Source organism: Streptomyces sp. JL2001 (genome assembly GCF_050917515.1).
Taxonomy (GTDB): Bacteria; Actinomycetota; Actinomycetes; order Streptomycetales; family Streptomycetaceae; genus Streptomyces.
Window position 1 is genome coordinate 4,585,070 of sequence record NZ_CP169421.1, and the last position, 56,772, is coordinate 4,641,841.

The window sequence follows — 56,772 nt, forward strand, 5'->3', positions numbered from 1 at the left end:
ACCTGGGCAACGGCAACCCCCGCTGGAAGCCCCAGCCCAACGCCGACAACTGCTACGACATGGGTTACGGCGGCGGCGCGGGCCTGGTCGCCGCCCGCAAGTGCGGCCCGTACGGCTCGCAGACCGTGACGATCCAGAACCTCAACCCGACGACCGGCGCGCCGATCTCGCAGTACAAGATGCCCACGGGCGTCGACTACGCGTCGATCGTGTCCACCAAGCCGCTGGTCGTGGCGGCCGACGTCGGCGACACCGCCGGCGACGGCAGCGGCATCTCGGACTTCTTCTCGATCGACGAGCAGACCGGCAAGCTGAGGGCGAAGATCACGGCGGACGCGGACCGGTACGCGGCCAGCTGCCGCTCCACCAAGGTCGAGTCCTGCAACAAGGCGCTCGTCGGCAACGGCCGGCTCTACCTGCCGACCGAGGAGCACGAGGGCAGCACCGGCGAGTACGGCGACGAGACGAACGAGATCCTCTCGTTCGACCTGGCCACCGGCAAGCAGGCCACCGGCAAGGCGGACGCGGGCGACCGCTACACGCTGATGCCGATGCGCATGGACGGCGGCAACCTCATCGCGTACAAGCACCCCCCGTACGACAAGGGCGGGAAGATCGTCTCCATCGACGGCGGCACCATGAAGGAGACGGTGCTGCTGGAGAACCCGGCGGACAAGGCCGTCCGGGACGCGGAGACGGGCTTCACCGAGAACGGCTCGGAGTACCGCTACGCCTCGGGACGGTTCTTCATCTCGCAGACGCTGCTGAGCAAGCCGCGCGAGTCCTCCTCGACGAACGACAAGGAGTACCTGGCGATCGCCTTCCGCGCCGCGCAGTGATCCCCGTGGAGTGACCGTGGGCCCCCTCCGGACGACCGGAGGGGGCCCACGCGCGTCGGCGCCCCGGGGTCCGGTGACCGGGTTCCCCTCCCGTTCCTGCTCGCGGGCCGTCGGCGGCGGCCCGGGGTGGGCGACGCCTGACGGCCCGGCAATTTGTGTTCAGGCAGGGTCATTTCGGTCCCTGGGCGGTCTTCCGTAGGAGTTCGGGGCACGTCGGCCCAAAGGACCGTGTAACTTGCCGGGGCATCAGGGTCACTGGAGCCGGGGGACGGCTCCAGGGGGGATAAGGGGTTGCTCGATGGGCGTGCGGCTCATGGTGGTCGACGACCACCGTCTGCTCGCCGAGGCGCTCGCCTCGGCACTGAAGCTCCGTGGGCACCGGGTGCTCGCGGCGGCGGCGCCGGTCGCGGGCGCGGCGGAGCTGGTCGTGAGCCGGGCGCCGGAGGTGTGTCTGCTCGGCACGGCGGCGCCGGCCGAACCGGGGGCCTTCGACCCGATCGTACGGATCAAGCGTGAGCGGCCCCAGGTCGCCGTGGTCGTGCTGGGCCCGGTGCCCTCGCCCCGCGGGATCGCGGCGGCCTTCGCGGCCGGCGCCTCCGGGTACGTACGGCACGACGAGCGCATCGAGGGGGTCGAGCGCGCCCTGATGAAGGCGCGGGCGGGGGAGACGGCGGTGGCGCCGCAGCTCCTCCAGGGCGCCTTCGCGGAACTGCTCAACCCGGTGGCGCAGCCGGACGACGAGGGGCAGCGGCTCCTGCGGATGCTGACCCCGCGCGAGGTGGAGGTCCTGGTCCGGGTGGCCGAGGGCGAGGACACCCGGCTGATCGCCGCGGGGATGGGGATCGCCGCCAGCACCGCGCGCACGCACGTGCAGCGCGTGCTGATGAAGCTGGGGGTCGGCTCGCGACTGGAGGCGGCCGCGCTCGCCGCCCGTACCGGCCTGCTGGACCACGCGCCCGTCCCCGGCCCCCGCGCGCCGCGCGGCTGAGGGCTGTCCCGTCCGGGCCCGGGGGAGACCTGAGGGCCGCCCGGGGAGGACCGCCCGGCCAGGGTCCGCGGGACTCCTGCCGGTGCGGGCCCCGCCCTGCGCGGGCCCCGCGCCACGCCTCCCGCCGTCCCCCCAAGGGGGACGGTCCTGCGCGAAAGCCGCCGTCGGCGTTGACGTCGATGTTTGATTGTGGTTCCTTGTGCGTGGTTCTGTTGGGTTGCGCACGGAGGCACTCCCGTGAAGAAGACCGTCACCACCCTGGCCGACGGGCGTGAGCTCATCTACTACGACGCCGCCGACGACACCGTCCGCGACGCCGTCGACACCCGCCCGCTCGACCCCGTCGCGTCCCGCTCCGAGGTCCGCCACGACCTGCTCCTCGGAGACAGCGTCGTCATCGCCTCGCACCGCCAGGGCCGCACCTTCCACCCGCCGGCGGACGAGTGCCCGCTCTGCCCGTCACGGGACGGCCGGCGGAGCGAGATCCCGGCCGACGGCTACGAGGTCGCGGTCTTCGAGAACCGCTTCCCCTCCCTCGCCGGCGAGGCCGGCCGCTGCGAGGTCGTCTGCTTCACCTCCGACCACGACGCCTCCTTCGCCGACCTCGCCCCCGACCGGGTCGCCCTGGTCCTCGACGCCTGGACCGACCGCACGGCCGAACTCGCCCAGCGTCCGGGCGTCGAGCAGGTCTACTGCTTCGAGAACAGGGGAGCCGAGATCGGCGTCACCCTGGGCCACCCGCACGGCCAGATCTACGCCTTCCCCCACACCACCCCCCGGACCGCGCTCATGCGGCGCAACGCCGCCGAGCACCGGGAACGCACCGGGCGCAACCTCTTCGACGAGGTCGTCGCCCGCGAGCGCGCGGACGGGGCGCGGATCGTCCTGGAGGGCGAGCACTGGATCGCCTTCGTCCCCTACGCCGCGCACTGGCCGTACGAGGTCCACCTCTACCCGGTGCGCCGGGTGCCCGACCTGCGCGCGCTCGACGACGCCGCCCGCACGGAGTTCCCACAGGTCTACCTGGAACTCTTGAGGCGCTTCGACCGGATCTTCGGCCCGGCCGAGCCGCCGACTCCGTACATCGCCGCCTGGCACCAGGCGCCGTTCACGGACGACCGGCGGGAGGAGTTCGCGCTGCACCTGGAGCTTTTCACCGTGCGCCGGGCCTCTGGCAAGCTGAAGTACCTCGCGGGCACCGAGTCCGGCATGGGCGCGTTCATGAACGACGTGCCACCGGAGTCCGCGGCACACAGACTCCGAGAGGTAGCGAGCAAGTGAGCAAGTATCTGGTGACGGGCGGGGCCGGCTACGTGGGCGGCACGGTCGCGCAGCACCTGCTGGAAGCGGGCCACGAGGTCACCGTCCTCGACGACCTCTCCACCGGTTTCCGCGAGGGCGTCCCGGCCGGGGCCACGTTCGTCGAGGGCCGCATCCAGGACGCGGCCCGGTGGCTGGACCCCTCCTACGACGGAGTCCTGCACTTCGCCGCCTTCTCGCAGGTCGGCGAGTCGGTCGCCGACCCCGCGAAGTACTGGGAGAACAACGTCGGCGGCACGATGGCACTGCTCGCCGCCATGCGCGAGGCGGGCGTGCGCAGGCTCGTCTTCTCCTCCACCGCCGCCACCTACGGCGAGCCGCGGAGCGTCCCGATCACCGAGGCGGCGCCGACCGCCCCGACCAACCCCTACGGCGCCACCAAGCTGGCCGTCGACCACATGATCAGCGGCGAGGCCGCCGCGCACGGCCTGGCCGCGGTCTCCCTGCGGTACTTCAACGTGGCAGGCGCCTACGGCGACTGCGGCGAGCGCCACGACCCCGAGTCGCACCTCATCCCGCTGGTCCTCCAGGTGGCCCAGGGCAAGCGCGAGGCGATCAACGTCTACGGCGACGACTACCCGACGCCCGACGGCACCTGCGTGCGCGACTACATCCACGTCGCCGACCTCGCCGAGGCCCACCTGCTCGCCCTCGGCGCCATGACCCCCGGCGAGCACCTGATCTGCAACCTGGGCAACGGCAACGGCTTCTCCGTGCGCGAGGTCGTCGAGACCGTGCGCAAGGTGACCGGCCACCCGGTCCCCGAGGTCGTGGCCGCGCGCCGGGCCGGCGATCCGGCCGTCCTGGTCGCCTCGGCCGACACCGCGCGGGAGCGGCTCGGCTGGAATCCGTCCCGTCCGGACCTGGCGGGCATCGTGCAGGACGCGTGGGCGTTCGCGAACAAGAGGGAGCAGGGACAGGCATGAGCGTGGCGGGGGAGTTCGCGGCACTGTACGGAGCGCGGCCCGAGGGCGTCTGGGCGGCTCCGGGGCGGGTCAACCTGATCGGTGAGTACACCGACTTCAACGACGGTTTCGTCATGCCGCTGGCTCTCCCGCACACCGCGGTGGCCGCCGTCTCGCGCCGCACCGACGGCGTGCTGCGGGTCCACTCCGCCGACGTCGACGGCGGGGTCGTCCAGCTCGACGTCGACAGCCTCGAACCCCGCTCCGGCACCGGCTGGGCCGCCTACCCGGCCGGTGTCGTCTGGGCGCTGCGCGAGGCGGGTCACCCGGTCACCGGGGCGGACGTCCACCTCGCCTCGACCGTGCCGACCGGCGCCGGGCTCTCCTCCTCGGCCGCCCTGGAGGTCGTCACCGCCCTGGCGCTCGACGACCTGTTCGGCCTGGGCCTGAGCCGTCCCGAGATCGCCGTCCTCGCCCAGCGGGCCGAGAACGCCTTCGTCGGGGTGCCCTGCGGGGTGATGGACCAGATGGCGTCGGCGTGCGCGGCCGAGGGGCACGCCCTGTTCCTGGACACCCGCGACCTGTCGTACCGTCAGGTGCCCTTCGACCTGGCCGCGCGGGGGCTGCGGCTGCTGGTGGTGGACACCCGCGTGAAGCACGCCCTCGGGGACGGCGCGTACGCGGAGCGGCGCGCCGGCTGCGAGGCAGGCGCGCGGGCGCTCGGCGTGCGCACCCTGCGCGAGGTCGATGCCGCGCGCCTGTCCGACGCGCTCGCGCGCCTGAGCGACGAGACCGTGCGCCGCTATGTCCGGCACGTCGTGTCGGACAACCACCGGGTGGAGCGGACGATCGCCCTCCTCGACGCCGGCGACGTCCGGGCCGTCGGCCCGGTGCTCACCGAGGGCCACGTCTCCCTCCGGGACGACCTGCGGGTCTCCAGCCCGGAACTGGATCTCGCCGTCGAGGCCGCGAACACGGCCGGGGCGCTCGGCGCACGGATGACGGGCGGCGGATTCGGCGGCTCGGCGATCGTGCTGGTCGAGGAGGCGGCGGCCGAGGCGGTGTCCGCCGCGGTCGGCAAGGCGTTCGCCGAGGCCGGTTTCACCGCGCCGGGCGTCTTCGCGGCGATCCCCGCGGCGGGTGCCCGGCGTCTGTGACGCCACCACCCCGCGCGGGGGCCGGTGGACGGGGCGCCCCGCGCGAACCGCGACCTTCGGAACTGTCGACTTCTGTCGGGTTTCGACCCTTGCGGCTCATGCGTCACACCCCTGACGACCAGTTCTGTGAATCGGCTTCCCCCTCTGCGGCTCGCCCGTACTCTGATGCACAGCACCGGTGGGGGCCGGTGCCGTTCAGGGGGCGAGACCAGTCGGGTACGGCGCCCGGGGTGGGGTAAAAGTCACTGCACGGCGGCGGCCGTGCGCACGACGGACCCGCCCCCCGGCGCCGTATCCGCGCCGGTCCGTTCCTCGACACTTTGGGGGTGTCCGTGGTCCGTATCCGGGTCCTGGTGGTGGACGACCACCGCATCTTCGCCGAGTCGCTGGCAGCCGCCCTCGCGGCCGAGCCCGACGTCGACGTCTCCGCCGCGGGCAGTGGTCCGGCCGCACTGCGCTGCCTGGACCGCGCCGCCGCCGAGGGCCGCCGCTACGACGTGCTGCTGGTCGACGCTGACCTCGGCGCGCTGCCCGGGGCTCCGGCGGTCGCCCGCGCCGTACCGGACCACGGCGAGGCCGTGGTGGACGGCATCTCCCTGGTCGCGGGGGTCCGCGAGGCCCGGCCCGCCGTCCGCTCGATCGTGCTCGCCGAGAAGGACGACCCGCACCGGGCCGCCCTCGCCCTCCAGGCCGGCGCCTCGGGATGGGTGGCCAAGGACTGTTCGCTCCAGCGCCTGCTCGCCGTGATCCGCGGCGTCCTGCGGGACGAGACGCATCTGCCGCCCGCGCTGCTGACGGGTGTCCTGCGGGAGCTGACGGCGGCCCGGAAGCACCGGACCGAGAGCGAACAGCTGGTGGAGTCGCTGACCCCGCGCGAGCGCGAGGTGCTCCGCTGCATGGTGGCGGGCCTGGGGCGCAAGGCGGTCGCCGAGCGCCTGTTCCTGTCGCCGCACACCGTCCGCACGCACATGCAGAACGTGCTCGGGAAGCTGGGCGTGCACTCGACGCTGGCCGCGGTGGCCCTGGCGCGCCGGGCCGGTGTCGGTCCCGCCGAGCTAGCCGGGGATGTTGTCGAACGGGGCGGTCAACTGGCGTAGCAGGTCGGCCAGTTCCCCGCGCTGGGCGCGCGAGAGCTGGGCGAGGATGGCCCGTTCCTGGGCGAGCAGTCCGGCCAGCGCCTGGTCGGCCCGGTCGCGGCCCTCGGGGGTGAGGCGGACCAGGACCCCGCGCCGGTCGCTGGGGTCGGGGAGCCGCTCGACCAGCCCCTTCTTGGTGAGCCGGTCGATGCGGTTGGTCATGGTGCCGGAGGTGACCAGCGTCTGGGTCAGCAGCTGACCGGGGGAGAGCTGGTAGGGGGCGCCGGCGCGGCGCAGCGACGTGAGGACGTCGAACTCCCAGGGCTCCAGCTGGTGCTCGGCGAAGGCGAGCCGACGGGCGCGGTCGAGGTGCCGGGCGAGCCGCGAGACGCGGCTGAGCACCTCGAGCGGTTCCACGTCGAGGTCCGGGCGCTCGCGGCGCCATGCAGCGACCAGCCGGTCGACCTCGTCCTCCATGACGATCAGTGTAGAGGGTCTGTTGACATAAAGTCTCTTGACGTCAAGATATATTCGGCTGGACTATGGGGAAGGACCGGGCCGGAACACCGTTCCGCTTCGGTAGCTCGTTCCAGCAAGGGGGCTCGAACATGCGTTCCGCACCATCTTCTGCTTCTACCGCACCGATATGGGATCCCCAGCAGTACCTCCGGCACGCGGGCCTGCGCGCCCGTCCCTTCCTCGACCTGCTCGCCCGCATCCCCCACCTGCCCACCGAGGGCAGGCCCGCCCGGATCGCCGATCTGGGCTGTGGACCCGGCAACGTGACCGCGCTCCTCGCCGACCGCTGGCCGGACGCCCACATCACCGGCTTCGACCTCTCGCCCGACATGCTCCAGCGCGCCGAGAAGGACTACGCCGGAACCACGGCCGGCGGCGGCTGGCTCGACTTCCGGCCCGCCGACGCCGCGCACTGGAACCCCGAGGAGCCCTATGACCTGATCGTCTCCAACGCGGCCCTCCAGTGGGTCCCCAACCACCCCGAGTCCTTCACCCCCTGGATCGCCGGACTCAAGCCCGGCGGCACCTTCGCCTTCCAGGTCCCCGGCAACTTCACCTCGCCCAGCCACGCCCTGCTCGGCGAGCTCTGCGACACCCCTCAGTGGCGCGACCGCCTCGGCGACCAGGGCCGCCGTTTCATCCACGTCCTGGACCCGGCCGACTACCTGACCCGGCTCGCCGACCTCGGCTGCGCGACGGACGTCTGGGAGACCACGTACTCGCAGCTCCTGCCCGGCGAGGACCCCATCCTCGACTGGGTCAAGGGCACCGCGCTGCGCCCCGTCCTGACCGCGCTCGAAGGTGACCCGAGGGCGACCGAGGCCTTCCTCGCCGCCTACCGCGACCTGCTGCGCGCGGCCTACCCGCCCGGCCCGCACGGCACCGTCTTCCCGTTCCGCCGGATCTTCGCCGTCGCCACGAAGGGGCTCTGATGCTGACCGCCGTCGACCACGTCCAGCTCGCCGCACCGCCGGGCTCGGAGGACCTCCTCCGGGCGTACTACACCGGCGTCCTCGGCATGACCGAGGTCGCCAAGCCGCCCGTCCTCGCCGCACGGGGCGGCTGCTGGTTCGAGGCCGCGGACGGGGCCGTCCGGCTCCACCTCGGCGTCGAGCAGGACTTCCGCCCCGCGGCGAAGGCCCACCCCGGCCTGCGGGTCACCGCGATCGCCGGCTACGCGGCCCGCCTGGAGGAACGCGGCGCGAAGGTCGTCCGGGACGACGATCTCCCGGGCCACCGCCGCTTCTACTCCGAGGACCCCGTGGGCAACCACCTGGAGTTCCTGGAGCCCCTGGAGTGACAGGACGGGGGCGCCGCATCCGCGGCGCCCCCGTCCGGCTCTCCCGGCGGCCTCAGCTCTTGCGGTGCCCTATCAGGCGCGGCTTCTGCTCCAGACCGTCCAGGCCGTGCCAGGCCAGGTTCACCAGATGCGCCGCGACCTCGGCCTTCTTCGGCCTGCGGACGTCCAGCCACCACTGACCGGTCAGGGCCACACTGCCCACCAGCGCCTGCGCGTACAGCGGCGCCAGCTTCGGATCGAAGCCGCGGGCCTTGAACTCCAGGCCCAGGATGTCCTCGACCTGGGTGGCGATGTCGCTGATCAGCGACGCGAACGTGCCGGTCGACTGCGCCACCGGCGAATCACGGACCAGGATCCGGAAACCGTCCGTGTAGTTCTCGATGTAGTCCAGCAGCGCGAACGCCGCCTGCTCCAGCAGCTCCCGCGGATGCCCGGCCGTCAGCGCGCCCGTCACCCCGTCCAGGAGCTGGCGCATCTCCCGGTCGACCACGACCGCGTACAGGCCCTCCTTGCCGCCGAAGTGCTCGTACACCACCGGCTTGGACACCCCGGCCTTGGCCGCGATCTCCTCGACGGACGTGCCCTCGAAGCCCTTCTCGGCGAAGAGCGTGCGGCCGATGTCCAACAGCTGTTCCCGGCGCTCCGCGCCTGTCATGCGGACCCGGCGCCCCCTGCGGGGCTTGCCGGTGCCGCTGCTGCCGGTAGTCGTACTGCCATCGATCGCCACGTCATCCATCATGCCGCGTTCGCGGGCTTGTCCTGGCGGCGGGCTTCGATACGGGACGCGTCCGGCCAGCGCACGTCGGATGCCCAGCCCAGCTGCTCGAACCAGCGGATCAGCCGGGCGCTGGAGTCGACCTGGCCCTTCAGCACCCCGTGCCGGGCCGAGGTCGGGTCCGCGTGGTGCAGGTTGTGCCAGGACTCGCCGCAGGACAGCACCGCGAGCCACCACACGTTGCCCGAGCGGTCACGGGACTTGAAGGGCCGCTTGCCGACCGCGTGACAGATCGAGTTGATCGACCACGTCACGTGGTGCAGCAGCGCCACCCGCACCAGCGAGCCCCAGAAGAACGCGGTGAACGCGCCCCACCACGACATCGTCACCAGGCCGCCCACCAGCGGCGGGATCGCCAGCGACACCACCGTCCACAGCACGAACTGGCGCGAGATCGCCCGGATCGCCGGGTCCTTGATCAGATCCGGCGCGTACTTGTGCTGCGGCGTCTGCTCCTCGTCGAACATCCACCCGATGTGCGCCCACCACAGGCCCTTCATCAGCGCCGGCACCGTCTCGCCGAACCGCCACGGCGAGTGCGGGTCGCCCTCCGCGTCGGAGAACCTGTGGTGCTTGCGGTGGTCGGCCACCCAGCGCACCAGCGGTCCCTCCACCGCCAGCGACCCCATGACGGCCAGCGCGATCCGCAGCGGCCGCTTGGCCTTGAAGGAGCCGTGCGTGAAGTAACGGTGGAAGCCGATCGTGATGCCGTGGCAGCCGATGTAGTACATCGCCACCATCAGGCCCAGATCGAGCCAGCTCACCCCCCAGCCCCAGGCCAGGGGCACCGCGGCGAGCAGTGCGAGGAAGGGCACCGTGATGAACAGCAGCAGCGTGATCTGCTCGACCGACCCCTTGCTGTCCCCGCCGAGCGTGGCGGAGGGCGGATCGGGGGCGGTGACGCGCGCCTCGGGTTCCGAGGTCACCTCGGGGGTAGTGGTCATGAGGGTCCCCTGGGGATGAAGGGATGAAAGGGAGTCAAAGGGACGCGTGGCTACGCCTCCGTAACCTACGGCGACGTAAGTATGGCAGTGGGATGCCCCGCGGCAAGAGGGCGCAAGGAGGGGCACGGAAGGCGTCGTGGAAATGGACACCTATCCTGGGTGCGTCGGACAGCGCGGTCCGCAAGCCTCCAGTACCCCTCCAGACGTGCTCAAACACTGCAAGGAGCCGCACCTGTGAGCAGTGCCGACCAGACCCCCACCGCCAGCGCCGAGCTGCGATCCGACATCCGCCGACTGGGCGACCTGCTGGGCGAGACCCTCGTCCGCCAGGAGGGCCACGAGATCCTCGACCTCGTCGAGAAGGTCCGACGCCTCACCCGCGAGGACGGCGAGGCCGCCGCCGAGCTGCTCGGCGACACGGACCTGGAGACCGCCGCCAAGCTCGTGCGCGCCTTCTCCACCTACTTCCACCTGGCGAACGTGACCGAGCAGGTCCACCGCGGCCGCGAGATGCGCGAGAAGCGCGCTGCCGACGGCGGCCTGATCGCCCGGACCGTCGACATGCTCAAGGACGGCGACCCCGAGCACGTCCGCGCCACGGTGAAGAACCTCAACGTGCGGCCCGTCTTCACCGCGCACCCCACCGAGGCGGCCCGCCGCTCGGTCCTCAACAAGCTGCGCCGCATCGCCGCCCTGCTGGAGACCCCGGTCATCGAGGCCGACCGGCGCCGCCACGACCTGCGGCTCGCCGAGAACATCGACCTCATCTGGCAGACCGACGAGCTCCGGGTCGTCCGCCCCGAGCCCGCCGACGAGGCCCGCAACGCCATCTACTACCTCGACGAGCTGCACGCCGGCGCCGTCGGCGACGTCCTGGAGGACCTCGCCGCCGAGCTCGAGCGCGTCGGCATCGAGCTGCCCGCCGGCACCCGCCCGCTGACCTTCGGCACCTGGATCGGCGGCGACCGCGACGGCAACCCCAACGTCACCCCCGCGGTGACCTGGGAGGTCCTGATCCTCCAGCACGAGCACGGCATCAACGACGCCCTCGAACTGGTCGACGAGCTGCGCGGCTTCCTCTCCAACTCCATCCGCTACGCCGGGGCCACCGAGGAACTCCTCACCTCCCTCCAGACCGACCTGGAGCGGCTGCCCGAGATCAGCCCCCGCTACAAGCGGCTCAACGCCGAGGAGCCCTACCGGCTCAAGGCCACCTGCATCCGCCAGAAGCTGGTCAACACCCGCCGGCGGCTGGCCAAGGGCACCACCCACGAGGAGGGCCGCGACTACCTCGGCACCTCCGAGCTGGTCCACGACCTCGCCCTGATCCAGGACTCGCTGCGCGCCCACCGCGGCGGCCTCTTCGCCGACGGCCGGATGGACCGCACCATCCGCACCCTGTCCGCCTTCGGCCTCCAGCTCGCCACGATGGACGTCCGCGAACACGCCGACGCCCACCACCACGCGCTCGGCCAGCTCTTCGACCGGCTCGGCGAGGAGTCCTGGCGCTACGCCGACATGCCCCGCGACTACCGGCAGAAGCTGCTCGCCAAGGAGCTGCGCTCGCGCCGGCCGCTCGCGCCCACCCCCGCCCCGCTGGACCCGGCCGGCGAGAAGACCCTCGGCGTCTTCCACACCATCAAGGAAGCCTTCGAGCGCTTCGGCCCCGAGGTCATCGAGTCCTACATCATCTCGATGTGCCAGGGCGCCGACGACGTCTTCGCCGCCGCCGTCCTCGCCCGCGAAGCCGGCCTCATCGACCTGCACGCCGGCTGGGCCAAGATCGGCATCGTGCCGCTCCTGGAGACCACCGACGAGCTGAAGGCCGCCGACGTCATCCTCGACGGCATGCTGGCCGACCCCTCCTACCGCCGGCTCGTCTCGCTGCGCGGCGACGTCCAGGAGGTCATGCTCGGCTACTCCGACTCCTCCAAGTTCGGCGGCATCACCACCTCGCAGTGGGAGATCCACCGCGCCCAGCGCCGGCTGCGCGACGTCGCCCACCGCTACGGCGTCCGCCTGCGCCTCTTCCACGGCCGCGGCGGCACCGTCGGCCGCGGCGGCGGCCCCTCGCACGACGCGATCCTCGCCCAGCCCTGGGGAACCCTGGAGGGCGAGATCAAGGTGACCGAGCAGGGCGAGGTCATCTCCGACAAGTACCTCATCCCGTCGCTGGCCCGCGAGAACCTCGAACTGACCGTCGCGGCGACCCTGCAGGCGTCCGCCCTGCACACCGCGCCCCGCCAGTCCGACGAGGCCCTGGCCACCTGGGACGCGGCCATGGACACGGTCTCGGAGGCGGCCCACACCGCGTACCGCCGGCTGGTCGAGGACCCGGACCTGCCCGCGTACTTCTTCGCCGCCACGCCCGTCGACCAGCTCGCCGACCTGCACCTGGGCTCGCGGCCCTCGCGCCGCCCCGACTCGGGCGCCGGCCTCGACGGACTGCGGGCCATCCCGTGGGTGTTCGGCTGGACCCAGTCCCGCCAGATCGTCCCCGGCTGGTTCGGCGTCGGCTCGGGCCTCAAGGCGCTGCGCGAGGCCGGCCTCGACGCGGTGCTCGGCGAGATGTACGAGCGCTGGCACTTCTTCCGCAACTTCGTCTCCAACGTCGAGATGACGCTGGCGAAGACGGACCTGCGGATCGCCCGGCACTACGTCGACACGCTCGTCCCGGAGGAGCTGAAGCATGTCTTCGCCACCATCGAGGCCGAGCACGCGCTGACCGTGGCCGAGGTCCTGAAGGTGACCGGCGGCCGGCAACTGCTCGACTCCAACCCGGTGCTCCAGCAGACCTTCTCCATCCGCGACGCCTACCTGGACCCGATCTCCTACCTCCAGGTGGCCCTGCTGGCCCGCCAGCGCGAGGCGGCCGAGCGGGGCGAGCAGGCGGACCCGCTGCTGGCCCGGGCCCTGCTGCTCACGGTGAACGGCGTGGCCGCGGGCCTGCGCAACACCGGCTGACGGCCCCCGACGCACGAAGTGCCCCCACCGGCTCGGCCGGTGGGGGCACTCCGCGTCACGACGCCGTGCGGCGTCCTCAGTGCTGCTGCGCCTTGCGGCGGCGCATCACCAGGAAGCCACCGACACCCGCGAGGGCGACGGCGACGGCACCGATGACGCCCACGGGGGCGCTGGAGCCGGTCTCGGCGAGGTTGCCCTCGGAGTCCTTGCTGTCCGTGGAGGCGGACGGCGTCGCGCCAGCCGACGGAGAGTCCGAGGAGGACGGCGAGTCGCTCGGGGTGCCGGTCGAGGCGGTCTCGCTCGGAGTGCCGGACGGAGTGCCGGACGGAGTGCCGGACGGGGTGCCGGACGGCGTGCCCGTCGGCGTTGAGGTCGAGGAGGCGGGGCAGGTGTGGGACAGGTTGAAGAAGTCCTTCTTCAGCTCGCCCTTGATCTCAGCCGACACGGACGTCAGCTTCGCGCCAGCCTCGGAGGCCACGTAGGCGTGCTTATCAGACGGCGGACCGAAGTCCGTGATGACCTGCGTGCCGCCCGGCTCGAACGTCACTGTGAGCTTCACGAAGTCGGCCTTGCTGCCCGGCAGCACGAAGTGCCAGCCGTCCTGCGTGGCGGGGATGTCGGCGCAGGTCTTCTCCTTGTCGCCGGTCCACGAGGTGGCCGTAAGGGGAAGGTCCTTCTGCTGGTGGAACACCGGGGTGTTGTCGGAAGCCGAGGCGGCCGGCGCCAGCACGAGGGAGCCCGCCATGGCCGCGACAAGCGCGCCTGCGGGTATGAGGGATCGTCGCATATGCAGTCGTCCATCTGAGATGAGGGATGCCGTGGGGAGTGGCGGGGGCAGCCTATAGCCACCTTTAAGCCCCTCTTAACCCGGTGGCTCATAACAATCCCTGCGGCAACACGCCCAACCGACCGCGACGTTCAGAGTGCGAAGAACGCCCCCAGCAGCAGCGCCGCCCCCGCCCCCGCCAGCGACCACGCCGTACGCGTCATCCGCAGGCCGCCCCCGACGACCGGCGCCGCCAGCAGCAACGCCCCGCCCAACGGCAGCCACGCGTGCAGCCCGCCGCCCCAGCCGGTCCGCACCGCCTCCTCCGTGCCCGGCTTCACCACCACCGGCAGCGTCTGGCCCTTGGCCGCCGCCACCGAGTGCTCGATCGTCAGGGCGCTGTGCGGCTGCGCGGGATCCTCCGGGACGTAACGGCCACTGCACGTCTCCTCGTTGCAGCCGGTCACCGTCAGGGTGCCGTGCTCGCGCCCCTTGGAGAGCAGGACGTGCTGGGCCGTCCCCCAGGACGACCAGGCGCCCGCGACGACGAGCAGCAGGGCGACCAGGGCCATGGCGGCGTTACGGGCATGGTTCATGACCCGCGATCGTACAGTCGTACTGATTCGGCTCGCCGGTCAGGAGTTGTACGCCGACTGCGCCCGCTCCAGACCCTCCGTCACCAGGCACTCCACCGCGTCGGCCGCCCGGTCCACGAAGTAGTCGAGCTCCTTGCGCTCCGTCGACGAGAAGTCCTTCAGCACGAAGTCCGCGACCTGCATCCGGCCCGGCGGACGCCCGATCCCGAACCGCATCCGGTGGTACTCGGCACCCATCGACTTCGTCATCGACTTCAGACCGTTGTGGCCGTTGTCGCCACCACCGAGCTTCAGGCGCAGCACGCCGTAGTCGATGTCCAGCTCGTCGTGGACGGCCACCACACGCGCCGTCGGCACCTTGTAGAAATCACGCAACGCCGTGACGGGACCGCCCGAGAGGTTCATGTACGACATCGGCTTCGCGAGGATCACCCGGCGGTTCGCCGGCCCGGGCGCACCCATCCGGCCCTCCACGACCTGCGCCTGCGCCTTCTGCGCCCGCTTGAACTTCCCGCCGATCCGCTCCGCCAGCAGATCCACCACCATGAAGCCCACGTTGTGCCGGTTCGCCGCGTACTCCGGGCCCGGGTTGCCGAGGCCGACGATCAGCCAGGGGGCGTTCGCGTCGTCCGTCATGTGCGTCACGTCTCCTCGTGTGCGTACAGAAAGAAACGGGGTGGCGGGCCGATGGCCCGTCACCCCGTCACGTCAGACAGAGCCTACGGCTCAGGCCTCGGCGCCCTCGGCGGCGACCTCTTCCTCGGTGCCCTCGGCGGCCGGCTCCTCGGCCTGCGCGGCCAGGACCTGCAGCACGACGGCGTCGGCGTCGGTCACCAGGGTGACGCCCTTCACCAGCGTGATGTCCTTGGCGAGCACGGAGGCACCGGCCTCCAGGCCCTCCACGGAGACCGTGACGGACTCGGGCAGGTGGGTGGCCTCGGCCTCGACGGACAGCGTGTTGAGGACGTGCTCCAGCAGGTTGCCGCCGGCGGCCAGCTCACCCTCGGCCACGACCGGAACCTCGACGGTGACCTTCTCGCCGCGCTTCACCAGAAGCAGGTCGACGTGCTCCAGGAAGCCCTTCAGCGGGTCGCGCTGCACGGCCTTCGGGATCGCGAGCTCGTTCTTGCCCTCGATGTCCAGGGACAGCAGGACGTTCGGGGTACGCAGGGCGAGCAGCAGCTCGTGGCCCGGCAGCGTCACGTGGACCGGGTCCGAACCGTGACCGTAGAGAACGCCGGGGACCTTGCTGTCACGGCGGATCTTGCGGGCGGCGCCCTTGCCGAACTCCGACCGGAGGGTCGCGGCGATCTTGACCTCGGACATGTGCACTCCTCGTAATGTGGTGACGGAACGACTGTCACCCGGCCACGACTGGCGATGGCCTGCTACGAAGAGCGCGTCGATAACGGACCGCCGTACCACTCCGGGTACGGCCTCCCTCGCCGAGCAACTACGGCAGTCTACTCGCCGCTCCCCGCACCACCCAATTGGATCACCCGAAGCCCCCGGAGACCGGCGCGGAACCCGCCCGGGCACCGGCGAACCCGCCCGGGCACGACGAGAGGGCCGCCTCCCCGACCAGCGGGAAAGCGGCCCTCTCGGAAGAAACCTCAGTGCTCCTCGAACAGGCTCGTCACCGAACCGTCCTCGAACACCTCACGCACCGCACGCGCGATCGACGGCGCGATCGACAGCACCGTGATCTTGTCCAGCTCCAGCGCGCTCGGGTCCGGCAGCGTGTCCGTGAACACGAACTCGCTCACCTTCGAGTTCTTCAGACGGTCAGCGGCGGGACCGGACAGGATGCCGTGCGTCGCCGTCACGATCACGTCCTCCGCACCGTGCGCGAACAGCGCGTCCGCCGCGGCGCAGATCGTGCCACCCGTGTCGATCATGTCGTCGACCAGGACGCACACGCGGCCCTTCACGTCACCGACGACCTCGTGCACCGTCACCTGGTTGGCGACGTCCTTGTCGCGGCGCTTGTGCACGATCGCCAGCGGCGCGTCCAGGCGGTCGCACCAGCGGTCGGCCACCCGCACACGACCCGCGTCCGGAGACACGATCGTCAGCTTGTTCCGATCGACCTTCGCGCCCACGTAGTCCGCCAGCACCGGCAGCGCCGACAGATGGTCCACCGGACCGTCGAAGAAGCCCTGGATCTGGTCGGTGTGCAGGTCGACCGTCAGAATCCGGTCGGCCCCCGCCGTCTTCAGCAGATCCGCGATCAGACGGGCCGAGATCGGCTCACGCCCGCGGTGCTTCTTGTCCTGTCGCGCGTAGCCGTACGACGGGATGATCACGGTGATGCTCCGCGCGGAAGCCCGCTTCAGAGCGTCCAGCATGATCAGCTGTTCCATGATCCACTTGTTGATCGGAGCCGTGTGGCTCTGGATCAGGAAGCAGTCCGCGCCACGAGCCGACTCCTGGAAGCGGACGTAGATCTCACCGTTCGCGAAGTCGAAAGCCTTGGTCGGCACGAGGCCGACACCCAACTGGTGCGCGACCTCCTCGGCCAGCTCGGGGTGGGCGCGGCCGGAGAAGAGCATCAGCTTCTTCTCGCCGGTCGTCTTGATCCCGGTCACAGCACTGTCTCCTCAGACGTGTTCCCTGGCCGCGAATCCCGCGCTCCCGTGCGCGTGTGCGAGCCAGCCGAATTTGTGTGCACGTATCACGGTACGCCGAGTTCGACGTACCCGTTTCCGGTCAGCTTTCCCCGGCGGACTCCTCCGTGGCCGTCAGAGCGGCCTGCGCGGCCGCGCTGCCCGGCCGCTTCCGGGCCACCCAACCCTCGATATTCCGCTGCTGGCCCCGCGCCACGGCGAGCGAGCCGGCCGGCACGTCCTTGGTGATCACCGACCCCGCCGCGGTGTACGCACCGTCCCCGATCGTGATGGGCGCCACAAACATGTTGTCCGAACCCGTACGGCAGTGGGAACCGATCGTGGTGTGGTGCTTCGTCTCACCGTCGTAGTTCACGAACACGCTCGCGGCACCGATGTTCGTGTACTCGCCGATCGTCGCGTCACCCACATAGGAGAGGTGCGGCACCTTCGTGCCCTCCCCGATCGTGGCGTTCTTCATCTCCACGTACGTCCCGGCCTTCGACTTCGCGCCGAGCGTCGTCCCCGGACGCAGATACGCGAACGGACCCACCGTCGCGCTCTCCCCGATCACCGCGGAGTCCGCCACCGTGTTGTCCACCCGCGCACCCCGACCGACCCGGGTGTCCTTCAGCCGACTGTTCGGACCGACCTCGGCATCCTCGCCGACATGGGTCGAACCGAGCAGCTGCGTACCCGGATGGATCACCGCGTCCGGCTCGAACGTCACCGTCACGTCCACCAGCACGGACGACGGATCGACCACCGTCACACCCGCCGTCATCGCCCGCTCCAGCAACCGCGCGTTCAGCAGCGCACGCGCCTCCGCCAGCTGCACGCGGTTGTTGATCCCCAGGATCTCGCGGTGGTCACCGGCCACGGACGCACCCACCCGGTGCCCGGCCTCGCGCAGGATCGACAGCACGTCCGTGAGGTACTCCTCACCCTGGCTGTTGTCCGTCCGCACCTTCCCCAGCGCGTCGACGAGCAGCCGCCCGTCGAACGCGAACACACCCGAGTTGATCTCCCTGATCGCACGCTGCGCCTCGGACGCGTCCTTGTGCTCCACGATCTCGGTCACGGCGCCGGTGGCCGCGTCCCGCACGATCCGGCCGTAGCCCGTGGAGTCCGGCACCTCGGCGGTCAGCACGGTGACGGCGTTGCCGTCGGCCGCGTGGGTGGCGGCGAGGTCGCGCAGCGTCTCGCCGGACAGCAGGGGGGTGTCGCCGCAGACGACGACGACCGTGCCGTCCGGAGCCTGGCCCAGCTCCTCCAGCCCCATGCGGACCGCGTGCCCGGTGCCGTTCTGCTCGTGCTGCACGGCGGTGCGGGTGCCGGCGTAGTGCGTGTCGAGGTGCGCGGTGACCCGCTCGCGCGCGTGCCCGACGACCACGACGAGGTGCTCGGGCTCCAGCTCGCGCGCTGCGGAGACCACGTGTCCGACGAGCGAGCGCCCGGCGATTTCGTGCAGGACCTTGGGGGTCTTCGACTTCATGCGGGTGCCCTCACCCGCTGCGAGGACGACGACGGCTGCCGGGCGATTGGCGCTCACGGGTGTGCCCTTCGGCTTCGGTGGGTGGACCACCGAAGGATACCGGGGGGCTTCGGAGCGGACATGAGTAAGGGTCCCGACCAGGGAGGTCGGGACCCGAACCGAGCGTGTGGCTCCCGGGGGAGGACTCGAACCCCCATGATCAGAACCAAAATCTGACGTCTTGCCCTTAGACGACCCGGGATGGGCGTTATGTCCGTTCTGCTCGGACCGCCGCGGATGCAGCCCCTACTATGCCGCACCAGGCCCCTTCGATGCGACGGTAGAGATCGGCGCTTCTGCGGACGTGGATCACGAGGCAGCCGCGATAGTCGTCCCCCACGTTCTTCCGGACGGTCCGGGGGTTGTGCCGCTTCAGTGTCGTCCTGCCGAACCGGGACGCGTCGGTCCCCACGACGTCCGCCCAGTACCGCTCGGCGGCGGCGACATCGGCGGTCTCATGGATCAGTACGTGATAGGTGTGCCGCTCCCGGTCCACGCCGAGCAAGTCGAGCCAGGCGACGAACACCCGGATCATGCCGGGATCGCTGTTGACGAAGGCCACCCGCTCGCGCCGCGCGTGCGCCTTGTCCTTGGTGCCCTCAGCCCAGTAGAGGCCCACGCCCAGCAGGAACAGCTCGCGGTCCGAGAGGGCGCCGACCTCGGCCTCCGCGGCCCTCTTGGCGCGGCCCCGTTCCTCCTCCCGCAGTCTGAGCCTGCCCTCCCAGCCGCGCCTGGCGATCTCGGAGGCCTGCTCGCGCGTCCGCCGGGGCGGCCTCGGCAGGTCCCGCACCCACAGCGAGATCGAGCTCTTCGAGCAGCCCAGCTCCTGCTGGATCTCGTCGTACGTCCGGCCCTCCCCGCGCAACTCCCGCGCCCGCTCGCGCAAGGCGTCCTTGGCGTTCGGATGCCGCTTCCGGCCCTGTGTCTCGGCTGTCATGGGTCCAGCGTCGTCCGGAATCCGGACATCCGGGTCGAAAATCTGGTCGATTCATTAGTTCGAGGGACGGGTGTCCGTGTCTGGTTGACGGGGGACTCTCCGGGGTCGTCCCGTCTCCGGAAAATGGGTCGCGGGCGCCCGTAGGGTGGAAGGCATGACCGCAACGGGGGCTCACCGGGACGCGGCGGGCACGCCCGTCCGTGGCTGGTGGTGGTGGGGGAGACCGCGCAGCGCGGTGCTGGACATCGCGTTGGCGGTGGTGTCGGCGCTGGAGTGCGGGCTCGAGGGGATCGGGTTCGCCGACACGGCGGGACTGCCGGTGCCCGTGGGGGTGCTGTTCGGCCTGGTCGTCGGGGCCGTGCTGGTGGTGCGGCGGAAGTGGCCGATCACGGTCGTGCTCGTCTCGATCGCCGTCACGCCGGCCGAGATGGGCTTCCTGATGGGCATGGTCGGGCTGTACACGCTCGCCGCCTCGGAGGTGCCCCGGCGGATCACCGCGGCGCTGGCCGGGATGTCGACGGTCGCCGTGTTCCTCGTGACGGTGGTGCGGCTGCGGCAGGACGTCGGCAGCCAGGACTTCGACCCGAGCGGCTGGTACGTGCCCGTCGTCTCGCTCTTCATGACGCTGGGGCTCAACGCGCCGCCGGTGCTCTTCGGGCTGTACATAAGGGCGCGGCGCCGGCTCATGGAGAGTCTGCGGGAGCGGGCCGACAGTCTGGAGCAGGAGTTGTCGCTGCTCGCGGACCGGGCGGAGCAGCGGGCGCAGTGGGCGCGGCAGGAGGAGCGGACGCGGATCGCGCGGGAGATGCACGACGTGGTGGCCCACCGGGTGTCGCTGATGGTGGTGCACGCGGCGGCGTTGCAGGCGGTGGCGTTGAAGGATCCGCAGAAGGCGGTGAGGAACGCGGCGCTGGTGGGTGACATGGGCCGCCAGGCGTTGACGGAGCTGCGGGAGATGCTGGGGGTGCTGCGGGAGGACGTGCCGGTGGTGGGGCCCGCGGCGGTGCCGTTGGCGGCGGTGGGGCGGGCGGCGGCGGCCGCGGCGGAGGCGGCTTCGGAGGACGGGCCGTGTCTGGACGCCTTGGAGGCGCTGGTGGAGCAGTCGCGGCTGGCGGGGGTGGTCGTGGAGCTGGCGGTGCTGGGTGAGGCGCGGGTGTACGGGGCGGAGGTGGAGCGGACCGCGTACCGGGTGGTGCAGGAGGCGCTCACCAATGTCCACAAGCACGCGGCGGGGGCGAGGGTCGTGGTGCGGTTGGCCCACCGGGAGGCCGAGGTGGCCATGCAGGTGGAGAACGGCCCTTCGGACGCGGCGGTGGCGGATGCGCAGCTGCCGAGCGGGGGCAACGGTCTGGTGGGGATGCGGGAGCGGGTGACGCGGCTCGGGGGTGTGTTCGTGTCGGGCCCGACGGACGCGGGTGGTTTCCGGGTGTCGGCGGTGTTGCCGGTGGCGGGGCGAGCCGCGTAGCCGGGCCCGGCCGAGGGGCGGGGCGGTCGGGCGCCCGGCGGGACCGGGGGTCCGGGTCGCCGGTTCTCGTGGGGTGCCGGGTGGGGATCCCCTGCCGGGGCAGGGGATCGCGGCGTCGCGCGGGGTCAGGTGCCGCTGGTGACCAGGCGGGTCGGCTGGGAGCCGGTGACGAGGGTGGCGAGGGCGGTGTCGATGTCCTGCCCGAGGAACCAGTCGCCGGTGTGGTCGAGGCTGTAGACGCGGCCTTCCAGGTCTATCGCGAGCACGGCGTGGTGTTCGTCCTCCTCTCCCAGGGGGGAGATCTCGGTGTCGAGGGCGCGGCCCAGGTCCGCCATGGTGCGGGCGAGGTGGAGGCCGGCGAGCGGGTCGAAGCTGACGGTCGCGGGGGCGATCTGGCGGCCGGCGCCGGGTGCGGTGATGTGCAGTCCGCCGAATTCGGCCCAGGCTTCGACGGCGGCGGGGAAGACGCTGTGCCGGTGTCCGCCCGGGGAGGTGTGGGCGCGCAGGGCGTCGGCCCACTCCTCGGCGAGCTTGATGTCCCAGCGGCCGGGCTGCCAGCCCGCCTCGCGGAGGGCGGCGTCCACGTTGACCGGGAAGCGGGTGGTGCTCAGGTGGTCGGGCATTTCAGGTGCGGTCAGCCGTTCTCGACAGTCGACGTGGGATCGACGGTGCGCACGCCGAAGTGGGCGAGCAGCGCCGTACAGGAGCGGCAGGGTGCCGCGTAGCTGCCGTGCAGCGGGTCGCCGTCCTCGCGGATGCGGCGTGCGGTGAGTTTCGCCTGTTTGAGTGAGCGGCGTGCCTCGCCGGAGGTGAGGGGCTTGCGCTGGGCGCGCTTGGAGCGGCCGGTCTCGGTGGCGGTGAGGTGCCGGGACAGCAGGATCGCTTCGGGGCAGCGGCCGGTGAAGCGTTCGCGTTGTCCGCTGGTGAGGGTGTCCAGGAAGTCCTGGACGAGTGGGTGCAGGACCGGCGGCTGGTCGCCGCGGCCTGCGGTGCAGGTGAGGGTCTCGCCGCGTACGGAGAGTGCGGCGCCGACCGTGGGAAGGATTCCGTCGCGGCGGAAGCGCAGTATCGGTGCCCGGGTGGGCTCGGTGCTGCTCCAGTTGAGGCGTGGGTCACCCTGAGTGGGTGCTTGTGCTGCGTACATGGTGCTCGTCTTCCCCTCCGCGCAATCCCCCGAGTTGCTTGCACAGACTGCCAAATGGGGTGCCCCATGTGGAAGCTGGGTAGCGGAAACGTGCCTTCGGTGTGTCGGAACTATCGCCGCTCAGTCATGCGGACGTGACACTTGGTCACGGTAGCCGCTCGGAGGTATCGGGCCATGTCACGGCCTTGTGGCACCGCATAGGCTGTGCGGAATCAGCCAGCAGCCAGCGCAGGGGGCAACCGCCATGACGACAGGTCGGCTCGGGCAGTCAGCCGCGCCACCGAACGCGGCCTACGCCGGGCAGGTCGTGCACTTCCCGGACCCGGTCCGGGCCTCCCGGCATCCCCGAGGGGTGCGGGTGGACGAGCACGGCTACCCGGACTTCTCGCCGTACGCCAGGGCCGCAGCGGAGATCGCGGAGCCGCCGGAGGGCTTCGGTGTCGACGAGCTGCGGCTGACGGACTACGTGTCGGCGAACGCGGCGCTCGCCGCGACGGGGCACGAGCTGTGGGACACGATCCCGTCCGTGGCGACGCCGCACGGCTGGACCTGGCACCACGTGGCGGGCAGCCGTCGCATGGAGCTGGTGCCGGTGGAGGTGAAGGCGCTGCTGCGTCATCACGGCGGGGTGGCGACGGCGGCGGTCGACCAGGGCAAGCGGGGCACGCGTCCGCTGCAGGAGACCCGGCCGGCGCACTTCGGGCTGCCGAAGGCGCTGGTGTCGGTGTCCGAGCAGCACCTGCTGGGTGTCGAGGAGGACCTCGGGTACCGCCTGCCGGGCGCGTACCGGGCGTTCCTGAAGGCGGCGGGCGGCTGTGCGCCGGTCGGCGCGGCGCTCGACGCGGAGCTCGGTCTGCTGGTGGACCAGCCGTTCTTCACGGTGCGCGAGGAGGCGGGGGTCAACGACCTCGTCTACGTCAACAAGTGCCTGCGTGATCACCTGACGAAGGACTACCTGGGTGTCGCGTTCGTGCAGGGCGGCATTCTCGCGGTGAAGGTGCGGGGTGCCGCGGTCGGCACGGTGTGGTTCTGCGCGTACGACGACGCGCGGGATCAGGACGGCTGGAGTGTGAACGAGCGCGTGGAGCGGTTGCTGCTGCCGTGCGGTGAGGACTTCGACGCGTTTCTGCAGCGGCTGGCGGGTAATCCGCCGGAGTTGGAGACGGTCGCGAACCTGATGGTGGACGGCGGCTTCGCGCGCGCCGTGTCCGTGGTTCCGGTGGGGGAGTGAGCTGGCTGTGGTGACGTTCGCGCAGGCGCAGGAGCGCGCCGAGGAATGGATCAACGGTGACGTGCCGGCGTACCAGCATCGCGAGGTGCGGGTGCGGGAGTTCGAGCTCGGTTTCGTCGTGTGGGCGGAGGACCGCGAGGAGGGTCCGACGTCGGACGGCGGCCGGCAGCGGCTGGTCATCGCGCGGGACAGCGGTGAGGCGACGCTGTGGCCGGGGCTGCCGGTGGGCGAGGTGATCCGCCGGTACGAGGAGGAGTACGGGACGGCCGTGGACGCGCCGGGTGCGGTGGCGCCCGCGCCGCCGGAGCGGATCGACCTGAACCAGACGTCGTTCCTGCTCAGCCCCCCGGAGTGGTTGCAGGAGGCGGCGGACCGGATCGGGCTGCCGAGGGCGTCGGACGCCTCGCAGCCGGGTGTGGCCGCCGCGGCGGCCCCGGTGTCGCCGGAGCCGGTGGTGTCCGGGCCGCGGCCGCTTCCGGTGGACCGGCCGGAGCCCGTGGACCGGCCGGGTCCCGCGGAGCACGAGCCGACGGCGCAGGACGGGGTGCCGGCGACGGCGCCCTCGGACAGCCCGTGGGCCGACGCGAACGCCAGCTCGGGGGGTGCGGACGGGGCGGTGCCGTTGCCGGCGACCGTCTTCGCGCCGCCGCTCTCGGGCGCGGACGACGAGGACACGCCGCTCCCGGTGGTGGGCGCGGACGCGCCGACGGCGCTGATGTCGGCCGGCAGCGCGCTGCCGCCGACGGCGGTGGCCCCGAGGCTCGACCCGGCCTCGCCGCGCCCGGACGGGCCGGGCGGCCCGTCCGCGCCGGCCGCTCCCGGTGTGCCGTCGGCTCCGGGTGTGCCCGGTGGCACGCCCGCTCCCGGCGTGCCCGCCCCGCCCGCGGCTCCTGGAGCTCCCGGCGCGGGGGACATCGCGGACGCGGCGACCAGCAAGGCCGTCCTGCCGCCGCGGGCCTCCCGGGGCGGCGGGGGCAACCCCCCGCCGCCGCCGCAGGCGCCCGGTGTGCCGGGTCAGCCCGCCGCACCCGCGGGCGGTTACCTGCCGACGCAGCTGGTGGCGCAGCTCGGTCCCGACGGTCCCCAGCCGCCCGGTCCGCCGGCCGCGCCCGGCACCCCGCCGCGTGGCATCGACCACGCGGCGACGATGCTCGCGCACCCGAACCAGGGCGGTCCCGGGGTGCCGCCGCCTCCGCCCCCGGCTCCGGGTACGCCCGGCACCCCGCCGGGTGGCATCGACCACGCGGCGACGATGCTCGCCCACCCGGGTCCCGGCGGTCTGCCGACCCCGCCCGGGCCTCCGGGGGCACCGACCCCGCCCGGGCCTCCCGGCGCGCCCGGTGTGCACCACGCGGCGACGATGCTGGCGCAGCCCGGTCCGGGCGGCCCCGGTGGTCCGGGCACGCCTCCTCCGCCGGCGCCCGCGCCGGCTCCGGCGTACGGGTACCCGCAGCAGCCGACCGGTCAGCCGACCGTGGGACCCGGGTACCAGGCGGTGCTGCGGTACCGCGCGCCGGACGGTTCCGAGGCGCAGATCATCCGGCGGTCCGCTCCCGGCACCCCGCACCCGGAGTGGCAGATCCTGCACGAGCTGCGCGCGATGAACGTGCCGCCGCAGCAGGTGCTGGAGCTGCACACGGAACTGGAGTCCTGCGAACTGCCCGGTGGTTACTGCGCGCGGATGATCCGGGAGACCTGGCCGCAGGCGCGGATCACCAACATCGCGCCGTACGGCCGTGATCACACGGGCCGGCAGCAGGGGATGCGGCAACTCCTGACCCATCAGGGGGAGTTGCATCAGGTCGCGGACGGTCCGGCCCGGCCGGCGCCGGTGCGTGCCCCGTTGCCGCAGGTGCAGCCGCTGCCGCCGATCCCTCCGGAGGGGGTCGCGCAGGAGCTGGCCGGGGCGTTCGGCCCGGGCATCTGCCGGTTCGACCAGCGGGCCGTGTCCCGGCAGGGCGTTCCGGAGATCGTGGCGCTCACCCTGGTCTGGGCGGGTCTCCCGGCCGACTTCGGGCCGTTCTTCTGGGCGCAGCCGGCCCAGCCGGTGGTGCCGACGCTCGCCGAGCTCGCGGCGCAGCGGCAGATTCAGCCGGCGTCGGACGCGGGCTCGTACCTCGTGATCGGCTCCGACTTCGGGCGGGCGATCTGCGTCCAGTACGGGACCGCGCACATCGTCGCCGTACCGGTGGAGGCCGGTCCGGGCGGGCAGCCGGTGCCGCCGCAGTTCGTGAACAGCGGTCTGCCGGAGTTCACCCGCTCCATGGCGCTGCTGGGCCGGATGTGGCGGCTCAGGTTCGGGCTCAACCCCGAGCAGGCGGGCCGCTGGACGGTCGACTTCCAGGCGCAGCTGGCCATGCTGGACCCGGCGGCGCTCGCGTCGCCGGACAGCTGGTGGTCGGTCCTGCTGGAGCAGATGTGGGACGGCCTCCTCTGAGGCGGGGCTGAGTCCCGCCCGACGGCCCGGGGCGCCCGACGTGTACGTCACGTCGGGCGCCTTTTGTCCTTTCCCGGGGGGCTGATGACGCATCCTTGGTGTTCGGGCCGTCGTGGAAGGAGCGTCAACGGATGGGTTTCTCCGTCTTACGGGGTGGCCGGGGCTACCGCCCCGAACAGGTCGACCGCGTGCTCGCCGCGCTCGTCGGGGAACGGGACGCGGCCCTGGAGCAGGCGGAGCGGCTGACGGCCCTCGCCGGGGAGCGGGAGGCGGCGGCGGCCCGGCTGCGGGAGCTGGTCGCGGGGCTCGCGCCGCAGCGCTACGAGGCCCTCGGCGCCCGGGCGCAGCGGATCCTGGCCCTGGGTGAGGAGGAGGCCGAGGCGGTGTCGGCGGCGGCCAGGGCGGCGGCGCAGGCGCTCGTGGAGGAGGCCCGGGCGGCGGGCGAGGCGGCCGCCGAGGCGGCGCGGGCGTACGCGGCCGAGACCGGGGACGCCGCGGACGCGGTCGCGCACGCGACGCTGACGGCGGCCGGCGCGGACGCCGAGGAACGGCGGGCGACGGCCCTCCGCGAGGCGGAGGAACTCCGGGGCGGGGCACGGGCGGAGCTGGAGGAGACGGTGCGCCGGACGGCGGCGCTGCTCGACCGGCAGCGCGCGGATCAGACGTCGGCCCGGGAGCGGGCCGAACGGACGGAGGCGGCGCGGGAGGCGGACCTCGACGCGCGGCACGAGGGACTGCTCGCGGCGGCCGAGGCGCGACTGGCCGAGGCCCGGCGGGCCTTCGCCGAGGCGGAGGAGAGCGCCCGGCACGGTCAGGAGGACGCCGAGGCGCGGGCGGCGGAGCTGCTGGCCGGGGCGGCCGTGCGCCGGGAGCGCGCCGAGCGCGAGACGGAGCGGATCCTGCGGGAGCACGCGGAGTCCGCCGAGGGGATCCACGCGCACATGGAACACATCCGCAGCTCCCTGGCCGCCCTGACGGGCCGGGGGACGCCGGGTGAGCCGGCGGACGGCCCGCCCCGGGACGGCGACTAGGCCCTGTCCGGGCGATCTTCTCGGGCCCGCGACGACGGCTGCGGCGTCTCGCGGCGTTGTCGGAGTCGCCCGAGTACGCCCAGTACGAGGGCGATCCTCCGCCTTGCGATACACCACATCCGACGCCGCGGGCCGGTCCTCGAAAATCGCCCGGACAGGACCTAGGTCCTGTCGGCTTCGGTCCTGTCGGCTTCGGTCCGCGGGGTGCCGGTCCGCGAAGTGCCGGTCCGCGGAGGGGCGGTCCGCGAAGTGCCGGTACGCGGAGGGGCGCCGTGGGTGGGGGTGGCGCGCGAAGTACCGGGGCGCGGGGGGTTGTCCGGCCGGTCGTCGCCGTCGGGCAGGACCGGGAAGCGGCGTGGCGCGACGGTGAGCAGGACGAGCAGGGCGAGTGCCGCCGCTGCCGCCGCGCCCGCGAAGACGTGGTCGACGGCCGCGTCGACCGCCCGTCGCAGCGCGTCCGCGGTTCCGGCGGCGAGGGAGCCCGGTGCGTCGAGGGCACGGGCCAGGCCGTCCAGGTCGCCGCCCCCGAGCCGGGCGGCGAGGACCGCGTTGGCCACCGCGCCGAAGAGGGCCGCCCCCACGCTCTGGCCGACCTGGCGGCAGAAGAGGACGGACGCCGTGGTGGTGCCGCGTTCGCCGTACGGCACCGTCGACTGGACCCCGACGATCAGCGGCAGTTGGAAGAAGCCGAGCGCGCCGCCGAGCAGCAGCATGAGCAGGGCCGGCTGCCAGGGCTCGCCGGGGAAGGGCAGGAACGGGAAGGCGAGCAGGACCAGCAGGGCGAGGGTGATGCCGATGACGGCGGTCAGCCGGAAGCCGATGCGGCCGTAGACGCGGTTGGACAGGGCGGCGGTGACCGGCCAGCTCAGGGTCATGGCGGACAGGACGAAGCCGGCGGCGATCGGCCCGAGCCCGAGGACGGCCTGGGCGTAGGTGGGCAGGAAGACGGTCGGGGCGACCATCAGGAGGCCGAGCGCGCCGAGGGCGAGGTTGACGGTGACGATGGTGCGGCGGCGCCAGATCCAGCCGGGGATGATCGGTTCGGTGGCCCGCCGTTCGACGAGGACGGTGACCGTGCCGAGCACGAGGGCGCCGCCGAAGAGGCCGAGCGAGGGCGCGGACAGCCAGGGCCAGGCGACACCGCCCTGGACGAGGGCGGTGAGGAGCAGGGCCCCGGTGGCGAAGACGGCGAGGGCCCCGGGCCAGTCGACGGCGGGCCGTGCCGGGGCGTCCGGGCCTCCCGCGGCCGCCGAGGGGCGGCCCGGTTCGACGAGGTGACGTCCGATCAGCCACAGGGCGAGCAGGCCGACGGGCAGGTTGAGCAGGAAGATCCAGCGCCAGTCCGCGTATCCGGCGAGCAGGCCGCCGGCGGCGGGGCCCGCGACCGAGGCGGTCGCCCAGACGGTGGACAGCCGCGCCTGGATCCTGGGGCGTTCCTTCAGCGGGTACAGGTCGGCCGCGATGGTCTGCACGGTGCCCTGGAGGGCGCCGCCGCCCAGGCCCTGGACGACGCGGAAGGCGATCAGCGAGGCCATGTTCCAGGCTGTGGCGCACAGCAGGGAGCCGATGAGGAAGAGGACGGTGCCGGCGATCAGGACCGGTTTGCGGCCGAAGGTGTCGCAGAGCTTCCCGTACACCGGCAGGGTCACCGTCACGGCGAGCAGGTAGCCGGAGAACAGCCAGGAGAAGACGGAGAGGCCGCCGAGGTCGCCGACGATCTGCGGCACGGCCGTCGAGACGACGGTGCCGTCCAGCGCGGTCAGGCCCATGACCAGCATCAGCGCGGCGACGACCGGGCCGCGCCCGTGGGGCGTGGTCGCCGCTGCCGCCGTCCGCCGTGGCGTCGTCTCGGACACTTCGGGATCCCTCCCCTGTCGGCCCGGCACGGCCGGGCCCGTACGACCGGTGCCGCGGAACCCGGTGGCCCGCACACCTGATGAGTCGTACATCTATTTCGCCGGACCACCTTCTCACTCGACCCGCGGGTGGAGAACCCCTAGGGGTGTCTCCCCCATAGAGGGCAGGGGCCGTTCGTTCCGGCGGAGGACGAGGAAGCCCCCTCCCGGTCCTTAACTTGGTCTTACGGAAAACCCCAGGGCGAAGACTGCGACAGGCACCAGTGACCAGCCGCCCCGTCCCTCGCAGACTCGTAGACGAGTCGGATCCGATCCAGGCATAGGAGACATACCGTGACTTCGGCTGTGACCATCCCCCAGCACGAGGGCGCCGCAGGGCGCACGGCGGTGGCCGCGCGGGCGCGGCAGGTCGTCAAGGCGTACGGAGCGGGTGAGACGAGGGTCGTCGCGCTCGACCACGTCGACGTGGACATCACCCGCGGGCAGTTCACCGCGATCATGGGGCCGTCCGGCTCCGGCAAGTCGACCCTGATGCACTGCCTCGCCGGCCTCGACACCGTCACCAGCGGCCAGATCTTCCTCGACGACACGGAGATCACCGGCCTCAAGGACAAGAAGCTCACCCAACTGCGCCGCGACCGGATCGGCTTCATCTTCCAGGCGTTCAACCTGCTGCCGACGCTCGACGCGCTGGAGAACATCACGCTGCCGATGGACATCGCCGGCCGGCGCCCGGACCGGGAGTGGCTCGACCGGGTGGTCTCCACCGTGGGCCTCGCCGACCGTCTGAAGCACCGTCCCACCCAGCTCTCCGGCGGCCAGCAGCAGCGCGTCGCGGTGGCGCGCGCGCTCGCCGCCCGACCCGAGATCATCTTCGGCGACGAGCCGACCGGAAACCTCGACTCCCGGGCCGGCGCCGAGGTCCTCGGCTTCCTGCGCCAGTCCGTGGACGAGCTCGGTCAGACCATCGTCATGGTCACCCACGACCCGGTCGCCGCGAGCCACGCCGACCGCGTCCTCTACCTCGCGGACGGCCGGATCGTCGACGAGATGTTCCGGCCCACCGCCGACGCCGTCCTCGACCGCATGAAGGACTTCGACGCCCGGGGGCGTACGTCATGACCGTCCTCAAGTCCTCCCTGCGCAACTTCTTCGCGCACAAGGGCCGCATGGCGCTCTCCGCCGTCGCCGTCCTGCTGTCCGTGGCGTTCGTGTGCGGCACGCTCGTGTTCACGGACACCATGAACACCACCTTCGACAAGCTCTTCGCGTCCACCGCGTCCGACGTCACCCTGAGCGCCAAGTCGGGCGGCACCGACGAGATCCCGGCCAACGGCCGTCCCGAGTCCTTCCCGGCCTCCCTCGTCGACCAGGTGCGGAAGGCCGAGGGCGTCAAGGACGCCCAGGGCTCGGTCGTCTCGCTCGGCGTCACCGTCGTCGACGCACGCAACAAGAACGTCGGCCCGACCAGCGGCGCGCCGACGATCGCCGTCAACTGGACCCCCAACGAGCTGCGTTCGGTGGAGATCAGCTCCGGCCACGAGCCCCGCGGGCCCACCGAGGTGCTGGTCGACGGCGGCACCGCCGAGAAGCACGGGCTGAAGATCGGCGACGAGCTGCGCACCATCGCGGTCACCGGCGACTTCACCGCGAAGATCTCGGGCATCGCCGACTTCAAGGTCACCAACCCCGGTGCCACCGTCGTCTACTTCGACACCGCCACCGCCCAGCGTGAACTCCTCGGCAAGGAGGGCCTGTTCACGCAGGTCCTGGCCGACGCCGCGCCCGGCGTGTCCGACGAGACGCTGAAGCGGAACATCGCCTCCGCGGTCGGCGCCGACTACAAGCTGCAGACCGCGGCCGAGGTGGCGGACGAGGGTCGCGAGGACATCGCCGGTTTCCTCGACGTGATGAAGTACGCGATGCTCGGCTTCGCCGGAATCGCCTTCCTCGTCGGCATCTTCCTCATCGTCAACACCTTCTCGATGCTGGTCGCCCAGCGCACCCGCGAGATCGGCCTCATGCGGGCCATCGGATCCAGCCGCCGGCAGGTCAACCGCTCCGTGCTCGTCGAGGCGCTGCTGCTCGGCGTCGTCGGTTCGGTCGCCGGTGTCGCGGCGGGCGTGGGCCTCGCCGTCGGCCTGATGGAGCTCATGTCCTCCATGGGCATGGAGCTGTCCACCCAGGACCTGACCGTCGCGTGGACGACCCCGGCCGTCGGCCTCGGCCTCGGCGTCGTGGTCACCGTCGTCGCCGCGTACGTCCCGGCCCGCCGGGCCGGCAAGGTCTCCCCGATGGCCGCCCTGCGCGACGCCGGCACCCCGGCCGACGCCAAGGCGGGCCTGGTCCGCGGCGCTGTCGGCCTGCTCCTCACGGCCGGCGGCGCGGCCGCCCTGTGGACCGCGACCCAGGCGGAGAAGGCCGGAGCCGGCTCGCTGTGGCTCGGCCTCGGCATCGTGCTCTCCCTCATCGGCTTCGTCGTCGTGGGACCGCTGCTCGCCGGCGGCGTCGTCCGCGTCATCGGCGCCGTCGTCCTGCGGGTCTTCGGCCCGGTCGGCCGGATGGCCGAGCGCAACGCGCTCCGCAACCCGCGGCGCACCGGCGCCACCGCCGCCGCCCTGATGATCGGCCTGGCCCTGGTGGCCTGCCTGTCGGTCGTCGGCTCCTCCCTGGTCGCCTCGGCCACCGACGAGCTCGACCGCACGGTCGGCGCGGACTTCATCGTCCAGTCGCCCACCGCACAGCCGATCGTCCCGCAGGCCCAGGCGGCCCTGGAGAAGACCCCGGGCCTGACCCACGTCACCGAGTACAAGTCGGTGGACGCGAGGATCACCGACCCGAAGGGCGTCTCCCTCGACGACGAGGTCGTCGCCGCCGATCCGACGTACGCCCAGGACCTCAAGCGCGAGACCACCGGCGGCCGGCTCGCCGACGCCTACGGCCCGGACGCCATGTCCGTCGGCAGCGGCTACGCGACCGCGCACGGCGTCGAGGTCGGCGACGAGCTGACCGTCGCCTTCAAGGGCGGCCGGACCGCGAAGCTGCGGGTCGCGGCGATCACGTCGGACGCGGGCAACGTCGACAAGGGCGTGATGTACACGAACATCACGACCGCCGCCCGCTACCTGCCGGCCGAGAAGATGCCGCAGAGCCTGATCATGTTCGCCGCGGCCCGGGACGGCCAGGAGACCCAGGCGTACGCCGCGCTCAAGAAGTCCCTGGAGCCGTATCCGCAGTACTCCGTGCGCAACCAGACCGACTACAAGAAGGACCTGAAGGACCAGGTCGGCCAGCTCCTGAACATCGTGTACGGGCTCCTCGCCCTGGCGATCATCGTGGCCGTCCTCGGCGTGGTGAACACCCTCGCCCTGTCGGTGGTCGAGCGGACCCGGGAGATCGGCCTCATGCGGGCCATCGGCCTCTCGCGCCGCCAGCTGCGCCGCATGATCCGCCTGGAGTCGGTGGTCATCGCCCTCTTCGGCGCCCTGCTCGGCCTCGGACTGGGCATGGGCTGGGGCACCGCGGCCCAGAAGCTCCTCGCCCTGGAGGGGCTGGGCGTCCTGGAGATCCCGTGGACGACGATCCTGACGGTCTTCGTCGGATCGGCCTTCGTGGGCCTGTTCGCGGCCCTGGTCCCGGCCTTCCGGGCCGGACGGATGAACGTCCTGAACGCGATCGCCAGCGAGTAACCGCCGGCGGCCACGTCCGGGACCCACGGGGGAGAGGACGGGGGAGCGACGGGGGTACGGCCCCGGCGGGCATCGCACGGATGCCCGCCGGGGCCGCCCCGCGTCCCGCCGCCCCTCACCCCGTCGACCCGCCCCGGCCGCGCCGCCGTCCGCCCGCCCGGGCGACCCGGCCCGGCGCCTCGCCGAGCGGCGGGCGGACGGGCGACCCTCGGGCGTAGGCTGGAATCTCCCCCGGCCCGTGAGACGTGTCGGGCTGTTCGCGTTGCCCGTTCTGCCAGCCACCCCCGGGATGGAAGTCCATGAGCCTGCACGGTCTGCTCGACGTCGTCGTCAAGGACGCGGCCCTCACCGAAGCGGTGAAGGCCGCCACCGACGGCAACCGCACCCACGTGGACCTGGTCGGCCCGCCCGCCGCGCGCCCCTTCGCCGTCGCCGCCCTCGCCCGCGAGGCCGGCCGGCCGGTACTCGCGGTCACCGCCACCGGCCGCGAGGCCGAGGACCTGGCCGCCGCCCTGCGCAGCCTCCTCGACCCGGACACCGTCGTCGACTACCCCTCCTGGGAGACGCTGCCGCACGAGCGGCTCTCGCCTCGCTCCGACACGGTCGGCCGCCGCCTCGCCGTCCTCCGCCGACTGGCCCACCCCTCGCCAGACGACCCGGCCGCCGGCCCGGTGTCGGTCGTCGTCGCGCCCGTACGGTCGGTGCTCCAGCCCCAGGTGAAGGGGCTGGGGGACCTGGAGCCCGTGGCGCTGCGGACCGGACGGCAGGCCGATCTGAACGAGGTCGTCGAAGGTCTCGCGGCAGCCGCCTACTCGCGGGTGGAGCTCGTCGAGAAGCGCGGCGAGTTCGCCGTGCGCGGCGGCATCCTGGACGTCTTCCCGCCCACCGAGGAACACCCGCTCCGCATCGAGTTCTGGGGCGACGACGTCGAGGAGATCCGCTACTTCAAGGTCGCCGACCAGCGGTCCCTCGAAGTCGCCGAGCACGGGCTGTGGGCGCCGCCCTGCCGTGAGCTGCTGCTGACCGAGGACGTGCGGCGGCGGGCCGCGGAGCTGGCCGAGCTCCACCCCGAGCTGGGCGAACTGCTCGGCAAGATCGCCGAGGGCATCGCGGTCGAGGGCATGGAGTCCCTGGCGCCGGTCCTGGTCGACGACATGGAGCTGCTGATCGACGTCCTGCCCAAGGGCTCGATGGCCGTGGTCTGCGACCCGGAGCGGGTCAGGACCCGGGCCGCCGACCTGGTGGCGACCTCGCAGGAGTTCCTCCAGGCGTCCTGGGCGGCCACCGCGGGCGGCGGCGAGGCGCCGATCGACGTCGACGCGGCCTCCCTGTGGGGGATCGCGGACGTCCGGGACCGCGCCCGCGAGATCGACATGATGTGGTGGTCGGTGTCCCCGTTCGCGGCGGACGCCACCGCCGACGACTCCGGCGCCGACACGCTCACGCTGGGCATGCACGCGCCGGAGGCGTACCGCGGCGACACCGCGCGGGCGCTCGCCGACACCAAGGGCTGGCTGGCCGACGGCTGGCGCACGGTGTACGTCACGGAGGCGCACGGTCCGGCCTCCCGCACGGTGGAGGTCCTCGGCGGCGAGGGCATCCCGGCCCGGCTCGCCGCCGACCTCACCGAGGTCACGCCGTCCGTGGTGCACGTCTCCTGCGGGTCCATCGACTACGGCTTCGTCGACCCGGCCCTGAAGCTCGCCGTCCTGACCGAGACCGACCTGTCCGGCCAGAAGGCGGCCGGCAAGGACGGCCAGCGGATGCCGGCCAAGCGCCGCAAGACCATCGACCCGCTGACCCTGGAGGTCGGCGACTACATCGTCCACGAGCAGCACGGCGTCGGCCGTTACATCGAGATGGTCCAGCGCACCGTCCAGGGCGCCACCCGCGAGTACCTCCTCGTCGAGTACGCCCCGGCCAAGCGGGGACAGCCCGGCGACCGGCTCTACATCCCCACCGACCAGCTGGAACAGGTCACCAAGTACGTGGGCGGCGAGGCGCCGACCCTGCACCGGCTCGGCGGCGCCGACTGGACCAAGACCAAGGCCCGGGCGAAGAAGGCGGTCAAGGAGATCGCCGCCGACCTGATCAAGCTGTACAGCGCCCGGATGGCGGCGCCCGGCCACGCCTTCGGCCCGGACACCCCCTGGCAGCGGGAGCTGGAGGACGCCTTCCCGTACGCCGAGACGCCCGACCAGCTGTCCACCATCGCCGAGGTGAAGGAGGACATGGAGAAGACGGTCCCCATGGACCGCCTGATCTGCGGAGACGTCGGCTACGGCAAGACCGAGATCGCGGTGCGCGCGGCGTTCAAGGCGGTGCAGGACGGCAAGCAGGTCGCGGTCCTCGTGCCCACGACGCTGCTCGTGCAGCAGCACTTCGGCACGTTCTCGGAGCGCTACTCGCAGTTCCCCGTCGTCACGCGGGCGCTCAGCCGCTTCCAGACGGACACCGAGTCGAAGGCGACGCTGGAGGGCCTCAAGGACGGCTCGGTCGACATCGTCATCGGCACGCACCGGCTGTTCTCGTCCGAGACCAAGTTCAAGGACCTCGGCCTGGTCATCGTCGACGAGGAGCAGCGCTTCGGCGTCGAGCACAAGGAGCAGCTGAAGAAGCTGCGGGCCAACGTCGACGTCCTGACGATGTCCGCCACCCCCATCCCGCGCACGTTGGAGATGGCGGTCACCGGCATCCGCGAGATGTCCACGATCACCACCCCGCCCGAGGAGCGGCACCCGGTGCTGACCTTCGTCGGCCCGTACGAGGAGAAGCAGATCGGCGCGGCCATCCGCCGCGAACTGCTGCGCGAGGGCCAGGTCTTCTACATCCACAACCGGGTCGAGTCGATCGACCGGGCGGCGGCGCGGCTGCGGGACATCGTCCCGGAGGCGCGGATCGCCACCGCCCACGGCCAGATGAGCGAGAGCGCGCTGGAACAGGTCGTCGTCGACTTCTGGGAGAAGAAGTTCGACGTGCTGGTCTCCACGACGATCGTCGAGTCCGGCATCGACATCTCCAACGCCAACACCCTGGTCGTCGAGCGGGGCGACAACTTCGGCCTGTCGCAGCTGCACCAGCTGCGCGGCCGGGTCGGCCGCGGCCGCGAACGGGGGTACGCGTACTTCCTCTACCCGCCGGAGAAGCCGCTGACCGAGACCGCGCACGAGCGGCTCGCGACGATCGCCCAGCACACCGAGATGGGCGCGGGCATGTACGTGGCCATGAAGGACCTGGAGATCCGCGGCGCGGGCAACCTGCTCGGCGGCGAGCAGTCCGGTCACATCGCGGGCGTCGGCTTCGACCTGTACGTGCGGATGGTCGGCGAGGCCGTCGCGGACTACCGCGCGCAGATGGAGGGCGGTGCCGAGGAGGAGCCGCCGCTGGAGGTCAAGATCGAGCTGCCGGTCGACGCGCACGTCCCGCACGACTACGCGCCCGGCGAGCGGCTGCGCCTCCAGGCGTACCGGGCGATCGCCTCCGCCAACTCGGAGGAGGACATCAAGGCGGTGCGGGAGGAGCTCACCGACCGCTACGGCAAGCTCCCGGAGCCGGTGGAGAACCTGCTCCTGGTCGCCGGGCTGCGGATGCTGGCGCGGGCCTGCGGGGTGGGCGAGATCGTGCTCCAGGGGCCGAACATCCGCTTCGCGCCGGTGGAGCTGCGCGAGTCGCAGGAGCTGAGGCTCAAGCGGCTGCATCCGCGGGCGGTCATCAAGCCGGCGGTGCACCAGATCCTGGTGCCGCGCCCGACGTCCGGGAAGATCGGCGGCAAGCCGGTGGTCGGGCGCGAACTGCTGGCGTGGACGGGGGAGTTCCTGACCACGATCCTGGGGTAGCGGGGCGGTGGGTCCCGCGAGACGCGTGCGGCCGAGGGCTGGCGGGGCCCGGGTGGGCTCCGCCGGCCCTCGGCCGTGCCGGGACGCCCGGTGTTCTTCCGTGCCGGTGCCGCCTCCGGCTGTTCCCCTCAGGCCGCGGTGCCCGGTTCCGCGGTCGCGGGCGCGGTCTGCTGGGCCGCGGCCGTGCGGGCCCGGCTCCTGCGCCCGGTGCGGATCGTGAACGCCATGAGTCCGGCCAGCACCACGAACGGCAGGATGCCGGTGACGCCCACCATCGTGGCGGTGTCGAGGACGAAGGTCAGCGCGATCCGTACGGCCGCCTCGACCAGGAACGCGACGCCCCAGACGACGGTCAGCCGCCGCTGGGTCCTGCGGAAGCCGGGCAGGGTCACGTAGAAGCCGTTCCAGCGGGCGATGCCCTCGGGCGTGCCGTCCGTGGCGAACTTCCGGCCGAAGTAGAACATCACCGGGCGCGCGGTGAACAGCGAGACGAGGAAGGCGAGTCCGAGCAGTCCGGTCAGCGCGGAGTCCTTGACGAAGACCATCCGCTCGCTGTGGAAGACGAGCGCGCTGAGCGCGCTCAGCAGCAGCACGACGAGGATCATCACGCTGAACTCGTCCACCCGGCGGCGCATCGCGAAGTACAGCCCGACCTCGACCAGCGGCCAGAGGGCGATGAGGAAGAGCGCGGTCAGCGACTCGACGCCGTGGTCGGTCAGGACGCCGTACGTCACCCAGGGCAGGACGACGCCGAAGACGATGGTGGGACCCCAGTTGAGCAGGGTGGATCTGGGCACAGCGAATTCCCCCGTTGATGCGCGTGTGGTGAGTGTGATGCGTGTGGTGCGTGGTCGCCGCGGAGCCTAGAAGAGCGACGGGTCGTCGGGCGAGGGCTCGGCCACGGTTTTGCCCGGACTTGGCGAACTCCCCTGGAACAGCAGGCGGGCGAGGTCGCGGAACAGGTCCTCCGGAGCCGCCGCGTCGCCCGGGGCGCCGGAGGTGCCGACGGCTTCGGCGGCCCCGGTGAGGTTGCCGGTCAGGAAGAGCGTCGCGAAGCCGTGCGCCAGGGACCAGGCGGCGATGCCGGCCGTCCGCGCGTCGCCGGCCGGGGCCAGGGTGGTGACGCCCGCGCGCAGTTCGGCGGAGGCGCGTTGCTTGGCCGCCAGGAGCGCCGGGTCGTCGCTCCGGTGCAGGTCGGGCTGGAACATCACCTGGAAGTGGGCCGGGTGGCCGAGGGCGAAGCGGACGTACGCGACGCCGCGTTCCCGCAGGCTCGGCGCGTCCGCGAGGGCCCGGGCGAGGAGGTCGTAGCCGTCGGTCGCGATCGCGGTGAGCAGACCCGTCCGGTCCTTGAAGTGGTGGGCGGGGGCGGCGTGCGAGACGCCCGCGCGGCGGGCGAGGTCCCGCAGGCTCAGGGCCGCCGGGCCCTCGTCGGCGATGACGTCCAGGGCGGCGGTGAGGACCGCCTGCCGCAGGTCGCCGTGGTGATAGCTGCTCCGGCTGGTCATGTCAGGCAGCGTACGCCACATCTAGGCATTGACAAGTTTCGGCTCGGGGAGCAATCTTGCCAGTGACAAGATGACGCGAAGGAGAAGGCCATGACCGTCGACGCCCGACCGACCCCGGACTCCCGCGAACCCCGTGACCGGCCCGCCGGGCAGGGCGCCCCCGTCACGCGGCAGGGCATGGACCCCGGGCGCGCACGGCAGATGTGGCACCTGCTGGAGCCGCTGCACGCGCTGCTCTACTACGCGCCCGGGGCCTTCGAGGAGGCCGCCGCCCTCGGCTACGACGTGACGGAGCGCTGGCCGAGCTACTTCGCCTGGCGCGCGGCCCCGCTCGGTCCGGCCGGCGCGGAACGGGTCGCCTCCGCCTTCTACAGCTTCAGCCCGCGGATGGTGGCCCGGTTCGTACCGGCCGGCTGGGACACCGCCACGCCGTCCGACGTGCTCGCGGCCCGGCTCCGGGCCGTCGACCGCACCTACCGGGCCGTCCTCGGGGACGACGTCGTGGACGGTCCGGAACTGGCCGAAGCGGCCGCCCTCGCCTGTCGCGCCGCCGGGTCCGCGTCGACCGCCGGCCGCCCGCTGGCCGCGGCCAACGCCGAACTGCCCTGGTCCGACGCCCCGCACCTGGTCTTCTGGCAGGCCGCGACCCTGCTCCGCGAGCACCGCGGCGACGGACACCTGGCCGCACTGCTGACCGCCGGACTCGACCCCGTGGAGGCCCTGGTCTCCTTCGCCGCGGTCGGGGCGGCCTCGGAGCGGACCTTCACCAGCCGCGGCTGGACCGAGGCGGAGTGGGCCGCCGCCCGCGCCCGGCTCACCGCGCGCGGCCTGCTCGCCGAGGACGGCACGGCCACCGTCGCCGGGCGCGCGCTGCGCGCGGAGGTCGAACGGCGCACGGACGAACTGGCCGTCGCTCCCTGGGAGTCGCTCGGCGCCGAAGCCACCGACCGGCTCTCGGGACTGCTCGGCGGCCCGTGGCTGGCCGCCCTCGGCTCCGGCCTGCTGCCGGCGGAGAACACGCTCGGCATCGGGAAGATCTGACGGCACGGGGTCGGCCGCCGGCCGAGGGGGCCGGGGTCCCGCCGCTCGCCAGGGGGTGCCGCACGCGCGCACGCCGACCGCGGGGATGCTCGAAGCGCCCCGCGGCCGGCGTGTGTTCAGGGGGGATCAGCTCGGTGGCTGCTCCGGCCGGTCCGGCATCCCCATCGAGCCTTCGGCCTTCCGCTGGGCCTGGTCGACCTGACCGGTGTACTTGTCACCGGTCCTCTCGTTCATCTTCTTCTCCGCCGTATCCGAGGCGTGGTGCGCCTTGTCCGGATGCTGGCCCATCATGCCCTTGAGCTTGTCCATGAACCCCATGGGTCGCCGCTCCTTCGGAAGGGGACATACAGCGCAATCGACGCTACGCGCCCCCGGTGGAATCCGCGCGTCGAGCCGCCCGCCGAGGCTGGGTAGGGTCCCGGGACGGGGGTACCCGAGAACGAGGTGCCGGGGACACGAAGGGGCGGGGACGCGATGGCCGGGGAGCGGACGGGCACGGACCGGACGGTCGGCGAGGGGGCGGGCCACGGTCCGCGCCGCGACACCGGTGCGGGGGCACCGGCCCGCCGGGCGCGCGCCGGAGCCACGGCGGGGGCCGCGCTGCTGGCCGTCGTGCTGACGGGCTGTACGGGAGACGGGCTGGGGCTCGACCCCAAGACCCCCGGTGCGGAGTCGGCGCCCGCGGCCGGTTCCGGAGCCAGCCCGCTCGACAACCCGGACGGCACGAAGCCGGGCCTCGCGGCGCTCACGTCGGAGGCGGACAAGGCGAACGCGCGCAAGCTCGTCGACAAACTCACGGTCAAGGGGCGTGGGCCGAAGACGGGCTATGAACGGGGCAAGTTCGGCTCTGCGTGGATGGACACGGCGGACGGGGTGCCGCTGGCGAGGAACGGTTGTGACACGCGGAACGACTTGCTGGGACTTCATGGACAGGACGTCGAGTTCCGTAGGGGTTCCGACTGTGTGGTCGTGTCGATGAACCTGTACGACCCGTACACCGGCAAGGACATCGCCTGGAAGAAGTCGAAGGCGAGCGAGGTGCAGATCGACCACGTCATGCCGCTGTCGTACGACTGGCAGATGGGCGCCGCGCGCTGGGACGCGGCGAAGCGGCGGCAGATCGCCAACGACCCGCTCAACCTGCTCCCGGTGGACGGCCCGACCAACGGGGCCAAGAGCGACTCCGGGCCGGCCTCCTGGCTGCCGCCGAACAAGCGGATCCGCTGCTCGTACGCCGTGCGGTTCGCCCAGGTCGCCCTGAAGTACGGGCTTCCGGTGACGAAGGCGGACAAGGAGACGATGCTGCGCCAGTGCGGCGGCTGACCCGCCGAGGGGCTGACCGGGCGGACCGCCGGCACCCCCGCGGGACCGCGGCGGCGAGGTCCCGGAAAACCGGTGGGGGCGTCCGTCGAAGATCGTTTAGTCTGCGCGCATGGAGCTGACCGTCACCACCCTCGCCGAGCGTCCCGAACTCCAGGGCGCGCTGTGGGCGATCAAGGACCTCTGGCCGGAGTTCACCCTGCACGACCCGGTCGGCTGGGGGTACATGGCGCGGATCGTCACCGAGCTGCCGGAGTACGTGCTCGTGGCGACGGACGCCGACGGTGAGGTCGTCGCCCGTGCCTTCAGCGTGCCCTTCCGGCTCGCGGGCGAGGACCGGGGCGAGCTGCCGGCCCGCGGCTGGGACGAGGTGATGCTCTGGGCGTTCTCCGACCTGCGGCACGGCCGCACGCCGGACACGGTCAGCGCGATCGAGGTGTGCGTGGCCACGAAGGCGCTCGGCCAGGGGCTGTCGGGGCGGATGCTGGCCGAGATGCGGGACAACGCCCGCCGGCTCGGCTTCTCCGAGGTCGTCGCCCCGGTCCGGCCCAACGCCAAGCACCTGGAGGCCGGTTCGTCGATCCACGACTACGCCTTCCGGACCCGGGAGGCGGACGGCCTGCCCCACGACCCGTGGCTGCGCGTCCACGTCCGCGCGGGCGGTGTGATCGAGGCGGTCGCACCGGCGTCGATGACGATCTCCGGCTCCCTGGACCAGTGGCGCCGGTGGACCGGCCTGCCGTTCGACACGGACGGTCCGGTCGAGGTCCCGGGCGCGCTGGTGCCGGTCCATTGCGAGACCGCCCGCGGTTACGCCGTCTACGTCGAGCCGAACGTCTGGGTCCGCCACCGGCTGTGACCCGCCGGGCCCCGCGTGTGCTCGCGCCGCCCGCCTCCGCGAGGGGCGGGCGGCGCGAGGCGTGGACGCCGCGGGTGGTGTGCACGCCACGAGGGGGTGCGAGCCGCTCCCCTCCTGCGGCCCGCACCCCCTCGCCCCCGCCCCCCCCGGGTGTACGGCACCGACCCGAGGGCCGTGCGCGTACGTTCACGGGCGCACCGGCGTCAGCCGAGCGCCTTCTCGTCGAGGACGTCCTTGGCCGGCGGGACCTTCGCGTCCACCGGCTTGCCGTAGTCGGAGAAGGCGATCGTCCCCGGCTCGTCGCCGCCCGCCGTCACGATCTTCAGCAGATACGGCGTGCCCTCGGTCGCCACGTAGAGCGTGGTCTTCTCGGCGTCGAGCGCCTGCGTCAGCATGAGCGCCTTCTTTCCGCCGACCGTCGTCTCCTTGCCCTTCACCGCGAGGTTGGCCCCCGTCTCGAACTCGCCGAGCAGCGCCTTCAGGTCGCACAGTTCCAGGCTGTCCTTGGCGTCCGGGTCCGTCACCGGCGTCTTCACCCAGCGGCCCTTGAGCTCCTTGAGCACGGCCTCCTGGGTCGCCGCGTCCTCGCCCTTGGCCTGCTCGCGCAGGAACGCCTCGTCGAAGCGGAGGTAGGCGTCCTTGTCGTCGGCCTTGACCAGCTCGGCGGTGCCGGTGGGGCCGACCGTCAGGTTTCCGGCGCACCGTCCCCGGGTGTCGAGCGACAGGTGCGCCTTCATCGGCCCGTCGGTCGTCTTCGCCGCGAGGTCGAGGGTGAGCGAGTCGGCGGTCTTCGTCGCGGCTATCGCCTTGTTGGCGATCTGCGGGCCGGTCAGGTCGCCGAACGGGCCCTTGGCCTCGGCCTTGTCGGAGAACGGCCCGCAGGCGGCGACACCCAGCGCGAGCGCCGCACAGAGGGCGCCGGCCAGGACGGTGCGACGGGTCCGGTGGTGGGTGAGGGCAGCAGACATGATCGTTTCTCCAGGGATGGAGGGCGGGGAGAGCGGGGCGGGGCGGTCGGGCGAAGACGTGCGGAATGTGCGCTCCCAAGGCCTTCCCGGACCTGCGGAGCGATGAATCAATAACAGCAGACGCTGTGAACCGAGTCAACACGGTTCACGAGACTTGATTCGGATCACGCTGTGAAGTGGTGCGTCTCGCGTTCATCAGTAAGATCGGGCCACAGCAGCGGGCGAGCGGGTGGGTGAAAGGGGTCGGCCAGTGCCGGAGAGCGCAGCAGAGGTGACCGCCGCCGGGATCGCACGGCTCGCCGGTGTGGGGCGCGCCGCCGTGAGCAACTGGCGTCGCAGACATGCCGACTTCCCCCGCCCCGTGGGAGGCACCGAGACCAGCCCCTCCTTCGCGCTCGCCGACGTCGAGGGGTGGCTGCGGGCCCAGGGCAAGCTCGCCGAGGTCCCGCTGCGCGAACGCGTCTGGCAGCAGGTCGCCGGCCACCCGGGCGGGGCCGTCACCGCCCTCGTGCACGCCGGGGCCGTCCTGCTGCTCGTGCGCGACCGGTCCGCGGCCTGGCTGAAGCTGACCGCCCTCTCGGACGAACGGCTCGCCGAGACCCTGCCGGGCGCCCTGGACGAGACCCTCACTCGGCGGTTCGGCGCCGAACGGGCCGTCCGCACACCCACCGCCGCCGAACTCGCCGCCTCCGTCCCGCTGGTGCGCGGAGCCGCCGACCTCGCCGCCGAGAGCGGCGCCCGCCAGGCCTTCGAGTTCCTGCTCGGCCGCCACCTCGACGCCAACCCGCGCCAGTACACGCTCACCCCGCAGGGCCCCGCCGCGCTGATGGCGGCCCTCGCCGCCGGCCCCCCCGACGCCCGCCCCACCGTCCTCGACCCGGCCTCGGGCACCGGCACGCTGCTGCGCGCCGTACGGAACCCGGCCGCCGTCCACGGCCAGGACACCGACCCCGACCTGGCCGCCCTCACCTCCCTGCGCCTGGCCCTGGCCTCCGACGCCGAGGTCCGGGTGCGCACCGGCGACAGCCTGCGCGCCGACGCCTTCCCCGGGCTCGCGGCGGACGTGGTCCTCTGCCACCCCCCGTTCAACGAGCGCAACTGGGGCCACGAGGAACTGGCCTACGACCCGCGCTGGGAGTACGGCTTCCCGGCCCGCACGGAGTCCGAACTCGCCTGGGTCCAGCACTCCCTGGCCCGGCTCCGCCCCGGCGGCACCGCCGTCCTGCTGATGCCGCCCGCCGCCGCCTCGCGCCGCTCCGGCCGCCGCATCCGCGCCGACCTGCTCCGCCGGGGCGCCCTGCGGGCCGTCGTCGCCCTGCCCGCCGGCGCCGCGCCCCCGTACGGCATCCCGCTCCACCTCTGGGTGCTGCGCCGGCCCGCGGCGGGAGTCGCCGTCCCGCCGGAGCTGCTGCTCGTCGACACCACCGGGGCCGAGCACACCGGTGGCGCGGGGCGCGACCGGCTGGACTGGCCCGCCGTGCACAGCGCCGTACTCGACGCCTGGCTGCCCTTCGACAAACACGGCACGGTCGCCGAGACGCCTGGCGCCAGCCGGGCGGTGCCCGTCATCGAACTCCTCGACGACGACGTCGACCTGGCCCCCGCGCGCCACCTTCCGCCGCCGGCCGCGGGAGGCGGCGCGGCCGAGCTGGCCGAGGTCCGCGAGCGGCTCAGCGCGACCCTCGGCCGGACCGTCGCCCTCACCCCGCCGCCCGCCCTGCCCAGCGCCGCCGACCCGGCCGCAGCCGTCCGGCTCACCGGCGTCACCGTCGGCGAACTCGCCCGCGCCGGCGCGCTTGAACTGCGCGCCGGCGGCGCCGGTGGGACCGGAGGTGCCGGCGGCCCGGTCCGCGTGCTCACCGAGCACGACGTCCTCGCCGCCCAGCCGCCGTCCGGCACCCTCCCCGAAGGGCCCGCCGAGGACGCCGTCCTGCTCCGCGCCGGCGACGTCGTCGTACCGGTCCTGGGCGGCGGCTCGGTCGCCCGGGTCGTCGACGAGGCCACCGCCGGCGCCGTACTCGGCCGCAACCTCCAGCTGCTGCGCCCCGACCCGGCGGCCCTCGACCCGTGGTTCCTGGCCGGGTTCCTGCGCGGCACCGCCAACAACCGCCAGGCCAGCAGCTACGCCTCGACCGCCACCCGGCTCGACGTCCGGCGGCTCCAGCTGCCGCGCCTGCCGCTGGCCGAACAGCGGCGCCATGGTGAGCGGTTCCGGGCGCTGGCCGCCTTCGAAGAGGCGCTGCGGCTCGCGGGCCGGCTCGGCGAGCAGCTGATCCAGGGGATGTACGACGGGCTCACGGACGGCACGGTCGCGCCCTGAGGGGCGTGTACCGTCCCGAACGGGGGGCCGTACCGGCGTGAACGGGCGGTCCGCCGCGGGCCGCGGGCGCCCGGCCTTCGTCGACGGGCCGTGATCGGTTCGGCAACGGTTCCGTACAACCCTGGGGACGCCGTCGGTGTCGCTGTATACGCTCGACTCCCCAGCGACCTTTTTGAGCAGGAGCAGGAATGTACGGCCCCGGCTACGTGCCCCCGCCACCTTCGCGCACCGTTCCGACGTCCGTGATCGTCCTCCGGGTGCTGTTCGCGCTGCTTCCGCTCTTCAGCATCGGCTTCCTGACGTGGGCCACGATGCTGCGGCTCGCGGTGGTGACCCGCCGCGCACTGGACTGGGTCCTCTGCGGGCTCTCGGGGGCGGTCATGGTCACCGGGCTGCTGCTGATGCCCGACGACATCGAGACGACCCAGGCCGACGTGGCCATGAGTCTGGTCCTGATCAACGCCGCCGTGTTCACCGTCTACTTCCTGGTCGTCGACATCCGGCACGACCGGCTCCGCGTGCGCGCCGGGGTCCCGCCCTACCCGCCGTACGCGACGACGGTGCCCCAGCACCAGGCCGGGTACGTCCCCCCGGCGGCCACGCCCACCCCGACGCCGTACCCGCAGCCCCACACGCCGCAGACCCCGTCGCAGCCCACCCTGCCGCCCCAGCCGCAGGACCGGCCCCAGCAGCAGCCGCACCCCCAGGGCAGCCACCGGATCGACCAGGTCCGCGCGGAACTGGACGAGCTCAGCCATCTGCTGCGTAAGGACGAGGAGAAGTGAACGGACGCGTCATCGGCGGCCGTTACGAACTGTCCACGATCATCGGGCAGGGCGGCATGGGCCAGGTCTGGACGGCGTACGACGGACGGCTCGACCGCCGGGTCGCCGTCAAGCTGCTGCGGCCCGACCACATGGCCGCCGCGACCGCCGCGGGGGAGATGCGGCGCCGCTTCGTGCGCGAGTGCCGGGTCACCGCCCAGGTCGACCACCCGGGCCTCGTCACCGTCCACGACGCCGGCAGCGACGGCGACGAGCTGTACCTGGTGATGCAGTACGTCGAGGGCGCGGACCTCGCCGACCACCTGGCGGAGCACGACCCGTACCCCTGGGAGTGGGCCGTGTCCGTGGCCGCGCAGCTGTGCGCGGTCCTCGCCGCCGTGCACGCGGTGCCGATCGTCCACCGCGACCTCAAGCCCCGCAACGTGATGGTGCGTCCGGACGGCACCGTGACCGTCCTCGACCTCGGTGTCGCCTCCGTCCTGGACACCGACACCACCCGCCTGACCCACACCGGCTCGCCCATCGGCAGCCCCGCCTACATGGCGCCCGAGCAGGCCATGGGCGGTGCCGTCGGCCCGTACACCGACCTGTACGCGCTCGGTGTCCTCCTCCACGAACTCCTCAGCGGGAACGTGCCGTTCGCGGGTTCCACGGCGCTCGGCGTGCTGCACCGCCACCTCTACGAGCCGCCGCTCCCGGTGCGCCGTTCCAGGCCCGAGGTGCCCGAGGCGCTGGAGGCGCTCGTCCTGCGCCTGCTCGCCAAGGACCCGCAGCACCGCCCGTCCGACGCGCACCAGGTGTACGAGCAGCTGCTGCCGATGCTCCCGGCCCGCGGGATGCCGTCCGGGCCGCTCGACCCGACCCGCCCCTTCCTGCGCCCGCACGCGCCCTGGCCCGACCGGGCCGCGACGCCCCCGCCGCCGATGACGCCGCCCGTCGTCCCGTCGGCCGCCCGGCCGGACGTGGCGGCCGCCGTCGACGAGGTCAAGCGGCTGCTCGGCGAGGGCTCCATCACCCAGGCCGTCGACATCCTCGGCGGGATCCTGCCGGTCGCCGCGGCCCAGCACGGCGAGCACTCGCCCGTCGTCCGCATCCTGCGCAAGCAGTACGCGGCCACGCTGCTGGACGACGGCCAGTACCGCCGGGCGCTGCCGGAGCTGCGCCGGCTCGCCGACGACCGTGCGGCGGAGGCGGGACCGGCCGACCCGCAGGCCCTGCAGTTCCGCCTGGACGCGGCGCAGTGCCTGGAGCAGCTCGGCGAGACCGCCGCGGCCCTGGCGGCGTACCGGGAGGTCCTGCCGTACCACGAGAACGGGGCCCCCGGCGCGGACCAGGGGAAGGCCTTCGACATCCGCCGCCGGATCGGGAACCTGCTGCTCGCGATGGGCGACCACACGGCGGCGGGCCACCAGTTGCAGTCGCTGCTCTACGACACGGAGCGGGTCTACGGCCCCTATCACCCGGTGCCGTCGGACCTGCGGCGTGCGCTGGACCGTCAGCGGAAGATGGGGCTTCTCGGGTGACAATGCGCGGATGATCATCACCAAGCGCAGCTTCAGAACGGCCGTCACCGCGCTCGCCGCGGGCGCCCTCCTCATGACCTCACCGGCGGCGGGCGCCGAGCCGCTCCCGACCGTGACCACCGGCCCGGTGTTCAACGACCCGTCGGGCGACACGACCGCCGAGGGCCGGATCCTCTCGCACCTGGGGGGCCTCGTCGACGGAGCCGAACCGGGCTCCTCCATCCGGATATCCATGTTCGCGTACGGCTCGCAGTGGCTGTCCGGCAGGCTGCTCGCCGCCCACGCGCGCGGCGTCACCGTCCAGATGGTCCTGGACCAGGAGAGCGAGCGGTACGCGACGGCGGTCGACAGCCTGAAGAGCGGTCTGGGCGGGGACTCCTGGGTGCGTGTCTGCAAGGCGCAGGAGGCGTGCCTCGCCAAGGATCCCGGCACGACGGCCGCGGACCCGGACGGCTGGTACGACAACGTCAACCACAACAAGTTCTTCCTGTTCTCCCGCACCAAGGGCAAGGGCACCGTCCCCGTGGACGACGTGGTGGTGCAGTCCTCCGGCAACCTCGTCGAGTGGGACCGCACGCTGGCGTGGAACGACGCGATGACGGTGGCCGGAAACAAGGAGCTCTTCGACGCGTACGGGGCGTACTTCGGCGACCTGGCCGGCGCCGCCGCCGGCCAGGTGCCGCAGGTCGCCGACTACCCGCACGACACGCAGGCGGGTGCGGCCAAGGTCTACTTCTTCCCGCGGTCGGGCACCGACGTGGTCGTCAACATCCTCAAGACGGTGGCCCAGCCGGTCGGCACCGCGGCCCCCTGCTTCGGCAACGACCCGGGCGTCGGCACGTCGGACGGCCGGACGCGCCTCCGGATCGCCCAGCACCACATCACCCGGCCCGAGGTGGCCCAGCAGCTCTGGGCCCTGGCCGACGCCGGCTGCTACGTCGACATCGTCTACCGCAAGCTCGACAATCCGCCGAACACGGAGGTGGCCGGCTGGCTGACCAAGCCGACCGCCAAGGGCCGTATCGCGCTGCACCAGCTCGACAACGACCAGCGCGGGGGCACCGCGACCCACACCAAGTACCTCCTGGTCGAGGGCACGTACCTCGGGGGCGCCAACAAGCGGATCGTCTTCACCGGCAGCCACACGTACACGGTGACCGCGCTCAAGTACAACGACGAGGCGCTGCTCAAGTACGAGGACCCGACGGTCTTCGACGCGTACGTGAGGAACTTCGACGCCCAGCGGGCGGCGGCGGAGGCGGAGGGCCTGTAGGGCGTGCCGTGGGAGTCCGACAGGGCCTGGAGGGCCCGTGTCCTGACGGGTCGGCAGAATCACGACTCCGTATCTGATCGGGAAACGGAAGGGAAGAGTCCGTTTTGTGCGCCCAGGGGCCGGTAGCGTACGCGCGTTCGATCATGTACACGTCCCCAAGGAACCCTCCATGGCCACGCCTCCCGCGCCGCAGACTCCCGAGCAGCCCGCCGCTCCCAGCCAGTTCGACGCTCCCGTCGCGCCGTCCGAGCCCGTGAAGAAGAAGGGCGGCCTGGGGAAGAAGATCCTCGGCATCGTCGTGGCGATCGCGGTCGCCCTCGTGGTGAAGTTCGGCTGGGCGGCCCTCGCCGGTGACCTCCCGGTGCACGCCGAGGTCGGCGACTGCGTCGTCGTGACCGGCCCGGAGAACAAGCCCGAGGTGGAGACCCAGGACTGCTCCGTCAAGAAGGACGACCTCTACAAGGTCACCAAGGTCATCGACGGCACCTTCGACCTCACCAAGTGCGGCGACGTGTCCGCGCTCGCGCAGGAGTGGGAGCACGAGAAGTTCGTGCTCTGCATGGAGCCCGTCAAGAACTGACGCTCCCGTACCCGCCCGCAGGGGCCGGACCCGCCCGGGTCCGGCCCCTGCGGCGTCCCCGCGGGCCGTCAGGCGGCGCGCCCGTGGAGGGAGTCCAGCAGCGCGAGGTCCTCCCCGGAGAGCCGCAGCGCCCCCGCCGCCACATTGGCCGTCAGGTGGTCCGGGTCCCCGGTGCCCGGGATCGCCAGGACGTGCGGGCCCTGGTGCAGAGTCCAGGCCAGGCGCACCTGCGTCGGGCTCACCCCGTGCGTGCGGGCGACGGTCAGCACCTCCTCGCACTCGGCGTCGGCGCCCTGCCGCGCGCCGCCCTCACGGCCGGTGCCGGCGATGGAGTAGAACGGCACGAACGCGATCCCCAGCGCGCCGCACTCGCGCACGAACGCGTCCTGCTCGGGCCGCACGCCGATGCCGTACATGTTCTGCACGCACACCACCGGCGCGATCGCCCGCGCCTCGGCCAGGTGGTCCGGGGTGATGTTGGACAGGCCCAGGTGCCGGATGAGGCCCGCCTCGCGCAGCTCGGCCAGCGCGCCGAAGCGCTCGGCCACCGAATCGGTGCCGACGACCCGCAGGTTCACCACGTCGAGGTGGTCGCGGCCCAGCTGCCGCAGGTTCTCCTCCACCTGCCCGCGCAGCTGCCCGGGCGTCGCGTGCGGCAGCCAGTCGCCGGACGGACCGCGGCCCGGGCCCACCTTGGTGGTGATCACCAGGTCGTCGGCGTAGGGGGCCAGCGCCCGGTTGATGAGCTCGTTGGCCGAGCGGAGCGGGGAGAAGTAGAACGCGGCGGTGTCGATGTGGTTGACGCCGAGCTCGACCGCGCGGCGCAGCACCCCGACCGCCCGGCCGCGGTCGCTCGGCACGGCCTCCCGCACGAGCGCCGCACCGGTCTGCGGCAGCCGCATCGCGCCGAAGCCGAGCCGGTTGATCTCCAGGTCGCCGAGCTTCCAGGTGCCCGACGCCGAGGCGTGGATCGTCTGTGAGGTCATGCCGGGAATGATCCACGGCGGCTAGCCTGCCGTACCAAAGGTGAGGGCATGTGTGAATCCTCGGGGGAGTCGTGGCGGTGGAACTGGCTTTCTCGGTGCGCGATCTGGCGCAGACCCGGTTCGCCGTGTCGCCCATGTGGGAGGTCGGCCCCAGCTGCCGGCTGCTGTTCTCCGGGGCGGCCGGGACCCACCCGGTGCACCGTGCCTGGGCCGCCCAGGTGCGGCCGCGGCTGGCCGCAGCCGGACTCGACCGGGGCTGGCTCGCCGAACTGGTCCCGCCCTCGGGATACGTCCCCGACTTCCTCAACCCGGCGCCCCCGGGACCCGGCGCCACGCTGGGCGAGGAACTGGCGCGGATCCTGACCGCGCCCGCCGACCGGGTCCGCGCGGACCTCGACCGGCTGCGCGAGGAGCAGGGGCGCCTCGGCCCCCGGGCCCGCGGTCTCCACGCGGCCCCGCGGGAACGGCTGCCCCGGCTGGTGGAGGAGATCGAGACCTACTGGGAGCTGGCGATCGCCCCCTACTGGGCGCGGATCCGGGCGGTGCTCGACGCCGACGTCTTCCACCGGATCCGGCAGATCACCGAACACGGCGCCGCCCACCTCTTCCACGACCTCCACCCCTCGGTGAGCTGGAACGACGACAGCCTCCGGCTCACACGCCGCCGGCCGCTGCCCAGGTCCTCGGCGGGTGACGGCCTGCTGCTGATCCCCTCGGTCTTCATCGGACCGGTCCCGTTCACCCGGGTGACGCCGCCCGATCCGCCGCAGCTCGCCTATCCGGCGCGCGGCACGGGCGCCCTGTGGGAACGCCGCCCGGCCGCCGCCGGCGGCGCCCTCGCGCCCGTGCTCGGCCGGTCCCGGGCCCTGCTGCTGACCGAGCTGGAGACGCCCGCCACGACGACCGAACTCGCCCGCCGCACGGGCCTCTCGACGGCCGGGGTGTCCCAGTACCTCGCGGCCCTGCGCGCCGCGGGCCTGGTCAGCGCGCACCGGGCCGGCCGCAGCGTGCTCTACGCCCGCACCTCCGCCGCCGACGTCCTCCTGACGGCCGCCGTGGGCGGCCCGGATCCGGCACGGCGAAGGGCCCCGGCCGATCCCGGCGCGGAGACTTCGGAGGCGTGACCCGCGCGGGGGCCGCAGGGCGGGTCGTCGACGCCCCTCCCCGAGCCCCCTCGACCACGTGCGCCGGCGCTACCCTCCGGCGGGCGCGTGGACGCCGGCCCCCGCCCGCACGCTCCCTTCCCGGGGCCCGGCCGCCCCCCGATCGCCGCCCGGAGCCCCGCCTCGTCCGTCCTGGCCCTCCCCCGGGCCGTCCGTCCCACCGGCCTCCCCGCCGGGCCGCCCGGCCGTGATCGTGCGGGCGAACCCGACCCGGCGGGCGCCGCGCGCGCCCGCCACGGTCCACAGCGCCAGGACCAGCGCCGCCGCCAGGCCCGTACCCACACCCGCCCGCAGTCCCGGCGGGCGGAAGTCGCAGGCGACGGGTCCGCCCGTCGCCGGGAAGGCGATCAGGCCGCCGTACGTGCCGGGCGGCCGCCCCTCGCAGGTCCAGCCCGCGATGCGCGGGGCCGCCACGACCACCGTGCCCCGTGCGCCGGGCGGGAGTTCGGCGCGGATGCCGGAGTCCGTCACCTCGACGCGCGTCGCCGCCGTCGCCGTGAGCGCGGCCACCGCGGCGCGCAGGCGGGCCCGGTCCAGACAGCCGACCTCGCCCGGGTCGCCCCGCCCGGTCAGGACCGGCCGCGCGCCCGGGACCCGCTGGGTGCCCAGCGACACCATCGCCGCCCGCCGCTTCGGCGCGCCGCCCAGCAGCGACACCGACCGGTCGCCGAGCGTGGCCCGGCCGGTGAAGTCCGGTGCCCACACGAGGACGTCGCGGCCGACCGGGCAGGCGCCGCCGGCCGGCCGGTCGTACACCCGCGCCCCCAGCAGCAGTTCCTGGTTGCGGAACGGCGAAGGGCCGTAGCGCGGCACGGGGCCTGCGGGCCGGACCGTCACCAGGGGGAGCACCGCGTCACCGCGCACGACCGCCCCGTCCCGCCAGCGCGCGCCCACCCCGAACACCGCGTCCGTCACCGGGTTGTCCAGACTCTGCAGATTGCGCCCGCGCGAGGTCCAGCCGCCGCCGAGGGCCGTCATCGTCTCCGTCAGGACCGCCGGAGTGTGGCTGCTGTAGTACGCCCCGCCCTGGCCGCCCAGCAGCAGGGGCTCGTTGGCGGCGACCCGAGGGAGCCCCGAGTCCGTGCGGTACGCGGGCCAGCCGTCCGCCTCGGCGAGCGCCGCCGCCCGCCGGACGTCCGCGGCGCCGAAGGCCGGGTAGTCGTCGAGCCGGGCGAGGCGCTCCCGGTCCGCGTACGCCGTGGTCGCCGCCGCCTGCCCGACCAGCGTCGCGGCCAGCAGGAGCACCGCCAGGGGCCCGGCCCGGCGCGGGGCGAGGACCGCCCCGGCCGTCACGGCCGCGCCCACCGCGAACAGCGCGGGTCCCCATCCGGTCAGCTGCGGACTCGCCAGAGCGCCGGCGCCGAGGACCACCGTCACGCCCAGGCCGCCGAGCACGGACCGCCGGTCCGGCAGCCCGCGGCCGAGACCCGCCCAGGCCGCCAGGACCAGAACCCCCGCCAGGACGAAGCTCTGCCGGTACGGACTGCCGTTGGGGGTGGCGAACGCGTGCCACACCAGATGGGTCGGACCCCACTGCATCGACACCGCGACCGTCGCCACCAGCCCTGTCCACAGCAGCCGCTCCCGCCGGGCGACGTCCCGCCGGAACAGGAGCGACGCGGCGAGCAGCGGCACCGCCGTGCAGACGAAGACGGCCGGGGTGGCGAAGCCGTACGTGGCGGGCATCAGCCGTGCGAGGACGTCCGTCCAGTCCGCCGGCGCGAACTCCCTCGCCACGCCCGGGTGGGCGTACCGGGACCCCAGCCAGACCGGCACCAGGATCGGAGCGGCCAGCCCGACGCCCGTCCCGGCGGTCAGCGCGGCCCGCCCGAGCACCCGCCGGGCGGGCCCTCCCGCCACGGCCAGGCGCACCAGCAGCACCAGTCCGGCCCCCAGCGTCGCCATGTACGCGGTGTAGAAGTTGGCCACCCAGCACACGGCGACGACCAGCGGCCCCGCGAGCCGGTGCCGCCCCGCGCGCACCCACTCGCCGACCAGGCAGAGCAGCGGGAAGGCGATCAGTCCGTCCAGCCACATCGGGTTGTACGTCGCCTCGGCGACCGACCAGCCGCACAGCGCGTAGGAGGCGCCGAGCAGGCCGGCCGCCCACCAGGCGCCCGGGCGCATCCGCAGCAGCAGCGCCGCCGTCACGGCCGCGGCCACCGCCATCTTCAGGACGGTGACCGCGTAGAGCGCGTACTCGATGTCGGCGCGCGGGAACAGCCCGACCAGCGGCGCGAACGGGCTGGTCAGGTAGGTGCCGAGGTCCGGCAGGAAGCTCGTGCCCCAGCCGGACTGCCAGTCGAGCAGCAGCCCGCCGTCGCCCCGGCCGTGCAGCAGGTCCCAGAGGTGGGCGTGGTACGGCACGAACTGGTTGGACAGGTCGTTGACGCCCCGCCGGTGCGGACCGAAGGGGAAGGCGCGCGCGACGGCGTCCCCGGCGCACACGGCGAGCGCGGTGAGGAAGGCGGCGAGGCCGGCGGCCCGGACGGCGGCGCGAGGGGTCCTGATCTCCATGATGGTTCGAATATGACGGCGTGCGCAGCGAAATCACGGTACTCCGGGGCCAGTTCACGCAATGGTCGCCTCATCGCCATGTGGCGAATCCGCCGCCGACATCCGGCTCCGTTGTCGTTTCCTGCGTGCTGCTCTCGATCGTGGTCCCGTGTTTCGACGAAGAGGAGATCATCGGCCGCTTCCACGACCATGTGACCACCGAACTCTCGCGATTCGACGGCGAATTCGAGCTGGTCTACGTGGACGACGGAAGTCGCGACCGTACGCTCCCGCTCCTGGAGGAGATCGCCGCCTCCGACCCCCGTGCCCGCTACGTATCCTTCAGCCGCAACTTCGGCAAGGAGGCGGCGATGCTCGCCGGCCTCCAGCATGCCGAGGGCGACGCCGTCGTCATCATGGACGCCGACCTCCAGCACCCGCCGGAGCTCGTGCACCGCATGGTGGCCCTGCACGCCGAGGGGTACGACCAGGTCATCGCCCGCCGGACCCGCGCCGGCGACCGGGTGACCCGGACCCTGACCGCCCGCGCCTACTACTGGGCGATCAACCGCATGGTCGACGTCGAGCTCGTCGACGGCGTCGGCGACTTCCGTCTGCTCTCCCGCCGGACGGTCGACTCCGTCCTCGAACTCACCGAGTACAACCGTTTCTCGAAGGGCCTCTTCGCCTGGGTCGGATTCCGCACCACCACCTTCTCGTACGAGAATGCGGTGCGCGAGGAGGGCCGCTCGAAATGGACCTTCGGAAAACTGCTCAACTACGGTCTGGACGGACTTCTCTCGTTCAACGACAAACCGCTGCGGGCAGCCGTGTACCTGGGAATGCTGCTCGTTTCCGTGGCGCTGGCGTACGCGGCCTGGATCGTCGGTGTCGCCCTGGTGAACGGCGTGGACACTCCCGGATACGTCACGCTGCTCGTCACGGTCACGGCCCTGGCCGGCGTCCAGATGGTGATGCTCGGCCTGGTCGGTGAGTACGTCGGCCGGATCTACTACGAGGTGAAGCGCCGCCCGCACTTCCTGGTGAAGGCGACGAACGTGGGCGTGCCGCGGCAGCGGCTGCGAGCCGAGGAGCTCGTACGACGATGACGGTGACCTGGCAGGTGCTGCGCTTCGCGCTGGTCGGGGTCGTGAACACGGCCACCTACTACGGCCTCTACCTGCTGCTGACGCTGCGGCTGCCCTACATCGCCGCCCATGTGATCGCCTTCGCGCTGTCCATGGTCGGCTCCTTCTTCCTCACCACCTTCTTCACCTACCGGACCCGCCCGACCTGGCGGAAGTTCCTGCTCTTCCCCCTCACCAACGCGGCGAACCTCGTCATCACCACCGCCGGCGTCTGGCTCCTGGTCGACGTCGCGGGCCTCGACAGCCGCTACGCCCCGCTGCTCGCGGCCGCCGCGGCGATCCCGGTCACCTTCCTGCTCTCCCGAACGATCATGCTGCGACCCGACACCACCCGAACACGTGACTCGTTGGTCGGAACAGTCGCCCCGAAGTAGTGGCCGCGAAGGAGTGGCCCTGATCACGACGACTGCCTAACATCGATCACCGCAAGGTCGTTCCACTGACGCACGACCCACGCCGGGAGGCTCCTTTGCACCGCCGCACTGCGCTCTCCGTCTCCGCCGCGCTCCTCGCCGCGGCCCCGCTGCTCACCGCCTGCGGCAGTGACGCCCACCCAGGGGCGGCGGCCGTCGTCGGCGGCGAGCGGATCGAGGTGTCCAGCCTCCAGGCACAGGTGCAGGACGTGCGGACCGCCCAGCAGAAGTCCCCGCAGGCCACGCAGCTGATCCAGGCCACCGGCGACCTCAGCCGCGAGAAGCTGAACGTGATGATCTTCGACCGGGTGGTGGAGCAGGTCGCCGAGGACCACGGCATCACCGCGGACCGCGGCGAGGTGCAGCAGGCGCGCGCCGAGTTCGCCCGGCAGAGCGGGGGCGAGGCGCAGCTCGCCGCGATGCTGCTCCAGCAGCAGGGCGTGGCGCCCGACCAGATCGACGGGGTCGTCCGGCGCACGGTCCTGATGAACAAGATCGCCGCCAAGCTGGGAGTCTCCAACACCCCCGAGGGCCAGAAGAAGCTCACCGAGGTCTTCACCGCCGCCTCCAAGGGCATGAAGATCGACGTGAACCCGCGCTTCGGCGCCTGGGACGACGAGAAGATCCAGCTCGGCACCTTCACCGCGCCCTGGCTGCGGCAGATCAGCAAGGCCCCCGAGCCGGTCGAGGCCGGCGCCTGAGCCGGGTCACGGCGCCGCGTAAGGTCGAAGGGTGAACGCTGAAGCACCCCTCGACACCGGCCGCATCGTCCTGCTCACCGCCAGCCATCGGGTGGCGCCCGGACTCCTGTCCTGGCCCGCCTGGCAGGCGCTGCACGGAGCCGACCGGGTGCTGTGCGCCGACGAGCACCACCCCCAGCTGCCGTACCTCCGCGAGGCCGGCGTCGCGGTCGAGCACGCCCGCCCCGACGCCCAGGAACTCGTCGACGCCTGCGCCGGCGGCCGGACCGTCGTGGTGCTGCCGTCCGGCGAGGGGGACCGCGCCCTGACCGACGGGCTCGCCCGGCTGGCCGGCTCCGGCCGGGTCGCGATGCCCGACCTGGAGCTGCTCCCCGGCTCGTACGACCTGCCGGGCGCCCGGCTCCTCGACCTGGTGCAGGTCATGGACCGCATCCGCCGCGAGTGCCCCTGGTCCTCGCAGCAGACCCACAAGGGACTCGCCAAGTACGGCATCGAGGAGGCGTACGAGCTCGTCGAGGCCATCGAGGACGGGGACCGCGACGAACTGCGCGAGGAGCTCGGCGACGTGCTGCTCCAGGTCGTCTTCCACGCCCGGATCGCCGAGGAGGACGAGGAGCGGCCGTTCTCGGTCGACGACGTCGCCGGCACGATCGTCGAGAAACTGGTCCACCGCCATCCGCACGTCTTCGGCGACGAGACCGCCGAGACCCCGGAGGACGTCAAGGAGCACTGGCTGCGCACCAAGGCCGTCGAGAAGCAGCGCGACTCGGTCACCGACGGCGTGCCGCTCGGGCAGCCGGGGCTCGCGCTCGCGGCGAAGCTGGCGGGCCGTGTGCGGACGGCGGGTCTGGACGTCGAGCCGCCGGCCGGTGAGGGCGTCGGCTACGAACTGCTGGCCCTCGCGGCCCGGGCGGACGCGGCCGGCGTGGACCCCGAGGCGGCGCTGCGAGCGGCGGCCCGGGCGTACCGGGACGCGATCCGGGTGGCGGAGGGGCACGGCTCCGACGGCGCGGCCTGACTCCCGGCCCTCGCTCAGACGTCGCGTGGCGCTCGGGCCCCGGGGTTGTGCCACATCGGGTCGGGAGGTCCGAGCAGGCGCTCGGCCGCGGAGCCCGGGCGGACGTGGAAGCGCCCCACGGCCGGCAGGACGTCGTGCAGGATCCGCGCGGGCTCGGCCCCCAGGTGCTCCAGGACGGGCACCGTCTCCGTGAGCAGGCCGGGCGGCCCGGCGAGGTAGACGTCGTGGTCGGGCCAGTGGCCGCACATGGACAGGGCCTGGTGCAGCCGTTCGGTGGCCTGCACGCGACGGCTGCGCGGCGCGGCGGAGATGTACGTGACGTGCAGCCCGGGGATCCGTTCCCGCAGCAGCTCGGCCCCGGCCCTCCCGTAGAGGTACTCCCGGGCCCGGGCCACGAGGAAGAGTCGGGCCTCGGTCTCCCCGGGGGCCTCGGCCAGCTCCTCGAGGAGCGCCTTCACCGGCGCCCAGCCGGTGCCCGCGGCGATGTAGGTGCGCGGCCGGCCGGGCGGGGTCCGGCCGGTCAGCCCGCCGCCGGGCGCGCTCAGGCGCAGCGTCTCGCCCACGCCCGTCCCGTCGACCAGCGCGGTGCTCATCAGCCCGCCCCGGATGCGGCTGACGTGCAGGTCCAAAGTCCCGTCCGGGCGGGGAGCGTTGGCGGCCGAGTAGGTCCGCCAGATCCGCGGGACCCGCAGGGAGCTGACGCTGACGTACTGCCCGGCGAGGTACGGGAAGGGCTGCCGGGGCCGCAGGGTCAG

The 56,772-nt window shown here is 72.9% G+C and carries 49 protein-coding genes and 1 tRNA gene (2 of these 50 only partly in view); 29 read left to right on the plus strand and 21 right to left on the minus strand.

Annotated features, from left to right (window positions below):
* From ACE1OA_RS20485 to ACE1OA_RS20510, 6 genes are all read left to right on the plus strand, one after another.
* Window positions 1-839: the 3' portion of a PQQ-binding-like beta-propeller repeat protein gene (locus tag ACE1OA_RS20485; protein WP_386540814.1), read on the plus strand. The gene continues 958 nt to the left of window position 1, outside the view; 839 of the gene's 1,797 nt are visible here — the last part of the coding sequence; the start codon falls outside the window, past its left edge; the stop codon is at window positions 837-839.
* Window positions 840-1,137: 298 nt separating this feature from the next.
* Window positions 1,138-1,827 (plus strand): helix-turn-helix transcriptional regulator, encoded by a 690-nt coding sequence (locus ACE1OA_RS20490; protein ID WP_356605739.1) that lies wholly within the window; start codon window positions 1,138-1,140, stop codon window positions 1,825-1,827.
* Window positions 1,828-2,064: 237 nt separating this feature from the next.
* On the plus strand, window positions 2,065-3,108 hold the full coding sequence (galT, locus tag ACE1OA_RS20495; RefSeq protein ID WP_432753182.1) for a galactose-1-phosphate uridylyltransferase: 1,044 nt from the start codon (window positions 2,065-2,067) through the stop codon (window positions 3,106-3,108).
* Window positions 3,105-4,073, plus strand: coding sequence for a UDP-glucose 4-epimerase GalE (gene galE, locus ACE1OA_RS20500; RefSeq protein ID WP_356605743.1), 969 nt, complete (start codon window positions 3,105-3,107; stop codon window positions 4,071-4,073). Before galT ends, galE begins: the two co-directional genes overlap by 4 nt.
* Window positions 4,070-5,209: a galactokinase gene (galK, locus tag ACE1OA_RS20505; protein ID WP_356605745.1), complete on the plus strand. Its 1,140-nt coding sequence runs from the start codon at window positions 4,070-4,072 to the stop codon at window positions 5,207-5,209. The genes galE and galK overlap by 4 nt, the downstream gene beginning before the upstream one ends.
* Window positions 5,210-5,541: 332 nt before the next feature.
* A complete protein-coding gene (locus tag ACE1OA_RS20510; RefSeq protein WP_356605906.1) occupies window positions 5,542-6,306 on the plus strand; it encodes a response regulator transcription factor in 765 nt (254 codons plus the stop codon).
* Here the strand turns inward: ACE1OA_RS20510 and ACE1OA_RS20515 are convergent.
* A complete protein-coding gene (locus ACE1OA_RS20515) occupies window positions 6,265-6,762 on the minus strand; it encodes a MarR family winged helix-turn-helix transcriptional regulator (RefSeq protein ID WP_356605747.1) in 498 nt (165 codons plus the stop codon). The genes ACE1OA_RS20510 and ACE1OA_RS20515 overlap by 42 nt on opposite strands.
* Window positions 6,763-6,893: 131 nt before the next feature.
* On the opposite strand from ACE1OA_RS20515, the gene ACE1OA_RS20520 reads away from it, so the two are divergent.
* Complete coding sequence (locus ACE1OA_RS20520; RefSeq protein ID WP_432753183.1) at window positions 6,894-7,736, plus strand: trans-aconitate 2-methyltransferase; 843 nt, start codon at window positions 6,894-6,896, stop codon at window positions 7,734-7,736.
* Window positions 7,736-8,104: a VOC family protein gene (locus ACE1OA_RS20525; RefSeq protein WP_432753184.1), complete on the plus strand. Its 369-nt coding sequence runs from the start codon at window positions 7,736-7,738 to the stop codon at window positions 8,102-8,104. Before ACE1OA_RS20520 ends, ACE1OA_RS20525 begins: the two co-directional genes overlap by 1 nt.
* Before the next feature lie 52 nt (window positions 8,105-8,156).
* Here ACE1OA_RS20525 and ACE1OA_RS20530 read toward each other — a convergent pair whose 3' ends face one another.
* Together ACE1OA_RS20530 and ACE1OA_RS20535 are read right to left on the minus strand one after the other, a co-directional pair.
* Window positions 8,157-8,840 carry a TetR/AcrR family transcriptional regulator gene (locus tag ACE1OA_RS20530; RefSeq protein ID WP_384869366.1) on the minus strand — a complete coding sequence of 228 codons (684 nt, stop codon included), beginning with the start codon at window positions 8,838-8,840 and terminating at the stop codon, window positions 8,157-8,159.
* Window positions 8,840-9,823, minus strand: a complete 984-nt coding sequence (locus tag ACE1OA_RS20535) for an acyl-CoA desaturase (RefSeq protein ID WP_356605753.1) — start codon at window positions 9,821-9,823, stop codon at window positions 8,840-8,842. The genes ACE1OA_RS20530 and ACE1OA_RS20535 overlap by 1 nt, the downstream gene beginning before the upstream one ends.
* Window positions 9,824-10,057: 234 nt before the next feature.
* On the opposite strand from ACE1OA_RS20535, the gene ppc reads away from it, so the two are divergent.
* Complete coding sequence (ppc, locus tag ACE1OA_RS20540; protein ID WP_356605755.1) at window positions 10,058-12,787, plus strand: phosphoenolpyruvate carboxylase; 2,730 nt, start codon at window positions 10,058-10,060, stop codon at window positions 12,785-12,787.
* Between the two features lie 76 nt (window positions 12,788-12,863).
* Here ppc and ACE1OA_RS20545 read toward each other — a convergent pair whose 3' ends face one another.
* The 8 genes from ACE1OA_RS20545 to ACE1OA_RS20580 all read right to left on the minus strand — a co-directional run bounded on the left by ACE1OA_RS20545 (window position 12,864) and on the right by ACE1OA_RS20580 (window position 19,226).
* Window positions 12,864-13,574: an LPXTG cell wall anchor domain-containing protein gene (locus tag ACE1OA_RS20545; RefSeq protein WP_432753185.1), complete on the minus strand. Its 711-nt coding sequence runs from the start codon at window positions 13,572-13,574 to the stop codon at window positions 12,864-12,866.
* 131 nt (window positions 13,575-13,705) lie between these two features.
* On the minus strand, window positions 13,706-14,149 hold the full coding sequence (locus tag ACE1OA_RS20550; RefSeq protein ID WP_356774688.1) for a hypothetical protein: 444 nt from the start codon (window positions 14,147-14,149) through the stop codon (window positions 13,706-13,708).
* Between the two features lie 39 nt (window positions 14,150-14,188).
* The gene (gene pth, locus ACE1OA_RS20555) at window positions 14,189-14,785 is read right to left on the minus strand and encodes an aminoacyl-tRNA hydrolase (RefSeq protein WP_356605761.1); all 597 of its coding nucleotides are present in this window, start codon (window positions 14,783-14,785) and stop codon (window positions 14,189-14,191) included.
* Window positions 14,786-14,875: 90 nt separating this feature from the next.
* Window positions 14,876-15,475, minus strand: a complete 600-nt coding sequence (locus tag ACE1OA_RS20560; protein ID WP_356605763.1) for a 50S ribosomal protein L25/general stress protein Ctc — start codon at window positions 15,473-15,475, stop codon at window positions 14,876-14,878.
* A gap of 287 nt (window positions 15,476-15,762) precedes the next feature.
* Window positions 15,763-16,737: a ribose-phosphate diphosphokinase gene (locus ACE1OA_RS20565; protein ID WP_356605765.1), complete on the minus strand. Its 975-nt coding sequence runs from the start codon at window positions 16,735-16,737 to the stop codon at window positions 15,763-15,765.
* Between the two features lie 121 nt (window positions 16,738-16,858).
* The gene (gene glmU, locus ACE1OA_RS20570) at window positions 16,859-18,307 is read right to left on the minus strand and encodes a bifunctional UDP-N-acetylglucosamine diphosphorylase/glucosamine-1-phosphate N-acetyltransferase GlmU (protein ID WP_361309505.1); all 1,449 of its coding nucleotides are present in this window, start codon (window positions 18,305-18,307) and stop codon (window positions 16,859-16,861) included.
* 110 nt (window positions 18,308-18,417) lie between these two features.
* Window positions 18,418-18,491: transfer RNA gene (locus tag ACE1OA_RS20575), tRNA-Gln, on the minus strand.
* A gap of 6 nt (window positions 18,492-18,497) precedes the next feature.
* A complete protein-coding gene (locus ACE1OA_RS20580; RefSeq protein ID WP_384869268.1) occupies window positions 18,498-19,226 on the minus strand; it encodes a hypothetical protein in 729 nt (242 codons plus the stop codon).
* Window positions 19,227-19,380: 154 nt separating this feature from the next.
* Here ACE1OA_RS20580 and ACE1OA_RS20585 point away from each other — a divergent pair, with 154 nt between their 5' ends.
* Window positions 19,381-20,691, plus strand: coding sequence for a sensor histidine kinase (locus ACE1OA_RS20585; protein ID WP_432753186.1), 1,311 nt, complete (start codon window positions 19,381-19,383; stop codon window positions 20,689-20,691).
* Window positions 20,692-20,816: 125 nt separating this feature from the next.
* On the opposite strand, the gene ACE1OA_RS20590 is transcribed toward ACE1OA_RS20585, so the two are convergent.
* Window positions 20,817-21,314: an SUKH-3 domain-containing protein gene (locus ACE1OA_RS20590; RefSeq protein ID WP_147978318.1), complete on the minus strand. Its 498-nt coding sequence runs from the start codon at window positions 21,312-21,314 to the stop codon at window positions 20,817-20,819.
* 11 nt (window positions 21,315-21,325) lie between these two features.
* Window positions 21,326-21,835 carry a YwqJ-related putative deaminase gene (locus tag ACE1OA_RS20595; protein ID WP_356605774.1) on the minus strand — a complete coding sequence of 170 codons (510 nt, stop codon included), beginning with the start codon at window positions 21,833-21,835 and terminating at the stop codon, window positions 21,326-21,328.
* A 244-nt stretch (window positions 21,836-22,079) separates the two neighbouring features.
* Here ACE1OA_RS20595 and ACE1OA_RS20600 point away from each other — a divergent pair, with 244 nt between their 5' ends.
* The 3 genes from ACE1OA_RS20600 (at window position 22,080) to ACE1OA_RS20610 (ending at window position 26,534) form a co-directional block, all read left to right on the plus strand.
* On the plus strand, window positions 22,080-23,066 hold the full coding sequence (locus tag ACE1OA_RS20600) for an SMI1/KNR4 family protein (RefSeq protein WP_432753187.1): 987 nt from the start codon (window positions 22,080-22,082) through the stop codon (window positions 23,064-23,066).
* A 7-nt stretch (window positions 23,067-23,073) separates the two neighbouring features.
* On the plus strand, window positions 23,074-25,503 hold the full coding sequence (locus ACE1OA_RS20605) for an SUKH-4 family immunity protein (RefSeq protein WP_432753188.1): 2,430 nt from the start codon (window positions 23,074-23,076) through the stop codon (window positions 25,501-25,503).
* Between the two features lie 131 nt (window positions 25,504-25,634).
* Window positions 25,635-26,534: a cellulose-binding protein gene (locus tag ACE1OA_RS20610; protein WP_432753189.1), complete on the plus strand. Its 900-nt coding sequence runs from the start codon at window positions 25,635-25,637 to the stop codon at window positions 26,532-26,534.
* A 161-nt stretch (window positions 26,535-26,695) separates the two neighbouring features.
* Here ACE1OA_RS20610 and ACE1OA_RS20615 read toward each other — a convergent pair whose 3' ends face one another.
* Complete coding sequence (locus tag ACE1OA_RS20615; protein WP_384869279.1) at window positions 26,696-28,483, minus strand: MFS transporter; 1,788 nt, start codon at window positions 28,481-28,483, stop codon at window positions 26,696-26,698.
* A 240-nt stretch (window positions 28,484-28,723) separates the two neighbouring features.
* Between ACE1OA_RS20615 and ACE1OA_RS20620 the strand changes: the two genes are divergently transcribed.
* The 3 genes from ACE1OA_RS20620 to mfd all read left to right on the plus strand — a co-directional run bounded on the left by ACE1OA_RS20620 (window position 28,724) and on the right by mfd (window position 35,915).
* A complete protein-coding gene (locus ACE1OA_RS20620; protein WP_356774678.1) occupies window positions 28,724-29,512 on the plus strand; it encodes an ABC transporter ATP-binding protein in 789 nt (262 codons plus the stop codon).
* A complete protein-coding gene (locus tag ACE1OA_RS20625) occupies window positions 29,509-32,079 on the plus strand; it encodes an ABC transporter permease (protein WP_432753190.1) in 2,571 nt (856 codons plus the stop codon). The genes ACE1OA_RS20620 and ACE1OA_RS20625 overlap by 4 nt, the downstream gene beginning before the upstream one ends.
* 299 nt (window positions 32,080-32,378) lie before the next feature.
* Window positions 32,379-35,915, plus strand: coding sequence for a transcription-repair coupling factor (gene mfd / locus ACE1OA_RS20630; RefSeq protein WP_384869284.1), 3,537 nt, complete (start codon window positions 32,379-32,381; stop codon window positions 35,913-35,915).
* 128 nt (window positions 35,916-36,043) lie between these two features.
* Here the strand turns inward: mfd and ACE1OA_RS20635 are convergent, their stop codons facing one another.
* Window positions 36,044-36,712: a VC0807 family protein gene (locus tag ACE1OA_RS20635; RefSeq protein WP_432753191.1), complete on the minus strand. Its 669-nt coding sequence runs from the start codon at window positions 36,710-36,712 to the stop codon at window positions 36,044-36,046.
* A 66-nt stretch (window positions 36,713-36,778) separates the two neighbouring features.
* On the minus strand, window positions 36,779-37,423 hold the full coding sequence (locus ACE1OA_RS20640) for a TetR/AcrR family transcriptional regulator (protein ID WP_356774670.1): 645 nt from the start codon (window positions 37,421-37,423) through the stop codon (window positions 36,779-36,781).
* A gap of 177 nt (window positions 37,424-37,600) precedes the next feature.
* On the opposite strand from ACE1OA_RS20640, the gene ACE1OA_RS20645 reads away from it, so the two are divergent.
* The gene (locus ACE1OA_RS20645) at window positions 37,601-38,464 is read left to right on the plus strand and encodes an SCO6745 family protein (protein WP_432754082.1); all 864 of its coding nucleotides are present in this window, start codon (window positions 37,601-37,603) and stop codon (window positions 38,462-38,464) included.
* Between the two features lie 126 nt (window positions 38,465-38,590).
* On the opposite strand, the gene ACE1OA_RS20650 is transcribed toward ACE1OA_RS20645, so the two are convergent.
* Window positions 38,591-38,782 carry an antitoxin gene (locus tag ACE1OA_RS20650; RefSeq protein WP_356605794.1) on the minus strand — a complete coding sequence of 64 codons (192 nt, stop codon included), beginning with the start codon at window positions 38,780-38,782 and terminating at the stop codon, window positions 38,591-38,593.
* Between the two features lie 156 nt (window positions 38,783-38,938).
* On the opposite strand from ACE1OA_RS20650, the gene ACE1OA_RS20655 reads away from it, so the two are divergent.
* A complete protein-coding gene (locus ACE1OA_RS20655; protein ID WP_432753192.1) occupies window positions 38,939-39,787 on the plus strand; it encodes an HNH endonuclease family protein in 849 nt (282 codons plus the stop codon).
* 109 nt (window positions 39,788-39,896) lie between these two features.
* The gene (locus ACE1OA_RS20660) at window positions 39,897-40,643 is read left to right on the plus strand and encodes an N-acetyltransferase (RefSeq protein WP_356605798.1); all 747 of its coding nucleotides are present in this window, start codon (window positions 39,897-39,899) and stop codon (window positions 40,641-40,643) included.
* A 203-nt stretch (window positions 40,644-40,846) separates the two neighbouring features.
* Here the strand turns inward: ACE1OA_RS20660 and ACE1OA_RS20665 are convergent, their stop codons facing one another.
* Window positions 40,847-41,611 carry a hypothetical protein gene (locus tag ACE1OA_RS20665; RefSeq protein WP_384869295.1) on the minus strand — a complete coding sequence of 255 codons (765 nt, stop codon included), beginning with the start codon at window positions 41,609-41,611 and terminating at the stop codon, window positions 40,847-40,849.
* A 250-nt stretch (window positions 41,612-41,861) separates the two neighbouring features.
* Here ACE1OA_RS20665 and ACE1OA_RS20670 point away from each other — a divergent pair, with 250 nt between their 5' ends.
* From ACE1OA_RS20670 to ACE1OA_RS20690, 5 genes are all read left to right on the plus strand, one after another.
* Entirely contained in the window at window positions 41,862-43,931 is a 2,070-nt protein-coding gene (locus ACE1OA_RS20670; RefSeq protein WP_432753193.1) for an N-6 DNA methylase, read from the plus strand.
* A 188-nt stretch (window positions 43,932-44,119) separates the two neighbouring features.
* Window positions 44,120-44,716, plus strand: coding sequence for a hypothetical protein (locus ACE1OA_RS20675; RefSeq protein ID WP_432753194.1), 597 nt, complete (start codon window positions 44,120-44,122; stop codon window positions 44,714-44,716).
* Window positions 44,713-46,239, plus strand: coding sequence for a serine/threonine-protein kinase (locus ACE1OA_RS20680; RefSeq protein ID WP_356605806.1), 1,527 nt, complete (start codon window positions 44,713-44,715; stop codon window positions 46,237-46,239). Before ACE1OA_RS20675 ends, ACE1OA_RS20680 begins: the two co-directional genes overlap by 4 nt.
* 10 nt (window positions 46,240-46,249) lie before the next feature.
* Window positions 46,250-47,512, plus strand: a complete 1,263-nt coding sequence (locus ACE1OA_RS20685; protein WP_356605808.1) for a phospholipase D-like domain-containing protein — start codon at window positions 46,250-46,252, stop codon at window positions 47,510-47,512.
* Window positions 47,513-47,681: 169 nt separating this feature from the next.
* On the plus strand, window positions 47,682-48,092 hold the full coding sequence (locus ACE1OA_RS20690) for an LppU/SCO3897 family protein (protein WP_356605810.1): 411 nt from the start codon (window positions 47,682-47,684) through the stop codon (window positions 48,090-48,092).
* Between the two features lie 68 nt (window positions 48,093-48,160).
* Here ACE1OA_RS20690 and ACE1OA_RS20695 read toward each other — a convergent pair whose 3' ends face one another.
* Window positions 48,161-49,078, minus strand: coding sequence for an aldo/keto reductase (locus tag ACE1OA_RS20695; protein WP_356605812.1), 918 nt, complete (start codon window positions 49,076-49,078; stop codon window positions 48,161-48,163).
* A gap of 71 nt (window positions 49,079-49,149) precedes the next feature.
* Here ACE1OA_RS20695 and ACE1OA_RS20700 point away from each other — a divergent pair, with 71 nt between their 5' ends.
* A complete protein-coding gene (locus ACE1OA_RS20700) occupies window positions 49,150-50,202 on the plus strand; it encodes an ArsR family transcriptional regulator (protein WP_432753195.1) in 1,053 nt (350 codons plus the stop codon).
* Window positions 50,203-50,271: 69 nt separating this feature from the next.
* Here ACE1OA_RS20700 and ACE1OA_RS20705 read toward each other — a convergent pair whose 3' ends face one another.
* A complete protein-coding gene (locus ACE1OA_RS20705; protein ID WP_432753196.1) occupies window positions 50,272-52,758 on the minus strand; it encodes a YfhO family protein in 2,487 nt (828 codons plus the stop codon).
* Window positions 52,759-52,883: 125 nt separating this feature from the next.
* On the opposite strand from ACE1OA_RS20705, the gene ACE1OA_RS20710 reads away from it, so the two are divergent.
* From ACE1OA_RS20710 to ACE1OA_RS20725, 4 genes are all read left to right on the plus strand, one after another.
* Window positions 52,884-53,846, plus strand: a complete 963-nt coding sequence (locus ACE1OA_RS20710; protein ID WP_361309477.1) for a glycosyltransferase family 2 protein — start codon at window positions 52,884-52,886, stop codon at window positions 53,844-53,846.
* Window positions 53,843-54,259: a GtrA family protein gene (locus tag ACE1OA_RS20715; RefSeq protein ID WP_432753197.1), complete on the plus strand. Its 417-nt coding sequence runs from the start codon at window positions 53,843-53,845 to the stop codon at window positions 54,257-54,259. Before ACE1OA_RS20710 ends, ACE1OA_RS20715 begins: the two co-directional genes overlap by 4 nt.
* Before the next feature lie 95 nt (window positions 54,260-54,354).
* Entirely contained in the window at window positions 54,355-54,999 is a 645-nt protein-coding gene (locus ACE1OA_RS20720) for a SurA N-terminal domain-containing protein (protein WP_356605822.1), read from the plus strand.
* Between the two features lie 31 nt (window positions 55,000-55,030).
* Window positions 55,031-56,017 carry a nucleoside triphosphate pyrophosphohydrolase gene (locus tag ACE1OA_RS20725; protein WP_361309472.1) on the plus strand — a complete coding sequence of 329 codons (987 nt, stop codon included), beginning with the start codon at window positions 55,031-55,033 and terminating at the stop codon, window positions 56,015-56,017.
* Window positions 56,018-56,031: 14 nt separating this feature from the next.
* On the opposite strand, the gene ACE1OA_RS20730 is transcribed toward ACE1OA_RS20725, so the two are convergent.
* Window positions 56,032-56,772 carry the 3' portion of a globin domain-containing protein gene (locus ACE1OA_RS20730; RefSeq protein ID WP_386544553.1) on the minus strand. The gene runs 471 nt beyond the window's last position, so 741 of the gene's 1,212 nt are visible here — the last part of the coding sequence; its start codon lies beyond the right edge, outside the window; its stop codon occupies window positions 56,032-56,034.

Bases quoted from the DNA above. Each gene is read 5' to 3' on its own strand.
- ACE1OA_RS20490 (WP_356605739.1), top strand. From the start codon at position 1,138: ATGGGCGTGCGGCTCATGGTGGTCGACGACCACCGTCTGCTCGCCGAG.
- galK (WP_356605745.1), top strand. From the start codon at position 4,070: ATGAGCGTGGCGGGGGAGTTCGCGGCACTGTACGGAGCGCGGCCCGAG.
- ACE1OA_RS20515 (WP_356605747.1), bottom strand. From the start codon at position 6,762: ATGGAGGACGAGGTCGACCGGCTGGTCGCTGCATGGCGCCGCGAGCGC.
- ACE1OA_RS20520 (WP_432753183.1), top strand. From the start codon at position 6,894: ATGCGTTCCGCACCATCTTCTGCTTCTACCGCACCGATATGGGATCCC.
- ACE1OA_RS20525 (WP_432753184.1), top strand. From the start codon at position 7,736: ATGCTGACCGCCGTCGACCACGTCCAGCTCGCCGCACCGCCGGGCTCG.
- ACE1OA_RS20530 (WP_384869366.1), bottom strand. From the start codon at position 8,840: ATGGATGACGTGGCGATCGATGGCAGTACGACTACCGGCAGCAGCGGC.
- ACE1OA_RS20535 (WP_356605753.1), bottom strand. From the start codon at position 9,823: ATGACCACTACCCCCGAGGTGACCTCGGAACCCGAGGCGCGCGTCACC.
- ACE1OA_RS20545 (WP_432753185.1), bottom strand. From the start codon at position 13,574: ATGCGACGATCCCTCATACCCGCAGGCGCGCTTGTCGCGGCCATGGCG.
- ACE1OA_RS20550 (WP_356774688.1), bottom strand. From the start codon at position 14,149: ATGAACCATGCCCGTAACGCCGCCATGGCCCTGGTCGCCCTGCTGCTC.
- pth (WP_356605761.1), bottom strand. From the start codon at position 14,785: ATGACGGACGACGCGAACGCCCCCTGGCTGATCGTCGGCCTCGGCAAC.
- ACE1OA_RS20560 (WP_356605763.1), bottom strand. From the start codon at position 15,475: ATGTCCGAGGTCAAGATCGCCGCGACCCTCCGGTCGGAGTTCGGCAAG.
- ACE1OA_RS20580 (WP_384869268.1), bottom strand. From the start codon at position 19,226: ATGACAGCCGAGACACAGGGCCGGAAGCGGCATCCGAACGCCAAGGAC.
- ACE1OA_RS20585 (WP_432753186.1), top strand. From the start codon at position 19,381: ATGACCGCAACGGGGGCTCACCGGGACGCGGCGGGCACGCCCGTCCGT.
- ACE1OA_RS20590 (WP_147978318.1), bottom strand. From the start codon at position 21,314: ATGCCCGACCACCTGAGCACCACCCGCTTCCCGGTCAACGTGGACGCC.
- ACE1OA_RS20595 (WP_356605774.1), bottom strand. From the start codon at position 21,835: ATGTACGCAGCACAAGCACCCACTCAGGGTGACCCACGCCTCAACTGG.
- ACE1OA_RS20600 (WP_432753187.1), top strand. From the start codon at position 22,080: ATGACGACAGGTCGGCTCGGGCAGTCAGCCGCGCCACCGAACGCGGCC.
- ACE1OA_RS20610 (WP_432753189.1), top strand. From the start codon at position 25,635: ATGGGTTTCTCCGTCTTACGGGGTGGCCGGGGCTACCGCCCCGAACAG.
- ACE1OA_RS20615 (WP_384869279.1), bottom strand. From the start codon at position 28,483: ATGTACGACTCATCAGGTGTGCGGGCCACCGGGTTCCGCGGCACCGGT.
- ACE1OA_RS20625 (WP_432753190.1), top strand. From the start codon at position 29,509: ATGACCGTCCTCAAGTCCTCCCTGCGCAACTTCTTCGCGCACAAGGGC.
- mfd (WP_384869284.1), top strand. From the start codon at position 32,379: ATGAGCCTGCACGGTCTGCTCGACGTCGTCGTCAAGGACGCGGCCCTC.
- ACE1OA_RS20640 (WP_356774670.1), bottom strand. From the start codon at position 37,423: ATGACCAGCCGGAGCAGCTATCACCACGGCGACCTGCGGCAGGCGGTC.
- ACE1OA_RS20645 (WP_432754082.1), top strand. From the start codon at position 37,601: ATGGACCCCGGGCGCGCACGGCAGATGTGGCACCTGCTGGAGCCGCTG.
- ACE1OA_RS20650 (WP_356605794.1), bottom strand. From the start codon at position 38,782: ATGGGGTTCATGGACAAGCTCAAGGGCATGATGGGCCAGCATCCGGAC.
- ACE1OA_RS20655 (WP_432753192.1), top strand. From the start codon at position 38,939: ATGGCCGGGGAGCGGACGGGCACGGACCGGACGGTCGGCGAGGGGGCG.
- ACE1OA_RS20660 (WP_356605798.1), top strand. From the start codon at position 39,897: ATGGAGCTGACCGTCACCACCCTCGCCGAGCGTCCCGAACTCCAGGGC.
- ACE1OA_RS20665 (WP_384869295.1), bottom strand. From the start codon at position 41,611: ATGTCTGCTGCCCTCACCCACCACCGGACCCGTCGCACCGTCCTGGCC.
- ACE1OA_RS20675 (WP_432753194.1), top strand. From the start codon at position 44,120: ATGTACGGCCCCGGCTACGTGCCCCCGCCACCTTCGCGCACCGTTCCG.
- ACE1OA_RS20685 (WP_356605808.1), top strand. From the start codon at position 46,250: ATGATCATCACCAAGCGCAGCTTCAGAACGGCCGTCACCGCGCTCGCC.
- ACE1OA_RS20690 (WP_356605810.1), top strand. From the start codon at position 47,682: ATGGCCACGCCTCCCGCGCCGCAGACTCCCGAGCAGCCCGCCGCTCCC.
- ACE1OA_RS20695 (WP_356605812.1), bottom strand. From the start codon at position 49,078: ATGACCTCACAGACGATCCACGCCTCGGCGTCGGGCACCTGGAAGCTC.
- ACE1OA_RS20705 (WP_432753196.1), bottom strand. From the start codon at position 52,758: ATGGAGATCAGGACCCCTCGCGCCGCCGTCCGGGCCGCCGGCCTCGCC.
- ACE1OA_RS20715 (WP_432753197.1), top strand. From the start codon at position 53,843: ATGACGGTGACCTGGCAGGTGCTGCGCTTCGCGCTGGTCGGGGTCGTG.